This is a genomic window from Viridibacillus sp. NPDC093762, assembly GCF_050279675.1.
In the GTDB taxonomy this organism is placed as follows: Bacteria; Bacillota; Bacilli; order Bacillales_A; family Planococcaceae; genus Viridibacillus.
The window spans coordinates 1-57,671 of the sequence record NZ_JBNNUK010000001.1; the positions used below are offsets into that span (position 1 = coordinate 1).

The 57,671-nt window shown below is 37.4% G+C and carries 57 protein-coding genes and 1 riboswitch (1 of these 58 running past the window's edge); of the genes, 43 read left to right on the top strand and 14 right to left on the bottom strand.

The genetic code is table 11. The features are described from left to right. Positions 1-214, top strand: a 214-nt coding sequence (locus ACQKM9_RS00005; RefSeq protein WP_427731516.1) for an IS3 family transposase, incomplete at its 5' end; no start/stop codon positions are given. A 352-nt stretch (positions 215-566) separates the two neighbouring features. Here ACQKM9_RS00005 and ilvA read toward each other — a convergent pair. Next, the gene (ilvA, locus tag ACQKM9_RS00010; protein WP_427731517.1) at positions 567-1,829 is read right to left on the bottom strand and encodes a threonine ammonia-lyase IlvA; all 1,263 of its coding nucleotides are present in this window, start codon (positions 1,827-1,829) and stop codon (positions 567-569) included. Positions 1,830-1,997: 168 nt separating this feature from the next. On the opposite strand from ilvA, the gene ACQKM9_RS00015 reads away from it, so the two are divergent. Then, on the top strand, positions 1,998-4,193 hold the full coding sequence (locus ACQKM9_RS00015; RefSeq protein WP_427731519.1) for an ATP-dependent helicase: 2,196 nt from the start codon (positions 1,998-2,000) through the stop codon (positions 4,191-4,193). A 203-nt stretch (positions 4,194-4,396) separates the two neighbouring features. Here the strand turns inward: ACQKM9_RS00015 and ACQKM9_RS00020 are convergent, their stop codons facing one another. From ACQKM9_RS00020 to ACQKM9_RS00040, 5 genes are all read right to left on the bottom strand, one after another. Beyond that, on the bottom strand, positions 4,397-5,752 hold the full coding sequence (locus ACQKM9_RS00020; RefSeq protein WP_427731521.1) for a YjiH family protein: 1,356 nt from the start codon (positions 5,750-5,752) through the stop codon (positions 4,397-4,399). A gap of 194 nt (positions 5,753-5,946) precedes the next feature. Continuing rightward, entirely contained in the window at positions 5,947-6,642 is a 696-nt protein-coding gene (bshB2, locus tag ACQKM9_RS00025) for a bacillithiol biosynthesis deacetylase BshB2 (protein ID WP_427731523.1), read from the bottom strand. A gap of 16 nt (positions 6,643-6,658) precedes the next feature. Continuing rightward, positions 6,659-7,009: a YojF family protein gene (locus ACQKM9_RS00030; RefSeq protein ID WP_427731525.1), complete on the bottom strand. Its 351-nt coding sequence runs from the start codon at positions 7,007-7,009 to the stop codon at positions 6,659-6,661. A gap of 350 nt (positions 7,010-7,359) precedes the next feature. Beyond that, entirely contained in the window at positions 7,360-8,193 is an 834-nt protein-coding gene (gene thiD / locus ACQKM9_RS00035) for a bifunctional hydroxymethylpyrimidine kinase/phosphomethylpyrimidine kinase (RefSeq protein ID WP_427731527.1), read from the bottom strand. A gap of 144 nt (positions 8,194-8,337) precedes the next feature. Then, the gene (locus ACQKM9_RS00040) at positions 8,338-8,601 is read right to left on the bottom strand and encodes a hypothetical protein (RefSeq protein ID WP_427731529.1); all 264 of its coding nucleotides are present in this window, start codon (positions 8,599-8,601) and stop codon (positions 8,338-8,340) included. A gap of 190 nt (positions 8,602-8,791) precedes the next feature. On the opposite strand from ACQKM9_RS00040, the gene ACQKM9_RS00045 reads away from it, so the two are divergent. From ACQKM9_RS00045 to ACQKM9_RS00065, 5 genes are all read left to right on the top strand, one after another. Then, a complete protein-coding gene (locus ACQKM9_RS00045) occupies positions 8,792-9,553 on the top strand; it encodes a DUF4230 domain-containing protein (protein ID WP_427731530.1) in 762 nt (253 codons plus the stop codon). A gap of 5 nt (positions 9,554-9,558) precedes the next feature. Then, complete coding sequence (locus tag ACQKM9_RS00050; RefSeq protein WP_427731532.1) at positions 9,559-10,236, top strand: uracil-DNA glycosylase; 678 nt, start codon at positions 9,559-9,561, stop codon at positions 10,234-10,236. A 540-nt stretch (positions 10,237-10,776) separates the two neighbouring features. Beyond that, complete coding sequence (locus tag ACQKM9_RS00055) at positions 10,777-11,076, top strand: YwdI family protein (RefSeq protein WP_427731534.1); 300 nt, start codon at positions 10,777-10,779, stop codon at positions 11,074-11,076. Between the two features lie 21 nt (positions 11,077-11,097). Beyond that, on the top strand, positions 11,098-11,475 hold the full coding sequence (locus ACQKM9_RS00060; RefSeq protein WP_427731536.1) for a DUF423 domain-containing protein: 378 nt from the start codon (positions 11,098-11,100) through the stop codon (positions 11,473-11,475). Between the two features lie 115 nt (positions 11,476-11,590). After that, the gene (locus tag ACQKM9_RS00065; RefSeq protein WP_427731538.1) at positions 11,591-12,649 is read left to right on the top strand and encodes a beta-carotene 15,15'-monooxygenase; all 1,059 of its coding nucleotides are present in this window, start codon (positions 11,591-11,593) and stop codon (positions 12,647-12,649) included. 42 nt (positions 12,650-12,691) lie between these two features. Here the strand turns inward: ACQKM9_RS00065 and gerQ are convergent, their stop codons facing one another. After that, positions 12,692-13,033: a spore coat protein GerQ gene (gene gerQ / locus ACQKM9_RS00070; RefSeq protein WP_427731540.1), complete on the bottom strand. Its 342-nt coding sequence runs from the start codon at positions 13,031-13,033 to the stop codon at positions 12,692-12,694. Positions 13,034-13,053: 20 nt separating this feature from the next. Then, positions 13,054-13,422, bottom strand: a complete 369-nt coding sequence (locus tag ACQKM9_RS00075; protein ID WP_427732772.1) for a cell wall hydrolase — start codon at positions 13,420-13,422, stop codon at positions 13,054-13,056. Between the two features lie 148 nt (positions 13,423-13,570). On the opposite strand from ACQKM9_RS00075, the gene ACQKM9_RS00080 reads away from it, so the two are divergent. Further along, positions 13,571-14,038, top strand: coding sequence for a YbaK/EbsC family protein (locus tag ACQKM9_RS00080; protein WP_427731541.1), 468 nt, complete (start codon positions 13,571-13,573; stop codon positions 14,036-14,038). A 45-nt stretch (positions 14,039-14,083) separates the two neighbouring features. Then, a complete protein-coding gene (locus ACQKM9_RS00085; RefSeq protein ID WP_427731543.1) occupies positions 14,084-14,845 on the top strand; it encodes an HAD-IIB family hydrolase in 762 nt (253 codons plus the stop codon). 301 nt (positions 14,846-15,146) lie between these two features. Here the strand turns inward: ACQKM9_RS00085 and hemQ are convergent, their stop codons facing one another. Beyond that, positions 15,147-15,899 (bottom strand): hydrogen peroxide-dependent heme synthase, encoded by a 753-nt coding sequence (gene hemQ / locus ACQKM9_RS00090; protein WP_427731545.1) that lies wholly within the window; start codon positions 15,897-15,899, stop codon positions 15,147-15,149. 161 nt (positions 15,900-16,060) lie between these two features. Here hemQ and ACQKM9_RS00095 point away from each other — a divergent pair, with 161 nt between their 5' ends. Beyond that, complete coding sequence (locus ACQKM9_RS00095; RefSeq protein WP_427731547.1) at positions 16,061-16,891, top strand: lipoate--protein ligase family protein; 831 nt, start codon at positions 16,061-16,063, stop codon at positions 16,889-16,891. Positions 16,892-17,018: 127 nt separating this feature from the next. On the opposite strand, the gene ACQKM9_RS00100 is transcribed toward ACQKM9_RS00095, so the two are convergent. Continuing rightward, complete coding sequence (locus ACQKM9_RS00100) at positions 17,019-17,672, bottom strand: RsfA family transcriptional regulator (protein ID WP_427731549.1); 654 nt, start codon at positions 17,670-17,672, stop codon at positions 17,019-17,021. A gap of 226 nt (positions 17,673-17,898) precedes the next feature. Here ACQKM9_RS00100 and ACQKM9_RS00105 point away from each other — a divergent pair, with 226 nt between their 5' ends. From ACQKM9_RS00105 to ACQKM9_RS00115, 3 genes are all read left to right on the top strand, one after another. Then, on the top strand, positions 17,899-18,135 hold the full coding sequence (locus ACQKM9_RS00105) for a DUF1450 domain-containing protein (RefSeq protein WP_038180139.1): 237 nt from the start codon (positions 17,899-17,901) through the stop codon (positions 18,133-18,135). Between the two features lie 372 nt (positions 18,136-18,507). Continuing rightward, positions 18,508-19,806: an HD domain-containing protein gene (locus ACQKM9_RS00110; RefSeq protein ID WP_427731551.1), complete on the top strand. Its 1,299-nt coding sequence runs from the start codon at positions 18,508-18,510 to the stop codon at positions 19,804-19,806. A 25-nt stretch (positions 19,807-19,831) separates the two neighbouring features. Beyond that, a complete protein-coding gene (locus ACQKM9_RS00115) occupies positions 19,832-20,338 on the top strand; it encodes a YwgA family protein (RefSeq protein ID WP_427731553.1) in 507 nt (168 codons plus the stop codon). 84 nt (positions 20,339-20,422) lie between these two features. Here the strand turns inward: ACQKM9_RS00115 and ACQKM9_RS00120 are convergent, their stop codons facing one another. Beyond that, on the bottom strand, positions 20,423-20,608 hold the full coding sequence (locus ACQKM9_RS00120) for a 2-hydroxymuconate tautomerase (RefSeq protein ID WP_427731554.1): 186 nt from the start codon (positions 20,606-20,608) through the stop codon (positions 20,423-20,425). 67 nt (positions 20,609-20,675) lie between these two features. Here ACQKM9_RS00120 and ACQKM9_RS00125 point away from each other — a divergent pair, with 67 nt between their 5' ends. After that, positions 20,676-21,197, top strand: a complete 522-nt coding sequence (locus ACQKM9_RS00125) for a YwhD family protein (RefSeq protein ID WP_427731555.1) — start codon at positions 20,676-20,678, stop codon at positions 21,195-21,197. Between the two features lie 260 nt (positions 21,198-21,457). Here the strand turns inward: ACQKM9_RS00125 and ACQKM9_RS00130 are convergent, their stop codons facing one another. Together ACQKM9_RS00130 and ACQKM9_RS00135 are read right to left on the bottom strand one after the other, a co-directional pair. After that, positions 21,458-23,512 (bottom strand): transglycosylase domain-containing protein, encoded by a 2,055-nt coding sequence (locus ACQKM9_RS00130; protein ID WP_427731556.1) that lies wholly within the window; start codon positions 23,510-23,512, stop codon positions 21,458-21,460. A gap of 159 nt (positions 23,513-23,671) precedes the next feature. Next, a complete protein-coding gene (locus ACQKM9_RS00135) occupies positions 23,672-24,757 on the bottom strand; it encodes a GGDEF domain-containing protein (RefSeq protein ID WP_427731557.1) in 1,086 nt (361 codons plus the stop codon). A gap of 221 nt (positions 24,758-24,978) precedes the next feature. On the opposite strand from ACQKM9_RS00135, the gene ACQKM9_RS00140 reads away from it, so the two are divergent. From ACQKM9_RS00140 to ACQKM9_RS00250, 23 genes are all read left to right on the top strand, one after another. Beyond that, positions 24,979-25,416 carry a DUF1934 domain-containing protein gene (locus ACQKM9_RS00140; RefSeq protein ID WP_427731559.1) on the top strand — a complete coding sequence of 146 codons (438 nt, stop codon included), beginning with the start codon at positions 24,979-24,981 and terminating at the stop codon, positions 25,414-25,416. After that, positions 25,416-27,083: an arginine--tRNA ligase gene (gene argS / locus ACQKM9_RS00145; RefSeq protein ID WP_427731561.1), complete on the top strand. Its 1,668-nt coding sequence runs from the start codon at positions 25,416-25,418 to the stop codon at positions 27,081-27,083. The genes ACQKM9_RS00140 and argS overlap by 1 nt, the downstream gene beginning before the upstream one ends. 279 nt (positions 27,084-27,362) lie before the next feature. Next, positions 27,363-27,552, top strand: a riboswitch (cobalamin riboswitch). A gap of 128 nt (positions 27,553-27,680) precedes the next feature. Next, positions 27,681-28,634, top strand: coding sequence for an ABC transporter substrate-binding protein (locus ACQKM9_RS00150; protein WP_427731562.1), 954 nt, complete (start codon positions 27,681-27,683; stop codon positions 28,632-28,634). A gap of 32 nt (positions 28,635-28,666) precedes the next feature. After that, complete coding sequence (locus ACQKM9_RS00155) at positions 28,667-29,626, top strand: FecCD family ABC transporter permease (protein WP_427731563.1); 960 nt, start codon at positions 28,667-28,669, stop codon at positions 29,624-29,626. Positions 29,627-29,628: 2 nt separating this feature from the next. Next, on the top strand, positions 29,629-31,101 hold the full coding sequence (locus tag ACQKM9_RS00160; protein ID WP_427731565.1) for an adenosylcobinamide amidohydrolase: 1,473 nt from the start codon (positions 29,629-29,631) through the stop codon (positions 31,099-31,101). Between the two features lies 1 nt (position 31,102). After that, positions 31,103-32,059 carry an adenosylcobinamide-phosphate synthase CbiB gene (cbiB, locus tag ACQKM9_RS00165; protein ID WP_427731566.1) on the top strand — a complete coding sequence of 319 codons (957 nt, stop codon included), beginning with the start codon at positions 31,103-31,105 and terminating at the stop codon, positions 32,057-32,059. Further along, positions 32,046-33,140 (top strand): threonine-phosphate decarboxylase CobD, encoded by a 1,095-nt coding sequence (gene cobD / locus ACQKM9_RS00170; RefSeq protein ID WP_427731568.1) that lies wholly within the window; start codon positions 32,046-32,048, stop codon positions 33,138-33,140. The genes cbiB and cobD overlap by 14 nt, the downstream gene beginning before the upstream one ends. Next, positions 33,113-33,685, top strand: coding sequence for a bifunctional adenosylcobinamide kinase/adenosylcobinamide-phosphate guanylyltransferase (locus ACQKM9_RS00175; RefSeq protein ID WP_427731570.1), 573 nt, complete (start codon positions 33,113-33,115; stop codon positions 33,683-33,685). Before cobD ends, ACQKM9_RS00175 begins: the two co-directional genes overlap by 28 nt. A 26-nt stretch (positions 33,686-33,711) precedes the next feature. Further along, a complete protein-coding gene (cobS, locus tag ACQKM9_RS00180) occupies positions 33,712-34,488 on the top strand; it encodes an adenosylcobinamide-GDP ribazoletransferase (RefSeq protein WP_427731572.1) in 777 nt (258 codons plus the stop codon). Beyond that, positions 34,461-35,060 carry a histidine phosphatase family protein gene (locus ACQKM9_RS00185; RefSeq protein WP_427731573.1) on the top strand — a complete coding sequence of 200 codons (600 nt, stop codon included), beginning with the start codon at positions 34,461-34,463 and terminating at the stop codon, positions 35,058-35,060. The genes cobS and ACQKM9_RS00185 overlap by 28 nt, the downstream gene beginning before the upstream one ends. Beyond that, the gene (locus tag ACQKM9_RS00190; protein ID WP_427731575.1) at positions 35,012-35,413 is read left to right on the top strand and encodes a bifunctional adenosylcobinamide kinase/adenosylcobinamide-phosphate guanylyltransferase; all 402 of its coding nucleotides are present in this window, start codon (positions 35,012-35,014) and stop codon (positions 35,411-35,413) included. The genes ACQKM9_RS00185 and ACQKM9_RS00190 overlap by 49 nt, the downstream gene beginning before the upstream one ends. Positions 35,414-35,434: 21 nt before the next feature. Continuing rightward, positions 35,435-36,031 (top strand): cob(I)yrinic acid a,c-diamide adenosyltransferase, encoded by a 597-nt coding sequence (locus ACQKM9_RS00195; RefSeq protein WP_038180107.1) that lies wholly within the window; start codon positions 35,435-35,437, stop codon positions 36,029-36,031. Positions 36,032-36,041: 10 nt separating this feature from the next. Then, a complete protein-coding gene (locus ACQKM9_RS00200) occupies positions 36,042-36,521 on the top strand; it encodes an ECF transporter S component (protein ID WP_427731577.1) in 480 nt (159 codons plus the stop codon). Between the two features lie 3 nt (positions 36,522-36,524). After that, the gene (locus ACQKM9_RS00205; protein WP_427731579.1) at positions 36,525-37,202 is read left to right on the top strand and encodes an alpha-ribazole-5-phosphate synthase; all 678 of its coding nucleotides are present in this window, start codon (positions 36,525-36,527) and stop codon (positions 37,200-37,202) included. A gap of 394 nt (positions 37,203-37,596) precedes the next feature. Further along, complete coding sequence (locus ACQKM9_RS00210) at positions 37,597-39,753, top strand: (Fe-S)-binding protein (RefSeq protein ID WP_427731581.1); 2,157 nt, start codon at positions 37,597-37,599, stop codon at positions 39,751-39,753. Between the two features lie 183 nt (positions 39,754-39,936). Further along, entirely contained in the window at positions 39,937-41,142 is a 1,206-nt protein-coding gene (locus tag ACQKM9_RS00215) for an acetyl-CoA C-acetyltransferase (RefSeq protein ID WP_427731583.1), read from the top strand. Continuing rightward, the gene (locus ACQKM9_RS00220) at positions 41,142-41,996 is read left to right on the top strand and encodes a 3-hydroxybutyryl-CoA dehydrogenase (RefSeq protein WP_427731585.1); all 855 of its coding nucleotides are present in this window, start codon (positions 41,142-41,144) and stop codon (positions 41,994-41,996) included. The genes ACQKM9_RS00215 and ACQKM9_RS00220 overlap by 1 nt, the downstream gene beginning before the upstream one ends. Positions 41,997-42,011: 15 nt before the next feature. Further along, positions 42,012-43,148 carry an acyl-CoA dehydrogenase gene (locus ACQKM9_RS00225; RefSeq protein ID WP_427731587.1) on the top strand — a complete coding sequence of 379 codons (1,137 nt, stop codon included), beginning with the start codon at positions 42,012-42,014 and terminating at the stop codon, positions 43,146-43,148. Positions 43,149-43,182: 34 nt separating this feature from the next. Beyond that, a complete protein-coding gene (locus tag ACQKM9_RS00230; RefSeq protein WP_427731588.1) occupies positions 43,183-44,319 on the top strand; it encodes an acyl-CoA dehydrogenase in 1,137 nt (378 codons plus the stop codon). A 3-nt stretch (positions 44,320-44,322) separates the two neighbouring features. Next, complete coding sequence (locus ACQKM9_RS00235; protein WP_427731590.1) at positions 44,323-44,955, top strand: TetR/AcrR family transcriptional regulator; 633 nt, start codon at positions 44,323-44,325, stop codon at positions 44,953-44,955. Positions 44,956-45,102: 147 nt separating this feature from the next. Further along, the gene (gene icmF / locus ACQKM9_RS00240; RefSeq protein WP_427731592.1) at positions 45,103-48,351 is read left to right on the top strand and encodes a fused isobutyryl-CoA mutase/GTPase IcmF; all 3,249 of its coding nucleotides are present in this window, start codon (positions 45,103-45,105) and stop codon (positions 48,349-48,351) included. Positions 48,352-48,996: 645 nt separating this feature from the next. Next, positions 48,997-49,539 carry a DNA-directed RNA polymerase subunit delta gene (gene rpoE / locus ACQKM9_RS00245; RefSeq protein WP_427731594.1) on the top strand — a complete coding sequence of 181 codons (543 nt, stop codon included), beginning with the start codon at positions 48,997-48,999 and terminating at the stop codon, positions 49,537-49,539. 152 nt (positions 49,540-49,691) lie between these two features. Continuing rightward, positions 49,692-51,284, top strand: a complete 1,593-nt coding sequence (locus tag ACQKM9_RS00250; RefSeq protein WP_427731596.1) for a CTP synthase — start codon at positions 49,692-49,694, stop codon at positions 51,282-51,284. Positions 51,285-51,534: 250 nt separating this feature from the next. On the opposite strand, the gene ACQKM9_RS00255 is transcribed toward ACQKM9_RS00250, so the two are convergent. Next, a complete protein-coding gene (locus tag ACQKM9_RS00255) occupies positions 51,535-52,053 on the bottom strand; it encodes a DUF2529 family protein (protein WP_427731598.1) in 519 nt (172 codons plus the stop codon). 139 nt (positions 52,054-52,192) lie between these two features. Between ACQKM9_RS00255 and ACQKM9_RS00260 the strand changes: the two genes are divergently transcribed. The 6 genes from ACQKM9_RS00260 to rho form a co-directional block, all read left to right on the top strand. Continuing rightward, positions 52,193-52,552: a response regulator gene (locus ACQKM9_RS00260; RefSeq protein ID WP_038180081.1), complete on the top strand. Its 360-nt coding sequence runs from the start codon at positions 52,193-52,195 to the stop codon at positions 52,550-52,552. A gap of 96 nt (positions 52,553-52,648) precedes the next feature. After that, positions 52,649-53,503, top strand: a complete 855-nt coding sequence (locus ACQKM9_RS00265) for a class II fructose-bisphosphate aldolase (RefSeq protein ID WP_427731600.1) — start codon at positions 52,649-52,651, stop codon at positions 53,501-53,503. A gap of 82 nt (positions 53,504-53,585) precedes the next feature. Then, complete coding sequence (gene fsa / locus ACQKM9_RS00270) at positions 53,586-54,233, top strand: fructose-6-phosphate aldolase (protein ID WP_340707866.1); 648 nt, start codon at positions 53,586-53,588, stop codon at positions 54,231-54,233. Between the two features lie 36 nt (positions 54,234-54,269). Then, entirely contained in the window at positions 54,270-55,556 is a 1,287-nt protein-coding gene (locus tag ACQKM9_RS00275) for a UDP-N-acetylglucosamine 1-carboxyvinyltransferase (protein ID WP_427731602.1), read from the top strand. Between the two features lie 103 nt (positions 55,557-55,659). Continuing rightward, positions 55,660-56,628 carry a class II fructose-bisphosphatase gene (gene glpX, locus ACQKM9_RS00280; protein WP_427731604.1) on the top strand — a complete coding sequence of 323 codons (969 nt, stop codon included), beginning with the start codon at positions 55,660-55,662 and terminating at the stop codon, positions 56,626-56,628. A 137-nt stretch (positions 56,629-56,765) separates the two neighbouring features. Then, positions 56,766-57,671, top strand: the 5' portion of a protein-coding gene (gene rho, locus ACQKM9_RS00285; protein WP_427732774.1) for a transcription termination factor Rho. The gene runs 378 nt beyond the window's last position; 906 of the gene's 1,284 nt are visible here — the first part of the coding sequence; its start codon is at positions 56,766-56,768; the stop codon falls past the right edge of the window.

Here is a 57,671-nt window from a genome sequence, read left to right on the forward strand (position 1 = left end):
CCGTAAGGGTAATTGTTTGGACAACGCAGTCATCGAAAACTTCTTTGGCTTATTAAAATCTGAACTCTTGTACCTACAAGAATTTGAATCCATGATGCATTTTGAACAGGAGCTCGCCGATTATATTCACTATTACAATCACAAACGAATGAAGGAAAAATTAAAAGACCTAAGCCCGGTGGAATACCGAACTCAGGTCTTAGAAGCTGCTTAAATAAATATGTCTAACTTTCTTGGGTCAGTTCAATATTAGGGTCCTGCTTTTTGTTTACCTTTATCGTAAAATCTGAAAGCAAAAATAGGGAGATTAAAAAAGCAATTCCCGTAGCATTAAACTGTTGCTTATTCTCAAGTAAGAGTATGGTTTAGAGTTGAATGACTTGAAAGGGAGTTACGATATTGAAGGGATATTTACCAAGTTTCAAAGTGATTTTCATCTCCATAGGAGCGATATGGTAGATTCAATTCCAGAAGTCATAAGAATTTCACCGTGTGGCCAGACAAGATTGAAAAGCAGAGAAATGAAAAAGGAATCTCCTACACTTAGAAGATTCCTTTTTTGAATATTAAACTAATAGAGCAAATAACGTACTATCATTGTTCACTTCTTTAAATGAGAAACCGTTAAGTTTCATACGACCAAGCAAACCAGCATAATCTTCAGGACGTTTTAACTCGATACCTACAAGTGCTGGACCACTCTCTTTATTGTTTTTCTTCGTATATTCAAATGTTGTAATGTCATCATCTGGACCAAGTACTTCACCAAGGAACTGACGAAGTGCACCTGCACGTTGTGGGAAATTGACGATGAAATAGTATAACAAACCTTCATGAATTAAAGATTTTTCTTTAATTTCTTGCATTCGACCGATATCATTGTTACCACCGCTAATAATACAGACTACGGATTTCCCTTTAATCTGGTTCTGATAAGCATCCAGTGCCGCAACCGGTAAAGCGCCCGCTGGTTCAGCAATAATTGCATGCTTATTGTATAAGCTTAAAATGGTCGTGCATACTTTACCTTCAGGAACGGCAATAATATCATCAACATACTTTTTACAAAGTGCATATGTAGTGTCTCCAACACGTTGTACAGCAGCACCATCAACAAATTTTTCGATATGATCTAAGGCAACAGGACCACCGTGAGCAAAAGCTGCTTTCATACTCGCAGCACCACCTGGCTCAACCCCGATAATTTTAGTCTGAGGGGAAAGGTTTTTAATATAGGCAGATACGCCGGCAATTAAGCCGCCCCCACCAATACTACCAAATACATAGTCAATCGGCTCTTCAATATCATTCATCACTTCTACGGCAACGGTGCCTTGTCCAGAGATTACATCTATATCATCGAATGGATGAATGAAAATATGTTCTTCAGCCTTTGAAAATGCCTGCGCACTTCTAGCAGAATCATCAAAAGTATCGCCTGATAAAATAACTTCTACAAATTCACGACCAAACATTTTCACCTGTTCAATTTTTTGAGAAGGAGTAGTTGTTGGCATGAAAATATGTCCACGGATGCCTAAATTTGCACAAGCATATGCAACGCCTTGCGCGTGGTTGCCTGCACTTGCACAAACAACACCTTTTTCACGTGCATCATTCTCGATACTTTTAATTTTATAATAGGCACCTCGTAGTTTAAAAGAACGTACATGTTGTAAATCTTCACGTTTTAAATAAACGGTACAACCATACTTTTCAGATAAATATTCATTTTTTTGTAATGGTGTGTGTGCAACAACATCTTTTAAAAATTGATAAGCAATTAGTACATTTTCCACCTGAACGGTTTTCACATCTGATACTGTCATAATTATTCGTCTAACCTCCGATTCCTTAAAATGCATTTATTCATTTTAACATATTATTCAATATGAATGGACTAAATATTAAGTTAATTCTAAATGTTTCGTGACTTAGTGTTTAAGCGGGCAAAAAAACGTTTCCAACTAGCTTTCAGTTATAATAGAAAGAACAGTATGAATGAACGGAAAGGATTACGAGTACAAATGAATTTCTTTGATAAAATGCAACAACATACGGGTGTTTCATTAAATAATATACAAAAACAGGCAGTTCGATATTCCGATGGTCCATTGCTATTGTTAGCATCACCCGGTTCTGGAAAAACAACAACTTTGAATATGAAAATTGGCTATCTATTACTAGTGAAGAAAATACCAGCACAAGCGATCTTAGCCATTACATTTAGTAAAGCATCCGCACAAGATATGGCACAGCGCTTCGACCAATTCTTTGGCAAACTTACACATGAAAAGGTTCATTTCTCTACTATTCATAGCTTTGCTTTTCAAGTAGTACGAGAATACTTTGCAAAGCAACGCATAAATTTTCAACTAGTGGAGGGAGGCAATGACGTCCCACTTCATAAAAAAATAATTCTTCGAAATATATTTACGGAGATAAAGGATACAAATCCAACTGAAGATGAAATGGATGAGCTCCTTACTTATATCAGCTATGTAAAGAATCGTATGCTTTCAAGTAAGCAGCTAAGTACCGTAAAATCCTCCATCTCAAGCATAGCCGATATGTATAAATCGTATGAACAATTCAAAACGAAAAACCCGCAACATCCACTCCTAGATTTTGACGATATGCTTACGTACTGCTTACGTATTTTACAAGAGGATGAACAAATTCGTACGAAATATCAGCGCCGTTTTGAATATATTTTAACGGATGAAAGTCAGGATAATTCCGTAATACAGCATGAAATAATTACGATTTTAGCAAAACCACAAAATAATCTTTGCGTTGTAGCTGATGATGACCAATCTATTTTCATGTGGCGTGGATCGGATGTCCAAAAGTTATTAGAATTCGAAAAGAATTATCCACAAGCAAAGATTTTAACAATGACTCAAAACTATCGCTCCACACCAGAAATCGTGAAAATAGCAAATGACTTCATCAAACGAAATCCAAAGCGCTTTACGAAGGAAATGTTCACGGAAAATCCATCTGGTGAATCAATTGAAATTCACAATATGCAGCGCTATGAGTTACAACTGAACTACGTCATTCAAGAAATTGAGAAAAGTAGTAATCCGCAAGAAACGGCCATCTTATACCGTAATAATTCTTCGGCCATCCGATTAGTGGATAAGTTAAATAAAGCAGGTTTGCCATTCTATATGAAAGACGTAGATTTGAAATTTTTCCGACATTGGATTGTAGAAGATATTATCAATTTCATGCGCCTTTCCTATAATGATTCACGTGTAGACATTCTTGAGAAAGTCCATACGAAGATGAATGCATACATTACGAAAAAACAAATGATATATTTAAAAAATAATAATGACAAAACTTCAGTTTTTGATCAGCTTCAAACTGTCCGACACGCAGACTATCAGGAGCAGGCATTGAATAAAACGAAGAAGTTAATTAAAAAGATAAATATATTAGATCCAGAAGAAGCGATTAAAATCATCCGTAAGAATCTAGGCTATGAAAAATCGATTCGTAACACGGCTGAGCACCTTGGCTTTAATGAGGAAGGATTATTAGGTGTTCTAAATCAACTAGAGCATATTGCGATTGGTCTACCAAATCTTGAAGCATTCGCAAAACGCTTAAAAGAATTAGAGGAAATTATGAAAACGTCTTGGTCAAACAAAGGGCGTGATGTAGTTACTTTATCTACATTGCATAGTGCAAAGGGGCTTGAGTATGACACCGTGTATATGATTGATCTAGTTAATGGCATTATTCCTTCAAAGGATGATTTAAAACAACAGGACGAGGATAATAGCGAACCAATAGAAGAAGCTGTTCGCCTCTTTTACGTAGGGATGACTCGTGCACGCAAGCATTTGGAGTTGCTTACTTACCATTTAAAAGATGATGAACATGTAGAGGAGTCTCAGTTCTTAAAACAAGTGCGCCGTTTAGTAAAGGGGAAGGAATTAGTGAAAAAGGAAGTTGGTTATCCAGAAAGTAAACCTGCTCGAGATATTCCCGTAAATGCCATTACTAAAAAAGAAGATTTGCAGTTGAATAGTTATGTTGAGCATCATGTGTTTGGTAAAGGTGAAATACGAGAGCTAAGTGGACAAGCAATTGGTGTTGAATTTGAATCTGTGGGTTATAAGAAATTTATGATTGATATATGTTTAAAACAAGGGTTTCTTTGTAATATAGAGGAGTAGTTATCTATTTGTAACTACAAAAAAAGGAAGATTTAATAAACTTATTTTTTAAACCGCAGTTGATATTAAAGATAAATTATCTATAAATAAAATGGTGTACGAATTCGGAAATAATTATTTAAAGGTTAATTAATATATAAAGTAGTAGTTAAATAAATAAAAAGCAGAACAGCCTTTTACATAGGACTGTCCTGCTTTTGTTATTAAAAAATTAAATGACCGATACCGGCGATAATTGGTAAAGAAATCAAAGTACGTAATAAGAAAATAATCATTAACTCGAAAAAGTTAAGAGGAATCTTCGTACCAAGGATTAAGCCACCAACCTCTGACATGTAGATTAACTGTGAAACAGAAACACCGGCTATGACAAAGCGTGTTAGGTCTGACTCAATACCAGAACCAAGAATAGTAGGTAGGAACATATCAGCAAAACCAACAACCATAGTTTGTGCAGCTTCAGCAGCTTCAGGTATTCCTAGAACTGTTAAAATGGGTTCGAATGGCTTCCCTAAGAAAGTGAATATACCAGTAAACTCGGCAAGCATTAATGCTACAGTACCAAATGCCATAACAATCGGTGCAACACCAAACCACATATCTAAAACGTTTTTAAAGCCATCCACGAAAAATTTACTGAAATTACGATTACGTTCAGCTGTATTTAATGCATTTTCTAAACCATGTGTAACCATATTATAACCTTCTGGCAATTTCTCACGCTCAAGATTAAGAGGTTGTCCATTAATATAAGTATTCTTTTTCTTAGAAAGGGGATAAATACGTGGCATGATTAATGCTAACACTAAGCCACATAGAACAACCGCACCGTAAAAAGGAATGAAATACTCACCTAAATGCACTGTATCAATTACAACGATACAAAATGTGATGGATACGATTGAAAACGAAGTCGCGATAATCGCAGATTCTTTTTGTGTATAGTTGCCTTCTTCATATTGACGACTAGTTAAGAGGACACCAATTGTACCATCACCTATCCAAGAAGCTAAAGCATCAATAGAAGAACGTCCAGGAATTTTGAATAATGGTCGCATAATTTTAACCATCATTGTACCGAAGAATTCAAGTAATCCGAATTCAGTTAAAAATGGAAGTAGTAAGCCTGCAAATAAGAAAATCGTGAATAGGAAAGTCACAAGACCACCGTCTGGATCCATCAACAGTCCACCTGTATTTTCATCACGGATTGCACTCGGTCCAAAATCTTGTACAACCATGAATGCAAAGACAAAACCAAGTACACGTGCGATTGTCCAAAACCAATTTACACGGAATATCTCATCAAACATTGTTGGTTTTTCAGGATTCTTTTGCGGAATAAAGTGATAAGCAACAGAACCTAATGCTGCGATGAAAAATACGATAACCGTGAACCAGGAAATGAATGATACTAAAGATCCCGCAAGTAAATTCGCCAAAATCGCAATAGGAACCTTCCAGCCATCAGCTGTCTTAAGTGGCGTCATAAATAAGAATACGCCAATCAGTGACGGGATTATAAATAGTAGCCAAGTAGATATAGGGAATTTTTTCATTTTATATTAAATACCTCGTTTTATAGTTGAATATTTATTCATCATAAAGAATTTACATTCAGATGTAAATAGTTTGGGTAATAGACGTACTTTTCAGACAATAACGAATATGAATCCTTCTATTTGCTTATTAAAAATAAAAAATCCCCTAGCAATCTTTTACTAAAAAGTTTGCTAGGGGAGAGGTTGTTTTTTTAAAATTGATCTTCAAAATCTTCATGCCAGCGATAGCTGAAGAAACGTTCATAAGTTAACCAGTTCTCAGCTTCTGGTTCACCTGCTTCTAGACGCTTTTCATTTTCTTCAAGCATCCAAGCAGTTTGAGAAATATGAGCGCGCATTGAGCCAAGTTTTTGCTCGCGTACGTCACGAATATTATTGACAATATCCGGTTCTCCAAGACCTTCGCCGGTGTTATTTGCAAATGCTACAGCATGTAACTTCGGACGTTGCTCAATAGGCATACGACGTACAGCACGCACAACAGCACGAGCAGTTGCTTCATGATCAGGGTGAACAGCGTAATTTGGATAGAATGTGATAATTAACGATGGATTCAATTCATCGATTAAACCAGTCATCATTTGTACCATTTTCTCATCATCTTCAAATTCTACTGTTTTATCTCGTAAGCCCATCATACGTAAATCTGTAACGCCCATTGCTTCGCATGAAGCGATTAATTCTTTTTTACGGACTAAAGGTAAAGTCTCACGTGTCGCGAATGGGGGATTTCCAAGATTACGTCCCATTTCGCCAAGTGTTAAGCATGCATATGTGACAGGGGTACCTTGATTGACATAAGTTGAGATGGTGCCAGAAACACCAAATGCTTCGTCATCAGGATGCGGGAATACGACAAGTACGTGTCGTTCAGGTTGTAGTGTCATCTGAATCACTCCTTAATTAATAAGTAAATGGTGTTTCGCTAATTTCAAGTGCTACTGCTAATTTGCCGTCATAGTCATGTCCAGCCATTAACAGACGATTCTGTTCATCTATTTCAAAGTGAGTAATGCCTTGAGCATAAACCCAGCCATGATCCATTTTCAAACCAACGCGGTGAGGAACATCTGCTGTAACTTTACCCAATTCATATTGAAGTTTAACGTTACGGATAAATGCACCAGCGTTGAATACTTTTTCATTGAAATGAGAGGCATAAGCCCCATTGGTTGTCTCTAAATGTATATAAACATCTTTATTCGCAAAGGAATTAAGAAGTTGTTGAAGCTTTTCTATTTGTACTATTTCCATTTAAATTCTCCTTCCAACAGCTAGCAATCTAATCTCTAGTATAGAGAATAATTCCTGCGAATGCGATTCGAAAGCTCAAAAATTATATTTTCTTTATATGCTTTGTAAGAATTAAGCTGAAAGTTGTATCTATAGAAGCAGGGCAAGAAAAAATTGTTCCTTTATTTAAAAGTGAATGATTTATTATTACGTTCTTTTAAATAAGGACAACCTGTTTATATAAAAGAAATGCTTTTTTTGCATAAAGAACTGTTGTCCCATCATAAATTCCTAGACAGCGTTTAAATATGAAAAGATATACATAAAAACCTCCGCAATAATTGAAATTGCGAAGGTTCTATTATTCGATATTAAACTTCAGTAGTAGTGATTTTCTGAGTACCATAAACGCCTTTTGCACCATGCATAACAGGGCCTACGAATTGATTTAGTTTCCAGCCATGTTCAATTGCAGCAGCAACGAAAGCTTTTGATTCGAAAACAGCTTCTTTTACAGATAAACCGTTTGCTAGGTTAGCTGTAATAGCAGCTGCAAAAGTACATCCAGCACCGTGGTTATATGTAGTATCTACTTTATCAGCTTCAAGCAGGATGAATTTTTCACCATCTGAGAATAGGTCGATAGCTTTTTCATGTTGTAACGCTTTACCGCCTTTGATAATAACGTTTTTAGCGCCAAGTTCATGGATTTTTTGTGCTGCGACTTTCATTTCTTCAATTGTTTTTGGTGTACCTGTTCCAGCCAATTGTCCAGCTTCAAAAAGATTTGGTGTTGTAACAAGTGCTTGTGGTAGAAGGTATTTAATCATAGCTTCAACGTTTCCTGGATTTAATACCTCATCTTCACCTTTACATACCATTACAGGATCGATAACAACATTTGTTGTGCCAGAGTTTGCAATTGCTTCACCAGCTACTTGAATAGCTTCTTCAGTTGAAATCATCCCTGTTTTTACTGCATCCACGCCAGTAGAAAGAGTTGTTTTTAACTGAGCTTTAAGAACATCGATTGGTAATGTATATACACCATGAGACCAATTATTGTCTGGATCCATTGTAGCAACAACAGTCACTGCACACATACCGTATGTGCCATGCTCTTGGAAAGTTTTTAAATCAGCTTGTAAACCTGCACCACCAGAAGCATCTGTTCCGGCGATTGTTAGTGTTTTTTTTAGTGACATTGAAATAGACTCCTTTTATGAAAAACTTATTTTATTAAACTTTCCGAATATAAAAAATGTAATTGAATAGTCCTATTATAACGAAATAACTGGCTAGAATGAAATGGTCAAAAACTAACTTTTTGATAAGGTCAGTTTGGATTTCTATTTAGGTAACTGATCTGCATTTATAATTCTTCGGATAATAATAATCCCACCTAAACAAAGTAAACCTACTATGGTAGCTGCTATGTAATGTCCCTTTTGTATAAATCCAATTAATAAAAATAGAAAAAGGAAAATAATTAAAGCGAAAAAAATATAAAAACAACCCAAGCCAAACGATTTTGCATGCTCTGGCACGTGTTGACCACTGTCAGCTACATTTGCAATTCTTTTCACTTTTTCTCGCCATTGTAAATCAGCCATTCCACCAACTCCCTTCCATTATATTACTCTAAAATGATTTTAAATAATATTGCCGTTAATCACCAGATTCAATCGACTGTATTAATAGAGCAGAAACTTTTATAATAGGAGTGAACATAGTAGAATAATGTCGAATTGAATATCAGGAATAGTAAATTCCTTTTAAGATTAATAGAAGAGAGGGATTAAGGTGACTTCAAATAAGAAAATACGAGAGCTTGAGAAGATGTTAAAAGAATTAAAGTCAGAAGAACAATCTGCCACAATTCTCGATTCTCCAGATTCTCTTTACTATAGGAAAGATAGAAAAAAGGGCTTTATACGGAAATTTTTAATACCTAAGTTCTTTATGCAATGGTATGTGTGGGCAGCTATTATTGTCTTAGCGCTATTAATAATCATTCCGATTGCAACTATGAACATTATTAAAGGTAGTACATTCACAGAAAATAAAGGTTCAATCATGGAACGTATTCAAAATTTAAATGAACTAACAACAGCTGAGGCATATACAAAGATCATGATTGAGCGCTCTGATAATAAACTTTTTGGTAAAGAGATTGGTGTAAATTTACCTGGAACTAAAAGAGAGTTATTAGTTGTTATACCTGGTGGCGTTAAAGCAGGTGTAGACTTTTCAAAGATTACCGAAAAAGATATTGAATTAAATGAAGAGAAGAAAACAGCTACAATTACATTGCCAAGTGCAAAAATACTAGGGGAGCCTCAAATAGACTTTGATCATGTTCAAGTCTTTTCAAGTGAAGGTCTGTTCCGAGAAAAAGCAGATATTAGCGAAGCATACGAACTTGCTAATGAAGCAAAAAAACTAATGATTGAAGAAGCAACCACTCAAGGGGTTATTGATACAGCAAAAAGTAACGCGCAAAGTTCCGTCGCTGATATGTTTGCGCTTGTCGGATATGATGTGACAGTCGAATTTAAGGAGTAGAAAAGATGACAAAGCAAATTTTAGACAACGATTGGCAGCAAGTACTCAGTACAGAATTTGATCAGCCTTATTTTTTGCAGCTTCAGGATTTTTTGGAAAAGGAATATGCCACACAAACAATCTATCCTTCCAAATCTGAGGTATGGAACGCTTTTCGAAATACATCATACGATAACGTGAAGGTTGTCATTTTAGGTCAAGATCCATATCATGGAGCAGGTCAAGCACATGGCTTGAGCTTTTCTGTTAAACAAGGTGTAAAGCATCCACCAAGTTTGCAAAATATGCTGAAGGAACTGGAGTCGGATTTAGGCTTTCCGATTCCATCAGACGGTACATTAACAAAATGGGCAGAGCAAGGTGTGCTCATGTTAAACACCGTCTTAACGGTGCGTGAAGGACAAGCTCATTCGCATAAAAAGCAAGGCTGGGAGCAATTTACAGACACAGTTATTCAAAAGCTATCAGAACGTGAACAACCTATTATATTCGTCCTTTGGGGTAAACCAGCGCAACAAAAAAAACGACTGATTGATACAAGTCGTCATGCGATTATCGAAGCCCCTCATCCAAGTCCGCTTAGTTCATACCGGGGCTTTTTCGGTAGTAAACCATACTCTAAAATTAATGCACAGCTCCGAGAGTGGGGAGTATCACCAATAGATTTTGATATAACGAAATAACCATTCGGAAAACCGTTCTTTTTGTGGAGAATGGTTTTTATTTTGAGTAAGGATTTAAGCAACAGGTGAATGAGGTGTACTCGAGTTGGTTTTAATATGGAAGAATCGGATTTTTAGGACGTGAATATTCTGCTAAATAACAAAGGGGCTAGTTAGCGCAACAAAGGGGCTAGTTAGCGCAACAAAGGAGCTAGTTAGCGCAACAAAGCCCCAAGTTAGCACAACAAAGCCCCAACTTACCGCAACAATCACCCCCAGCAACTACTTTCCTTCTCTAAACGGACGTCTTTAGCATTAAAGTCAATAACCCGTCACTTTATGGTTTGATATAATCATGGTAAAGTGAAGTATGAAGAGGGGGAGCGTCATGCAAGAGAGTTGTTTTAAATGTAGGCATTTCTATGTGACTTGGGATCAAAGGAGTCCTAGAGGGTGTCGAGCATACCAATTCAAAAGTAAGGAGCTACCTTCTGTAATCGTAAAAAGGTCCTCGGGTCTTGAGTGTTTGAAATTTGAGCTGAAGCAGGGAGGAAACGTCTAATGATTTCGCATGAATTAATTGTTACTGAAATTGACAAACATTTATTGCAGGCAAAGCATGCTCAAAATGAGCAGGAAATTCGTGAAGCACTTTCTGCGGTTCGAGCGTTATGCGATGTTGTGCTAGCTAAATCTTCAGAAACTATAGCAAGACCACTTGAAATGCAAAATAGCCAAGTAGTTCAAGCACAAAATATACAATCATCACAACAGATGATGCAGACGCAGATACCAGCTGCCATTACTACAAACAAGCTTCATGAAGAGGATGCAAATGGTGACTCGATTTTTGATTTTTAGAAAAGGAAGTGTCAAAAGAGGATGAGATTTTTTATTATTTCAGGAGCTGTGAACGCATTCATCGCAGTGGCACTGGGTGCTTTTGGAGCACATGCACTTGAAGGGAAATTATCCGAGCATTATGCAGCAGTATGGGATACAGCTGTACACTATCAAATGTTCCATGCATTAGGGTTAATCGCAATCGGTATATTAATGAGTTCTTCATTAATTGGGCCAGTTACTCAGCTTTCACGTGCTGGATATTTAATGCTAGCAGGAATCGTATTTTTTGCAGGTAGCTTATATGTTCTATGCTTAACAGGTGTAGGCGTTTTAGGGGCTATTACACCAATTGGTGGAGTTCTATTCCTAGCTGCTTGGGTAATGGTTATTCTAGCTACTCTTAAACATGTTTAATTTTAACAGAAATCCTACTTGCTAATTTATCAGGTAGGATTTTTTAGTAAAGGTCGGTACTTTATTAAAAATACGTCTTATTTTTTTAATAAAATATAGAAGATGAGGTGATGAAATGGTAGTAAATCAAAGAGGTATAAAAAGCTATATTTGGATGGCGTTACTTTTACTTGTTCTTGCAACGAACTTTGCATTATATCGGACGCCATTGTCGGAAGTTTTTTTATCAGAGGAAACAAAAGGAGTTATTCTAGGGAGTCTTTTTGATTTAGCAATTGTCACACCGTTATTAATCATCGCAATTGATCGAAAAAATAAATTTACTATTAAACGTTTCATAATGTTAATGGCAGGCGGATTAATTTGCGCAAAGCTATTAATACCAGCCCAGCATCTTGCGCCATTTGTCGGGTTCTCTTATGTAGGTTTTGCTATAGAAGGCTCTATAATTTTACTTGAGCTCAGTTTGATTGGATTACTATTTTTCCTCATGCCTGCAGTCATTCGAGAAGTACGAACCTATGATGAAAGTTTATTATTTGCCTTTCCAAAAGCTGTACAAAAACAGGTATCTAAGCAACGAATTGTACAAATGATTATCTCAGATTTACTTATGTTTTATTATGCTTTTGCTTCATGGAAAAGACCTATTCTAGTAGCACCTAACACCTTCACTTTACACAAAAAATCTAGCCTACTAGCCTTTCAAATTATGCTAATACATGCGATAGTAATTGAAACATTAGGCATCCATTGGTGGCTTCACGAAAAATCAATGATTCTCTCCATTATTTTACTCATATTGAATGTATATAGCGTTGTTTTCTTTCTTGGGGATATACAAGCAGTACGTTTGAATCCAGTACGTCTTAAAAAGCAGAAATTATATTTATCATTAGGTCTTGTAAAACAGATGGAACTTTCATTAGACGACATTAAGTCGATCACAACTGATCAAGAAGAACTCGAGAAGAAGCTTAATTCTAAAACAACGATTGAATTTGTTGCAAGAGACTTTGAAGAAGTGCACCCACATATGATTTTAGAATTAAAAAAACCATGTACAGCATCTTTGTTAATGGGCTTTAAAAAGCAATATTCACGTGTCGCTATTCGTCTTGATGATCCAATAGCCTTCAAACAAGCATTACAACAGCATTTAATTAATGAATAAAAAGACAAAAACCCTTCCGATTATATGGAAGGGTTTTGCTATTTACTGAGATTGATTAAAATAAGCTAATTCCTCATCAAATTCTGCATAATCAAAGTAAATCATAGGGAAGAGATATCGGTGATTCGTTCTGAGATCACGTAAAATGACATGATCGCGTCCAGCCGCCTCCACGACACCGCGTACATTAATCGTATTTTTTCCAGCTTCTATTGCATGCTCAAACGAAAAGTGAAAATTCCCCGGCTTCCCACGGTTTAGTCGTAAAATATTTTCAATATAAGATTCCTCACGCACTGGTAAACCCGGTGGTCTACCACCACTTGGAATTGTCACTTGGGGAGGAATCTGTTGATAGTTAGGTGTCCAATAATACTGGACCATTCATTCATCCTTTCTAACTGTTAAATTTGCGGACAATCACTTTCACTAGGAGAGAAGAAGCAATGCGACTTAAAACGTCCAGAATTCCATTGACCATACCATTGATCAGGACAGCCACTTTCAGGTCTGGAAAACCAAAGCGGGCGAGTCGCAAGGTGAAACCTTTCACCGTTAATTACTCTACGCGCCAAACGTTTATCTTGTTCACGTGCACGTTGATAAAAGTACCCCTTCTGCGTTGCTTCAAATCCACCTGGACTTTGAAAGACCATTTGCTCAATTGTTCGAATATCAGTAAAATCGAGACAGCTAGCAAGTACCCTGTTCACACTAACATTGCCAACCATCAGCATACCAAGCTCACCTTCGCCTTCTGCCTCAGCTCGCATCAATCTTGCTAGTAACTCTAGTTGTTTTTCCGTCGATTGTATGACAGGTATTGCAAGACCTCCTCATTAAAATATATGCAATATTATGAAAATAAGACCGCGTATTCATGTATAATGAAAAAAATATCTATTTAGGGAGATGTATTTCATGAATGAAAGTGCACTTGCGATTCAGACAAAATTACAATCGTTAGGTTTCGATAATCAAGTAGTAGAGTTACCTGATAGCGCACGTACAGCACAAGAAGCTGCAGATGCGATAGGATGTACAGTTGCACAAATTGCTAAATCAATCATTTTTCGTATGAAAAATACTAATACACCACTTTTAGTTGTTGCAAGTGGTATTAATCGTATAAATGAGAAGCATATTGCCGAAGTTGTAGAAGACAAGCTTGGTAAAGCTGATGCAGAATTTGTTCGTGAACATACAGGCTTTGTAATCGGAGGAGTAGCTCCCATCGGACATGTATCAGAAATTCAAACCTTAATTGATGAAGACCTTTTTCAATATGATACAATTTGGGCAGCAGCGGGTCATCCCAAGGCTGTGTTCCAGCTAACTGCTGATGAACTCTTACTGCTCACCGGCGGCAAAATTGTCGCAGTTAAATAATAAGAGGACAAAACTCACGAAACCTCAGAGAAAGAAGTGTCATATATGCATTTTGTTTTCGATTTGGATGGTACGATTTGTTTTAAAGGCCAGCCAGTCACAGAACCTATACTACAAAGCTTAGAGCAACTTACAACAAGTGGACATGAGGTCGTTTTTGCATCTGCACGTCCGATACGCGATTTAATGCCTGTACTTCATAAAAGGTTTCACGGATATAAAATGATAGGTGGGAATGGATCACTTATTTGTCAAAATGGAAACATTAAACAAGTAGCGCGATTTAGCCCAACAATATTAGTTAAGTTAAAGGCATTATTAGAAAAGTATCAAGCAACGTATTTAATTGATGGCGACTGGGATTATGCCTATACGGGACCTGCAGATCACCCAATATTAAATAATCTTAATCCTCATAATTTAGCAGAAAAGAAACCGCTTGAAAAACTAAATTCGATTATTAAAATGCTTATTTTGACCTCTTGTAATATGGATGCACTTCATGAAGATTTGAAACAACTAGATGTTATCATTCACTTACATAGAGATGAAGGGATATTAGATATTAGTCCAACAGGTATTCATAAATGGAGTGCCTTGAAGCAACTTCATATTTCTTCAGGTAGCTATATTGCATTTGGGAATGATACTAATGATATCTCAATGTTCGAACATGCCCATCATGCTGTTATGATAGGTCATCATGAAATTCTTGCACCATATTCTGATGAAGCTATTACGAATGATGTGAATGTTGAACAGCAAATTATAGAAAAATTAGCAGAATTCAACGTTAGATATGCATAATATACGTTAAATTTTTTTTTGATAAAACAGAAAAAAACAGCAAACTATTAAAAGAAGGAGCTTGCTGTTTTTTATACTATTGTTGAAGACTGTTGGCCTTTCGACATTTTGTTCCAGTTATAATAACCGAAGATTAAGTTGAATAGGAATGCAATCCACATGAGCCATTGCTCAGCATATCGCATCTCCAAAATTTCGGTTTTAATAAAGTGTATATTTAAAGGTTACAAGTGAAAAGACACATTTGAACATAAAAAAGAAAGCTCAATAAAATAAAGAGCTTTCATTAAAAGATAGAAAATTAAACTGTTAGAAGTTTCACTAATTTTTCGTTGTCTAAAATATTACCAACGAAGAATGCGCCGAACTCTGCATAACGAGCACTTACCTCATCAAAACGCATCTCATAAATTAGTTTTTTGAATTGTAGTACGTCTTCAGCAAATAGAGTAACGCCCCATTCATGATCGTCAAAACCGACTGAACCCGAGATGATTTGTTTAACTTTACCTGCATAGCTACGGCCGATTAAACCGTGACTTCGCATTAATTCTTTACGCTCGTCCATTGGTAGCATATACCAGTTAGCGCCTTCTTGACGACGTTTATCCATTGGATAGAAACAAATATGATTCCAACGAGGTAACTCAGGATATAAACGAGAGCGTACATGTGGATTTTGGTACGGATCTTCGTCAGAGTCTTTTCCTGCAAGGTAGTTTGAAAGCTCAACAACTGAAACATAAGAGAAAGAAGGAATTGTGAAATCAGCAATTGCTAACTTGTTGAATTCGGTTTCAAGCTCTTGTAATTCTTCCATTGTTTCGCGTAATGTCATAAGTACGAAGTCTGCTTTTTGACCTACGATTGAGTAGAAAGCATGGCTTCCTGTTTTCGCAAGGTCAGCTTCGTTAATTTTTTCTAGATATTTAATGAACTCTTCAACCGCTGCTTGACGCTCTTCTTCAGAAACTAGTTTCCAAGAAGCCCAGTCAATTGAACGGAAATCATGTAATACGTACCAACCATCTAGTGTTTGTGCTGCTTCGATCATTGTTTATGGACACTCCTTTTAGTGAGAATCATTCTGCATTAGTTTAGCATAAAAAAGGAAAATAAGTATCGCTATTGCTTGAAAGTCATGAATTTGACATGAGAAAGTTGACCGATTCGTGTATGCTAGTGAAGAAAACATTATAGTCCAGGAGAATAAAAATGTTAACATACTTACAGCAAAAAACATGGCGTTTTTGGGATCAATCCGTGAGTGGTATTGGACACTCACCATTAGAATCATTTGCTGCTGATGATACATTGTGCCATTTAGTTGGCCAAGACATGTCATCAGCAACAGTCCGCACATGGGTGCATGATCGTTCAGTTGTACTTGGCATTCAGGACCATCGCCTGCCACATATTGTAGATGCTATGAATTTATTGGCGGAAAAAGGTTTCACGCCAATTGTTCGTAATTCAGGTGGGCTTGCAGTTGTGTTAGATTCAGGTGTTTTGAATATTTCCATTGTACTGTCTGAACAGCATTCAAAAATCGATATTAATACAGGCTATGAAGTGATGTTAGAACTCATCAAAGCATTATTTCCAAAAGCTGCAGAACATATTGAAGCATATGAAATCATTGGTTCATACTGCCCAGGTTCGTATGATTTAAGTATAGGTGGCAAGAAGTTTGCAGGCATCTCACAACGTAGATTACGTCAAGGTATCGCCGTCCAAATCTATCTATGCATAGAAGGCAGTGGAGCAGAGCGTGCCAGTTTAATAAGGGATTTTTATAAAATAGGTTTGCAGGGTGCGCAGACAAAATTTGAATATCCACAAGTACGTCCCGAAGTTATGGCTTCCTTATCTGAACTCTTAAATGAAAAATTGACAGTTCAAAAAACCGTTATAGATTTACAAAAATTATTAATGGATCTTAGTGATGAACTACAAATTGGTTCATTACAGCAAGAAGAAATGGAACTATATAGTTTCTATTTGAATCGCGTGTTTGAACGAAATAAAAAGATGTTAAGTGAGTAACCAAGAAAAAACAAACCCGACTCGCAAGCGGGTCGGGTTTTGGTATGGGATTAAAAAAGATGGAGTTAAGTAGTAAAAGAGTAGCGACAAAGTCTCTCACAGAAATACTACCATCTTATTAACCCTATTAATTCGTAGGTGTTTCTTTAACAACTAAATTCCCGTTACGTTCCATAGTGAAAACGGGAGCGATATGCTCTTCCTCTTCATCTAGTGTTATCATACGGCGAGCGCGATTCATAATCTGAGCAAATTGCTCGTAATCTTTGCGCATGTGGCGATTCTCCTTCTCTAGCTTGTTAAGTTCAGCTTCTAAACGAGATACTTTTTCATTAGCCACATTAGCCAAATGGCGCCATCTTGTAGTCTCAGAATCATTGCCACTACCCATATGTTGTAAGCGCATTAAATAAGCTATGACAACATCAAGTGATAGAGATGATAGAGGAATAGAACGTTGTTGCTCAGTAACACCATTACTCTCATTACTTCCACTAGTAGGTAATACGTAGATTCCTGTATTTCGGCGACGTACGGTTTGACCGAATACACGCATACGCTCCTTGCGTTCCTTTTTAGCTCCTGCTAATTCATTTTCATAGATTTTACGAACGACAGCATTCCAACGAAAGCCACATGCAGCTGCAGTTCTATTCAGGGCATCTCCCGCTTCTTCAAAGGCATTTAATTGTGTACTTCCTTCTTTAACATGTCGAATAACTGCTTCTGCTAATAATTCATCGTTTTCTTTTAACCAAGCATCTTGTCTGATTTTTACCATTTTATAACCTCCTATAATGTTGATAGTCTCAGCGTGGTCAATTTCTCTATTTTTTATTCACAAACTTGCAAAATATTATGCTAGATGTTGTTGTAAAGGCTTTTGTAACGAAAAGAAAAGAGAATGCTATGAGACAATGGCCTATTATAAGCTTGAAGGAACGGCCATAAATACGATACAATGACTGTTAGACTTCAGATTCAAATATAGAAAGGGTTGTAGACAGATGGCAAACGAATTCCGAGTTTGCGATGAATGTCAGGCCGTTAATTTAAAAACATTAATCCCGAAATTAAAAGAAATCGATGCTGATGCTTCAGTTGATATCGCATGTCAGTCATATTGTGGTCCTGGACGAAAGAAAACATTTGCATTCGTCAATAATCGTCCTTGTGCTGCATTAACAGAAGAGGAATTAATGGAAAAAGTACGCGCCAAATTAAAATCACAAAATCGTTTATAACAGACGATTAGAATGTTGATATGACAATCATTATAGTAATTCGAGCAACAAACTGTAGACTGCTTAGCATAGGAGTTAGTTCATAAACTTACTAAGTTCCTAGCTTGAAGTCAGACTTTAGCCGCCTTTCCGAAAGGTGGTTTTTTCATTTATACTTGTAATTAAAGTTGTATTTCGATAGGAATTCGAGAGTAATTTACTATAAGTAATTTTGTGTATAAGTAAGTATGCTTTGTTTTTATAATTCAAATAGTGGATAGTTAATAGGTTAGCTGGTCATCAATAGAGTTTGTGTCATTCTTTCAATTCGTTTTTTATAATTCGTTATATATTTTCAACAAATCAATACAAACAGCGGAAGTGGGGTGTCTTATGAGTTACGCGACAGCAAAGTTAGAAGAAGAAAAAGTATTTAAGGACCCAGTCCATCGCTATGTACATGTTAAAGATCAGGTGATTTGGGATTTAATTGGCACAAGGGAATTTCAAAGATTACGCCGTATTAAGCAACTCGGTACGACTTATTTAGTGTTCCATGGTGCAGAGCATAGTCGATTTAATCATTCACTTGGTGTTTATGAGATTGTCCGTCGAATGGTCGATGATGTGTTCAAGGGTAGACCAGAATGGGATGAAAGTGAGCGGCTTGTCGTACTTTGTGCTGCATTATTGCATGATTTGGGACATGGACCTTTTTCACATGCTTTTGAACATGTTTTTGACTTGGACCATGAGGAATTCACTCGCCATATTATTTTGGGAGATACAGAAGTCAATCAAGTACTCAGTCGCGTTGCGGCTAATTTCCCATTAAAAGTATCGAATGTCATTGCAAAAACGTATGAAAATAAACAAGTTGTCAGTATGATTTCAAGTCAAATCGACGCTGATCGTATGGATTACTTACAACGGGATGCTTATTATACTGGTGTCAGTTATGGTCACTTTGATATGGAACGCATATTGCGCGTAATGCGTCCACGAGAGGATCAAGTGGTCATCAAATCAAGTGGTATGCATGCAGTAGAAGATTATATTATGAGTCGTTATCAAATGTATTGGCAGGTTTATTTTCATCCTGTATCACGGAGTGCTGAAGTAATTTTGACGAAAATTTTACATCGTGCGAAAGCTTTAAGTGAAACAGGTTATTCATTCTTATATGAACCTACGCATTTTCAAGCATTTTTTGATGAAAATATTGAACTTGAAGATTATCTAGCTTTGGATGAAAGTATTTTGCTGACATATTTCCAACTTTGGATGCGTGAGACGGATCCTATTTTAAGCGATTTAAGCAGACGTTTTGTGAACAGAAAATTGTTTAATTATGTAGAAATTGACCCTGCCAAAGATTATCAAAAACTACGTGAACTTGAGAATTTATTCCGAAAAGCTGGTATTGACCCGCAATACTATTTAGTTTTAGATTCATCTTCAGATTTACCATATGATTTTTATCGTCCGGGTGAGGAAGAGGAGAGGTTACCGATTCATCTTTTAATGCCGAATGACGAAATCCGTGAATTATCGAGATCATCTGATATCGTCGATGCCATATCCGGAAAACGCCGAACGGATCATAAATTATATTTTCCAGAAGATATTTTACTAGAGAACGGTAAGAAGAAAATACTTAGAAAACAAATATTAGAAATATTAAAAGGTTAATAACCTCCCGGAAGGAGATTTAAAAGTGCTAGAAGAACACGCAAAAGTCGTACAATTTGTGTCATTAGCAGGTCAAGTCACTGGTCGTAAAAAATTACAAAAGATGGTCTATATAGCAAAGAAAATGCGATTTCCATTTCAAGAAAAATACCAATTTCATATATATGGTCCTTACTCCGAGGAGCTAACTTTACGAGTTGAAGAGCTTTGTAATATGGGCTTTCTAACGGAAGAAAAAGAGGATAAGGGGTCATATGTACAATACTGCTATGCAGTTACGGATGAAGGGACAAGTTTTTCTACTATGTTAGGTAAGCAACATGAAAAGCTACCAGAAGTAATTAATATGATGAATGATAGAAGTGCACGTTTTCTAGAGCTTGTTTCAACGCTGCTATATTTTGATGAACTTACAAAAGAAGAGCAAATTGAAAAGGTACATGTGGTAAAAGGGAAGTTGAACTTCACTGAAGAAGAGCTAACAGATGCCTTTGAATTTATAACACAACTTGCAACAGTATCACTTCAGTAAGAAAATCCCCAAAAGTGGGGTTTTTTTTTATACAAAAAAAGCCATCCCTAAAAAGCGACAGCCCTACTTACGATAATTATATTATTAAAGATCGCTCTTACGTACGCCACCAACAGCGAAGTGTGATTTTTGCATTTCTTCGATGATAATTGAGATGTTTTCTTTTGGTGCATCTACAGATTCGGAAATTGCAGCTGTTACCTTTTCAACCAAATCACGTTTTTGATCGTCTGTGCGACCTTCAATCATTTTTATTGTTACTATAGGCATAAAGAGTCCTCCTCATTTAAAATATAGTGTATATTCGTTATAATAACAGAACGGAGGGATTTTGCGAATGACTAATGAAGAAAAACCAAAACCAAAACAAAAATTAGGATTTACGATTATTAAAAATGATCCAACAGACGGACATAAAGGATTTGGCGTAGGTTCTTTAACTCTTGAGAACGTATCACCAGTCATCATTGATATTGAAGAAAAAAAAGCTACTGTAGAAGTAGGGGCTATGCATGCACGTAGTGATGTTGAAAGAGGTATTAAATTTACAACGAATCGAGAAGATTCAGCAGGCGGTAAACCATATTGGCTAGTATGGGTGACAATTGATCATAAGGAAGGCGGAGCTTACTTTGCTGGTGTAACGGCTTGTGAGATGGTTGTCAATAGGGAAAAACGTCGTGGTTATAAAATTTTAGCAGACCATGTCAATAAAATGGATAAATCGATGAAGCGTCATATCATTGTAGAACATATGGATGAAGAGTCAAAACAAGTGCTAGGCGAGTTTTTACGCGACTTTAACGAGAAAATGTGGTCTTTAAGTTCAGAACAATTACGTGAAGAATTAGCCTTCTAAAATTTTGGGAACAATTGAACAAAGTGTGACATTTATAAAGCAGTTTCAATACATAGTTGAAACTGACATTGAAAGGCAGTACACTTTAACTACAACTTAAGAAAGTAAGCTAGGACATCTGGTAACCGACTATATATGAGAGACATGCGGCATTTTGACAAACCCAAGCCGAATGCCCCATGTAGCTCATATTTTCGAGAACCAAAAAACTGCATCTTTCTAAGGATAACGGACTCCTTAGAAGCTGCAGCTTTTTTTATTTATTCAAATAGTGAAAAAGGAAATAGATGCCAAGATGTTTCGTCTTTTTTCGTTAAATCACTAACAATACTTGGATCTGTACATAACTTTTTTGGAATATCTTTCTTTTTCATATATACAAGTCGTTGTTTATCACAACTTGATGTTGCAAGACCACCTGTTTTTACATCGACAATTACGCCTTCAATATTATCGGGTGCCATAAATGGCTCACTAGGTAATCCTTCATGTGCCTTTTCCATAAAATCAATCCAAATTTGTTTTGTAGCTCGTGAATCTTCTGTACTTGTCATCTGTTTGCCTTTATCGTAGCCATTCCAAACACCAGCAGTTAAAGAAGGAGTAAAACCAATCATCATTTGATCGGTTAAAGTTGTACCGGATTTTGCTGCATAAGGTCTAGTTTGTTTGTTACGAATTGAAATCCCAGTTGCAGGTGCGTAATCATTAAAGACTGGATCGAACATACCAGTCATCAACTGTGTGATTAAAAACGCATCATCTGAATTAATCACTTGTTTCTTTTTCTGTTTCTTTTCTGCTTTATAAATAACTTTCCCATCTGCATCTGTAATTGAAATAATCGTTGTTGGTTTCTTTTGAACACCTTTTGCCGCTAATGTGTTATAAGCAGAAGTTAAATTCATTAAGCTTACTTCAGAAGTACCAAGAGCTACTGCCGGTGAATTTTGTAATTTACTTTGGATGTTAAATCGCTCCAGTACATTATTGAATGCTTTATAGCCGATTGTTTCAAACGTTTTCACTGCATAGATATTATCAGATATAGCAATTGCTTGTGCCAGAGACATTGGGTGATCCGCAAATTCGCCATTTACATTTTTGGGCTCGTACTTAGAGCGTCCATCATCATAAGTGAAAATGGTAGGGCTAGTATCCATAAACGTTAAAGGAGTATAACCTTTCTCTAGTGCAGCACTATACAAAAATGGCTTAATAGCAGATCCAGGTTGCCTTTTAGCTTGTGTCACCCTATTGAATGTACTTGTTAAATAATGCCGTCCTCCAACTAGAGAAGTAATATAACCTGTAGATGGATCCATACTGACGAAGCCAACTTCTAGTTCATCATTTGGTAACGATTTCTCAACGGCTTCCTCAGCAGCTTTTTGATGGAAAGTGTTCAATGTTGTTTTGATTACCCAACCACCTTCTTCAAAGCGACGGCCTTTCTCAGTCAGTATATCTTTTGCTTCCTGCCAAGCTGTATCTAAAAAGTATGGTGCTAGTGATTTCGAATTTTCCCATTCCTCATATTTAAAATCAAGAGTTTCATTCTTTGCTCTCTCTTTTTGTTCTTCAGAAATAACATTTTGGTTAGACATTAAACTTAATATTAATTGTTGACGACCTATTGATTTTTCTTTATTTACTGCAGGGGAATAAATGCCTGGTCCTTTTGGAATCCCAACTAGCAAAGCAGCTTCAGAAAGTGTTAAGTCTTTTGCTGATTTCCCGAAATAAAATCTACTTGCAGCTTCTATACCGTACATACCATGTCCAAAGTAAACAGTATTTAAATAGCCTTCCAAAATCTTATCCTTATCATAAAAGACTTCCAAACGGTATGCATAGAGTGCTTCATTAGCTTTTCTTAACCAAGATTTCTCATGAGATAAATATAAATTACGAGCATACTGCTGCGTAATTGTACTCGCTCCTTCAACTTTGCGCATTGCCTTAACATCTTTCAATAATGCGCCTGCAATACGGGTGTAATCAAAACCGTTATGCGAATAGAAATTTTTGTCCTCAGTTGCAATAAGTGCTTCTGCAACAAAAGGAGAAATTTCATCTAGGTTTACCCAGTAGCGACGTTCCATAGAAAATTTATCGCCAGCTCGATGCCCATCCGCATCTAAAAAAACGGTTGCCTTCGGAACAGCGAGAGAAGGCGCACCTGCAATTTGCGCGTATATTCTGAGTGACAGCAATACTGTTAAAAAAGCTGAAATACCTACGACACTCCACATAAGAGTGCGTTTCCAGCGTTTATTCACCCTTCTTTTTCGCCAATAGTCTGCTCGATTCATAAGAACAGCTCCGTTCCACCAATTTAGCGATAGTATGTGATGATTCTATGTAAAATAAACGGACGAAAAAAAATAAAAAGGATGAATTTGGTAAATTTTTGCGGTAACAAAAAACGCTAAGAAAAGGGTGAATTTTCGTAGCGCTTTATTAAAATAATATTAATTATTCAATTGATTAAAGTGAACGAGTTGGTTGGAACCTCTTGCTATAGCTTGCATGATGGCCTTATCTGCCGAAAATGCGAGATCCTTTGATGTATTACCGTTGTCAGGATATGAACAAATACCGATGGAAACCGTAATAGGAATTACATGACCAGTGGACACAACGAGTGGTGTTTTGGCAATTTGTGATTGAATTAATTTTGCATAATGTATGCCATAAGCAGGCGGAGAGTCTTTGCAAACAATATAAAATTCTTCACCACTAATTCTAGCAGCTTCCGCATCAATCGTTTTCACATAGTTTTTTAACTGTGTACCAATTTGTTGTAAGATTTCATCACCAACAGGATGACCATACGTTTTATTAACTTTTTTAAAAGAGTCAATATCAATTAATATCAATGAAAAAGGAACATTATTAGAGAGTAAATCATCTATTATTTGCTGGAAGCGTCGGTTATTCGGCAGACCAGTTAAATAATCTGTTTCTGCCATTTTTTCAGTTTCTCGCATACGATTAAACTGATTTCGAATTGATTTTAATACAAGTAAAGTTATGTAAAATGACAAGATATAAAAAAGTGCAGTTTGAATAACATTTTGTAAGCCATGTGTCCAAGTATCTGAAAGAATATAGAAAACAATGCAAACTTGGAAAACGATATAAGTGAAATAGAAATAGATATTGCGGAATGTAATTGGTTTTTTTATTGAAATTAATGTGATAACACCACCAATTACTAAAATATTTAGACCTGCAAAAATAGACGTTTCTGACAATCCAAACACATAAATTCGAAAAATCCCAATGATGAGCGAGGACAGAGCGATAGCAATTGGACCTCCGAGCAATCCACTGAGTAAGATACTAATAAAACGACCATCACTAATAATATCATTTTGGTAATGTACAGCCGTGCCCATCAAAAGTAAACCGGTAAGTCCAGCTACAAGACCGACAATCCAAGGTTGCAGCTCTATAAAACTATCTTGATAAGGTTCTAAAGACTCGTATAACCAAAATGAAAATATAACAAAAGTAAATAAAATCGAAAAATTAATGATTAATTCGAGCAACATATAGATTCTCTCCTACCATTTTATCCCTCCATTATAACATTCAATTTTACAAGAAAAATGAAAATAATTATGTATCCGCTATAAAACGACAAATGATAGTTCGAGCGAGTGATTTTAAAGAATCCACTGTTTGTCCTAAATTTACTTGCACCTTGAAAAAACAAGCGATTCTAACCTATAATAAGAAGGTTATATAAAGAATAGAACGGAGGCCCATAAGTATGACTAGTGAACTTAAAGCACCCGTAAAATTAAAGTTAAAAACGACAATTCGACAATCTGAAACAGAAGCTGAAACTTATGAGCTTTGGTCAGAAGGTACGATAGTTCGAAAAAGGGACCAAACGTACTTACAATATGAAGAAGTTCAAGAAGATAAACATATTCGTTCAACTTTAAAATTCGGTAATAATGAGGCGGTTATTCTTCGAAATGGTGATGTGAAAATGCGTATGCCATTTTTACTTAATCATGAACAAAACGGCCATTATGATAGTGAATTCGGTGCATTACCAATCGTGACGTATACGAAGGACATGCTATTCGAACCGCATGACAGTAAATCGAGCGGACGATTTTATTTAAACTATGATCTAATCGTTGGTGGACAATCAGTAGGCGATTATACTTTAGAAATTAATTACTCGGAGGGAAAATAATGAACGCAGTAGAACAAGTGCAACATGCGATTAAAGAAGCGCTTCTTGCAGCAGTATCAAAAGCAGGTCTTTTAGAAGATACATCAACATTGAATATACACTTAGAAACACCAAAGGATAAGACGAATGGCGACTATGCAACTAATATAGCTATGCAACTTACAAAATTAGCTAAAAAGCCTCCACGTGCAATCGCTGAAGCTATTATTGAAAACCTTGATACTACAGGTACTGCTATTGAGAAAATCGACATCGCGGGTCCTGGTTTTATGAATATTGTGCTACGCAAAGACTATTTAGCGGAAGTAATCACGACTGTTTTAGCGCAAGGCGCAGAATATGGACGTTCACAAGCTGGCGCTAATGAAAAAGTACAAGTTGAATTTGTATCAGCTAACCCAACTGGTGACCTTCATTTAGGACATGCCCGAGGAGCATCTGTAGGGGATTCATTATGTAACGTTTTAGACTTTGCAGGATATGATGTCTCACGTGAATACTACATCAATGATGCAGGTAATCAAATCAATAATTTAGCAGCATCTTTAGAAGCTCGCTACAAACAAGCGTTAGGCTTAGATGCTTCTATGCCTGAAGACGGTTATCATGGTCAAGATATTATCGATATCGCAGGTAAATTAGCTGCTGAGTTTGGTGATTCGATTCTAAGTAAATCAGATGAAGAGCGCTTTGAATTTTTCCGTGAACATGGCTTGAAATTAGAGCTTGGTAAATTACAAAAAGACTTAGCAAACTTCCGTGTAGACTTTGACGTTTGGTATTCTGAGACATCACTTTATAAATCAGGTAAAGTTGAAACGGCTCTAGAAAAACTTCGTGAGAATGGTCATGTATTTGAAGAAGAAGGCGCTACTTGGTTCCGCTCGACAACATTTGGGGACGATAAAGATCGTGTACTTATAAAAAATGATGGCTCTTACACATATTTAACACCAGATATTTCATACCATGAAGATAAAATTCAACGTGGCTTCACTAAACTTATCAACATTTGGGGAGCTGACCACCATGGCTATATCCCACGTATGAAAGCAGCAATCGAAGCACTTGGTTACGATCGTGACACATTAGAAGTTGAAATCATTCAAATGGTGAACTTAATGAAAGACGGCGAAAAAGTGAAAATGAGTAAACGTACAGGTAACGCGGTTACTTTACGTGAACTTGTTGAAGAAGTTGGCTTAGACGCAGTACGTTACAACTTTGCAATGCGTGCAGGTGATTCACATATGGACTTTGACCTTGACCTAGCTGTTAAGCAATCAAATGAAAACCCTGTTTACTATGCACAATATGCACATGCGCGTATTTCTTCAATCTTGCGCCAAGCAAAAGAACAAGGCTTTGCAGCATCTGAAGAACATTTAAATCTTCTTAATGCAGAGAAAGAAATTGATGTCTTGAAAAAAGTAGGGGACTTCCCACAAGTTGTTGCGGATGCTGCGAAGAATCGCACACCACACCGTATTACTAACTACATTCAAGAACTAGCAGCAACTTTCCACAGCTTCTACAATGCTGAAAAAGTTTTAGATGCTGATAACAAAGATCGCTCAGCAGCACGTTTATCTCTAATTACAGCAGTTCGCACAACAATTGCCAACGCACTAAAACTTATTGGCGTATCAGCACCTGAGAAAATGTAATGACAGAAAAACCCTTTTAGCTACTGAGGTTGAATAAGCTTGTGAATCTAAGAGGTACTTATAAAAAGACTATTTCGCACTGAATAAGTGTGGAATAGTCTTTTGGTTTTTATAAAGAACAAATGAAAGAAAAAAATTTGCGCTAGTTAAAGATAAAATAGCTAGACTTCATCGATTCATGTCACAATGTGTTATTACTAATAGTTCCACCAAGCCTAGTAACAACTTGGACAAGTATTTAATTTTCTGTATAATTGTACAGGATGTAATAAAAAATTGTATATTGTGAAACATGTTGGTTCTTTACTTTGATTTAGTAAAGAGAAAAGGGAAGTCGGTGTAAATCCGATGCGGTCCCGCCACTGTATGTGTGAGCAAGTCGTAATTTGTCACTAAAGCATAGCGCTTTGGGAAGGCACGGCAAGCTGTGATCACGAGCCAGGAGACCTACCAACATGGAGACCACCAATTAGAACTACGCGGATAGAAATGGTGTCAGTAAAAGTGCATTTTAAGTACTGCTATGTATATATTCACTGTCATCGTATCTCTCGTCGTAAAACGAGAGTTTTTTTTATGAACAAGGAGGAAATGTAAATGAAGAAAATATGGCAATTTTGTTTAGTGCTTGTTTTAGCACTAGGCGTGTTAGTAGGCTGTGGCCAAACGGATGATACTAAGAAAAAGGAAAATAGCGAGCCAGCAACAGAGCAACAGGTAGCAGGATATCCATTAACAGAGACTGATGCACTTGGCAATGATGTGAAATTTACAGAAGCACCAAAGAGCATTGTTACTTTAGTGCCAAGTAATACAGAAATTCTTTTCGCTTTAGGATTAGAAAAAGAAATTACTGCTGTATCGGATAATGATGATTATCCTGAAGCGGCAACGAAAAAAGAAAAAATCGGAGGGATGGAATTTGACGCCGAGAAAATTATTAGCTTAAATCCAGAAGTTGTTTTTGCACACGAAACACTTTTAGGTACTTCTGAAGCAGGTCTCCAACAATTACGTGATGCTGGATTGAAAGTTTTTGTTGTCAAAAACGCTGAGAATTTTGATGAAACGTATACAACAATTGAACAAATAGGTCACATTACTGGTAAAGCGGATGAGGCTAAGAAGATTACGGATGATATGAAAGCAAAAGTAAAAGAAGTACAAGCTAAAGTAAAAGATGTAAAACAAAAATCTGCATTCGTCGAAACATCAGATGAACCTAATATTTACACTGCAGGTAAAGATACATTTATGCAAGAAATGTTTGATTTAGCTAATATTAAAAACGTCACAGCAGATCAAACAGGTTGGTTCCAAATTGACCCTGAAGAAATTGTGAAACGTAATCCAGATACAATTATCGTGAAATACAATGTGAAAAATATTGTCGAGAAGGTGAAAAATCGCCAAGGATTCGATAGTATCACAGCTGTTAAAAATGATGCAGTTGTTCAAGTTGATGCGAACTTAACAAGCCGTACAGGTCCTCGTCTTGCTGAAGGATTAGAGGTCATTGCAAAAGCAGTATATCCAGAGGCTTTTGAGTGAGGAAAACCATTTTAGGGTACACCATAGCCTTTGTGATTTTAATTGTTAGCATTTGGCTAGGTGTATCAATTGGTTCTGTAAAAGTTCCAATTAGTACGTTATGGAATACGGCAGCGGATCCAACAGCGACCAATATATTGTGGAAAATACGCATGCCGCGCGTTGTGCTTGCAGGGTTAGTAGGAGCCTCTTTGGCAATTGCGGGTGCTGCTTTCCAAGGGTTGCTGAAGAATCCTCTCGCCGATCCGTATACGTTAGGAGTGTCATCCGGTGCCTCGGTAGGTGCTGTGGTGACGCTCTTTTTCGGCATTTCGACCCCTATTTTTGGTATATACACATTACCAGCCTTCAGCATGCTAGGGGCCTTATTGGCGATGATGGGTGTAATGGCTTTTGCACGATTAGTTGATCGAACTATGAAAATGGAAACGCTGATTTTAACAGGGATTATCGTTAGTTCATTTTTAGGTGCATTAATTTCATTGTTAATTGCCTTAACAGGTGATGAGTTACGGCAAATCATTGGGTGGCTTATGGGAAGTGTTTCAATGCGTGGATGGCCATATGTCAAGATGGTGTGGCCTTTTGTACTCATTGGTTCATTTTTATTATGGTTAAACCGTCGTGAATTAAATGCGATGTTATTTGGAGAAGAACGTGCCAAGTATCTTGGTGTTGACGTGAAGAAAAGTAAAATTCTGATATTAATAGGCGGATCTATGTTAACAGGTGCTGCAGTTGCAGTGTCTGGAACAATTGGCTTTGTTGGACTCGTTGTACCTCATATGACACGACTTTTATTTGGAGCAGATCACCGTCACTTGTTACCTTTATCGTTTTTAAATGGAGCATCATTATTAATTGTTTGTGATTTGTTTGCTCGTACGATTATTCCGCCAACAGAGTTACCAATTGGTGTCATTACTGCACTTATTGGGGCGCCAGTATTTTCATATATCTTTTTCCGACAAAGAAGAACGAAAGGTGCTTAAGTATGCTTACTGTAGAAAATATTACTGGAGGTTATGACGCCACCAGGCCAATAGTACAAGACGTTTCGTTTAGAGTGAAAAAGGGCGAAATTCTTGGAGTATTAGGACCAAATGGTAGTGGCAAATCCACATTGTTAAAAGTGATTAGTGGTATCTTGCCTTCCTCAACTGGTCAAGTACTCATTGAAGAACAAAATATTAAAATTTTCTCACCGAAGGAATTTGCGCGCAAAATGGCTGTATTACCTCAACTTCATGCCCATGCCTTTTCACATACAGTACGTGAGACGGTAGCTTTAGGACGATATCCACATCAAAATAGTTGGTTTTCGACATGGTCAGAACAAGATGAAAATGCAGTGAAAAAAGCTATGAAGCAGACGGGTGTCGATAGCTATGAACATACAAACCTCGAATTTTTATCAGGTGGGGAGCAACAACGTACATTTGTAGCACAAGCACTTGCTCAGCAAGCTGATATCTTACTTTTAGATGAACCTACGAATCATTTAGATATTGCACATCAACGACAACTGCTAGATATGATTCGTCTAGAAGCAGTGCAAAATGGTTTAACAGTTATTACTGTTTTTCATGATATGAATTTAGCTTCACTCTATTGTGATCGGCTATTATTAATGGATAAGGGACATGTAAAAGCTATAGGGGAACCACATGAAGTGTTGAAAGAAAAGCAAATTTTAGAAGTATATGATACGCGTGTTTCAAGTTATCCGCACCCAGAGTTGCCGAAGCCACAAGTAACACTAATGCCAACAGCTATGGATGAACGTGAATCCTATATAGTGACAAAAGAACAATTCAAAATAAGAGATGAATTTGTTGAGCTTCGTACGGAATATCCTTTAAAAACCGTTTCCTCAGCTGTTCACAATGCTGGTTTTGGATGGTTCCAATCATTTGTTAATCGTGCAGTTGATTTGAGTTATATGTGTGCGGATGCACATGAAGAATTAAAAAGTTATCTTGAACAACATAATTTTATGCCATCTAATACGGTGGCTATGATGACTGCAGTTGCAGCCAAGCATGTTGTTATTCGTGAATTTTCAAACACAACAGGTAGTATTATTGTTGCAGTAACAGCTGGTGTTGGCAATGCGGTAGATGTTTCAAGGGCACATGAAAGAGTGAGTAAACCGTATATTGGAACGATTAATACTTGGGTCATTATTAATGGCAAACTAACAGAAGAATCCTTTATGCAAGCAATGATAACGGCAACTGAAGCGAAAGTGAAAGCAATGCACCAAGAAGAAATCATGGATCCAATTTCCAATACAATTGCAACAGGTACATCAACAGATAGTCTATTAATTGCTGCGACTCAAAATGGGACGTTTATGGAATATGCCGGGCCTATCACAGATATTGGAAAGTTGATTGGTCACGGAGTTTATGAAACAACAGTTACGGCACTACAAGATTACAAACGTGCCAAGGGAAGGTTATAAAATGTTATCACATATAATCGCTTGTACGATTGGAATAGCCTTAGATTGGATAATAGGTGACCCACCCAAAATGCCACATCCTGTACGTTGGGTTGGCACATTAATTGCTAAACTAACAGAGCTTTTAAATAAAGGTAAGCATCGCAAAGTAAAAGGGCTTTTACTTGTCCTAATTGTCGTTGTTTTAACAACTGCAAGTACATTTGCCGTCATTTACTTTGCATATTCTATCAATGTTATCCTAGGTATTTTTGTAGAATCTATATTAATAGCTATAGGTTTAGCAGGGAAAAGTCTAAAACAAGCAGCACTTGAAGTATATAATCCACTTGTATCAGGAGATTTGCAGCAAGCTCGAGTGAAGTTATCTTGGATTGTAGGACGTGATACAGATCATTTATCAGTACCTGAAGTAACGCGAGGTGTTGTAGAAACCGTGTCTGAAAATACGAGTGATGGTGTAACAGCTCCACTCTTTTGGGCGTTTTTATTTGGCGGTGCTGGCCTATGGATGTATAAGGCAGTTAATACGCTTGATTCAATGGTCGCTTACAAAAATGAACGATTCGCAGATTTTGGATACGTAGCTGCACATGTGGATGATGTACTAAATTATGTGCCAAGTAGAATGACAGGTTTATTGCTTATGATAGGTACAAAAAATGAAAGTGGAAAACCATTTGCATATCGCATGAAAGGATGGCTACGTGATGCAAAAAAACATCCAAGTCCAAACAGTGGTTGGCTCGAAGCAGCCACAGCATATCAATTAGGCATTCAGCTGGGTGGTGTGAATAGCTATAGGGGTATTATCTCGAATCGTGCAAAAATGGGTGAGGTCCATTTTGAACTAGGGCCTCAGCATATTATACATTCTATTAAGCAGATGCAAATTGTAACCATATTATTTTGGCTACTAATGGTCATTTTAGGAGGGATTTTCGTTGTCATTACCTAATCACGGGGCAAATCCATATCGTTTATATACACAACTGGGCATCCAACCACCAGGTGATATATTAGACTTTAGCGAAAATGTAAATCCAGCAGGTGCACCAGATTTTATCAAAAATGATTGGACCAATTATTTGCAATTATTGCCACGTTATCCGGATCCAGCAGGTGAGCCATTTCTATCTGCTGTCGCTAAATATCACGACATTTCTACAGAAAATATTGTATTAGGCAATGGTGCGGCGGAAATTTTCTCATTACTTGCGACATATTTCCGAGGAAATAATGCAATTATTTTACATCCGACTTTTTCTGAGTATGAAGCGACATTAAAAGAAAATGATGTAGAAATACAGCGTGTAGTTTGTCAAGATATCGTTAATTGGAAGTTACCATTAGACGAACTTCAACAAGCAATGCAAAATGCAGATGTCCTATATCTATGTACCCCTAATAATCCGACAGGTGTATTACCTTCGAAAGAAGAACTTCAACAGCTTATTGAATCTGCAAAAGAAACGAATTGTAGTATTGTTTTAGACGAAGCTTTTATAGATTTTGTTGATGAAAATGCATCATTTATACAATCAGTAAAAGAAAATCATCAGGTGATTATTGTACGTTCAATGACGAAAATGTACGCAATTGCAGGTATAAGGCTCGGTTATATGGTAGCCGCACCTGAGGTAGCAAGTGCAATACGGAAGCTCGTACCCCATTGGCATATTAATGGTATAGCAGCAGTAATTGGAGCACGCTGTTTAAGTAAGGAAGAAGATGCTTTCCGTCAGAAGGCTTGTGATTATGCTGTTCAAATGCGTACGAGGTTTCAAGCATTTTTACGACAAAATGATTGTCATGTTACGAACAGTGTCACTAATTATGTTAGCTTTCAATTGCCAGATACTGAACAGTCACAAAGTTTCTTTACCTATATGCTTGAGCAGGGCATAGTGCTTCGACATACAGAAAATTTCATTGGAATGGAAGGTAAATGGTTCAGAGTAGGTATGAAGGCAATCGAAGCAATGAATCGTTTAGAAGAGGAGATGATGCATTGGTTTCAAGCGAACTCGTCTTTATAACAGGTGGAGTGCGAAGTGGAAAAAGTGCATTTGCAGAAAAGTACCTTGTAAATTTAGCAGCGACATCGCTTAATAAGCGACTTGTTTATGTTGCAACAGGTGTACCGTTTGATCAAGAAATGAAACAAAGAATCATCCGACATCAAAACGATCGAGCAGGGCAACAGTGGACGACCATTGAGCAACCAACTGACTTTTCTAAGCTCCTCTCTAAAATAAAAGAAGGTGACGCGATATTATGGGATTGCGTGACTACTTGGCTAACGAATGAATTTTATGATGGTTATGAAACTGGTGTGAGCTGTTTTCAAAAAGAAAACTGTATTGAACGGAAGTTTATAGCGATGCAAAATACGATTTATGCATTACGGGAAAGAAATATACCGATTGTTGTCGTCTCCAACGAAGTGCTAGATGAGCCCCTTTCTACTAGTTATGAAGTGAAACTTTATCAACAATGGCTAGGTCGTATTCATCAATGGTTTGTAGCAGAAGCAACTACTGCAATCGAAATGGAATATGGACAGATGCATCAATGGAAATAATACAGATTTAGAAGGGGGTTATTCTTTTGCGTACGATTGTTCATAGTATTTTACTGGCTTTTCAATTTTTTACCGTCGTGCCAGTTCAAAAAGAATTACCACTTACAAAGCCGACGATAACGGGGATGTTCTCGTTCCTACCTTGGTTAGGTGCATGTATGGGCGTTGTCATGGCTACTTTTTTTTATAGTTTGCAAAATTGGGCGGATATAAGCCCGTTATTAACAGCCTTTTTACTTGTTGTTGGATTCATCGTTTGTACGGGTGGATTGCATTTAGATGGCTGGGTTGATATGGGAGATGCTTTTTTTTCATATCGTGATACTGAGAAGCGACTAGAGATTTTAGATGATCCCCGTATTGGCGCATTTGGGGCGATGTCTTTATTGTTCTTAGTACTAACGAAGATTTTCTTTTTAGCTGAATTAATTGAAAAAGGCGAACTGTCGATTATTTGGATTGTCGCGGTACCATTTTTAGCACGGCTGGGAATGTCCTTATATTTTATCCAGACAAAATGTTCAAAGGAAAAAGGGCTAGCCTACTTTTTTAAAGAAAAACTATATGTACCACAATTTCTTGTAATGACATGTATTTCAATGCTTACTGGCTTGATTCTTATAATTTGGTGGAGTGGGGATTTCATTTTACCTCTTATATTACTTGCGATTGTAGTTGTTGCATCAGGTCTGTATAAAATTTGGACTGTGCGTAATTTCCAAGGTAGCTCAGGTGATTTACTTGGTGCTTTTATTGAAGGAATGGAGGCCATTTTATGGATTACGCTATTACTATTGAGTTAATACGCCATGCTAAAACTAAAAGTAATGCTGAAAGGAAGTATCTTGGCTGGACTGATGAGTCGATTATTCCTAATCAAAGTTTGCCGATTATCGATGAGTTTGCAAACGTCGTTTTCGGAAGTGATTTAATACGTTGTAAGGAAACAGCTGCTTATTATTTTCCGAATGCTACTTACATGAATAATGAAGGATTTCGTGAAAGTCATTTTGGTGATTTTGAGTGCAAAACTTATGACCAGTTAAAAGATATACAAGCGTATCGTAATTGGATAGACAATCCATATGAAATAGCACCACCAAATGGCGAGACATTACAGCAAGTCATGTTTCGCGTTACAGAAGCCGTTAAATCGTTGCCAAAAGATATGGTGAATTACAAGATAGTCGCTCATGGAGGTTCAATCAAAGCGTTGTTAATGCAATTCGCACCAGAAGAAAAAACCTTTTGGGAGTGGCAAGTTCCTCATAACGAAAGATATCTATTACACTGGTCAACGAAAAAAAAGTTCGAGGAGGGACAACGATGCACGTTTTTATCGGTGGAGCCTATAATGGTAAAAGGGACTATGTAAGAAACTGGCTAGAAGAACAAGGGAAGAAAGATGTTGCTTGGCTAGCAAGTGAGTTACCAATGACTGTACCTGAAGCTTCAACCATTGTTGTCTCAGGTCTTGAAAAGATCGTAGCAAATCATTTGGATGTCGATGAGGATACATTAGCTGCTCAGCTACTACAGCAACTGCAAGCATTAGGAACAGAGAAGGAACTTATTGTTATTGTGACAGAAATGGGCAGAGGTGTTGTCCCAATTGATGCTAATACGCGTAAGCTCCGTGACATTTGTGGGAGATTTTATCAGAAATTATTTAAAATTAGCCCACAAATAACACGTATTTGGTATGGTATAGCTGAAACAATAAAATAAATCAGGAAAGAAGGACGAGAGATGAACCTATATACACGTACAGGTGATAAAGGGAAAACAAGTATTATTGGAGCGCGAGTTGATAAAGATAGTCAACGCGTTGAAACTTACGGCACAATTGATGAATTAAATTCATTTATCGGTAAAGCAATGACGGAATTAGATCCTGCTATTTTCAAAGATATATTAGAAGACTTAGAAGCAATGCAAAACGAATTATTCGATTGTGGTGGAGATCTTGCTAACGTCATGAAAGAACGTCATTACAAAATGACAGATGGACCGATAGAAATTATGGAAAAACGAATTGATGTACTAATGGATGAACCACCATTACTTGAAAGATTTATCTTACCTGGGGGCTCACCTGCAGCCGCTACTTTACACATTGCACGTACAATTACACGTAGAGCAGAGCGCCAAATGGTCACTTTACTAAAAGAATCCGAAGAGGGCGATGTACCATTAGTTGTACAGCGTTATTTAAACCGTTTATCAGATTATTTATTTGCAGCTGCACGCGTAGTAAACGCTCGCTTAAATGTGCCAGATACTGAATACGTTCGAAGTGCCAAAGTATTTAAAGATGGTGGACGTTCAAAAAAAGCAAAGGAATGAATTATTATTTATGAAACTTAAAACCTTAACTTTAACAGCTATGATTGCAGCTCTATGTGCAGTAGGTGCAATGATTAAAGTGCCGGGTGGGCTAGGTTCTATGGCACTTGATTCGGCTCCTGCTTTTCTAGGTGCAGTCTTTTTACCACCGGTAGCAGCAGGCGCAGCGGCGGCGATTGGCCATCTTATATCGGCTATGACAGGTGGTTCTTTCCTTGGCCCATTGCATATCTTTATTGCTATAGAAATGTTCATCATATTATGGGGCTTTGCTAAGCTTCATAATGCGGGAAGAAAATATTCGAAATGGATCTTTGCTATTATTGCAAACGGGATTTTAGCACCGTTACCATTTTATTGGCTGAATTCACCAGAGTTTTTCTTTTCGATGGTACCAGTACTATTAATAACAACGCTTTTAAACGTAGTAATTGCAGCGGCTGTAATGCCCATATTATCTCGTGCCTTTCAACGAAAAGAGGTACATTAGAAGATGAGAAATGCTATGCAATTATCGAACGGCTTTATTGTTACAACAGATAATTCCGGAGCAATTGGAGAAAAAGAGCAAGATGTCGTTCAAGTGCCAGATGATGTAACAAGTTATTATTCTGCTAGAGTAACATTACTAGAACAATGGGCGGCTGGTGCAGAACCTGAAGCAATAGTTATGCATAATTTCAGTAGTGAAGCGAGCTGGGGACGTTATGTGAAAGGTATTACGCAATTATTTGTTGAATTAAGTCTGCCAGTGCCACCGATCAAAGGCAGTTCTGAAACGAATATGCCTACTTTACAATCTGGTGTTGCCATCACGATGATAGGGGCTCCGATTCGACCTTTAACGGATGTCAAAAAGCTTCATTGGTTTACATATGGTAAACCGTTAGTAGGAAATGAATTACTGGAGCATCCAGAATATATTGCGAATTTATTATTAGTGAAAAAAGCGCTCGATTCAAATATTATAGGGCATATTTGGCCTGTCGGGTCAAAGGGGATCCACTCTGAAATTAGAAGCTTACTTGGCGACGTTCCTTTTTCATGCTCATTAGACTGTGAAAAAACGGCTGGTCCAGCGACGGTAATTTTACTAGGTATTTCTGAAGAACAAGTAACGTCGGCAGAACAACATTTTGGCCCATTATTAGAACCTATAGTTTTTTTATAAATTGAAGACTAACCAATTACTTAATCAGTGATTGGTTAGTCTTTTTTTGAGTATTTTTAATGAAATAGGTTGCAAGTTTATCTATAAAATTATTAGTTAATTTTATTATTCAATATTAAAGTTGAGGAAAATTCTGAATTCACATGTAATTCAATCGAAAATATGCTAGAATTTTTAATAAACTTTGAGAAACATGTATAAACAACAAGACAACGTGAATTTTATACGAAATCATTGAGAAACTTAAAATTATGAATTCTACAAATATTATTGACTGAATGCTCATTCATATTTTACAATGATTACAACATATGCATTTCATGGTAAATCACTTAGCGTGCGTTTTAGCGAAATGTAACAATCGTATATCGAGCATCATAGAGGGGGAAATGTTATGAATCCATTGTTAGTTGCAAACTGGATACTATTTTTAGTAGTAGTGGCTTATGGTTTATTTTTATTCGGTTACTTGTTAAAGACGCGTTATGAATTCGTCAAAATGGGGAAACAAGTAGAATTTGACAATGATGTTAAAGCACGTTTACACAAAATTTGGGTGTATGTATTTGGACAGAAGAAGTTATTAAAAGATAAAAAAAGTGGAATTATCCACGTTATGTTTTTCTATGGCTTCATACTGGTTCAACTAGGCGCAATTGATTTCATCTGGAAAGGATTAAAACCAGGATCTCATTTACCTTTAGGACCCGTATATCCGTATTTCACATTCATGCAGGAAATTGTGTCGTTAGTAATTTTAGTCGCTGTTGTTTGGGCGTTTTACCGTCGCTATATTGAGAAGCTTGTCCGCTTAAAGCGAGGCTTTAAATCAGGATTAGTATTAATCTTTATTGGTGGATTGATGGTTACAGTTCTAGCAGGTAATGGTATGGGTATGATTTGGCATGAACATGCTGCTACTTGGTCAGAGCCAATTGCATCATCTATTGCTACAGTATTTGGATTTTTGCCACCTACTGCTGCAACTGTTTTGTTTTTTGTTATGTGGTGGATTCATTTATTAATTCTGTTAACTTTCTTAGTGTATGTACCACAATCAAAACACGCGCATCTAATTGCTGGTCCAGTGAATGTTTACTTCAACCGTTTAGATCATGTTGGTAAGCTAACGCCTATTAACTTTGAAGAGATGGAAGAAGAAGGGGAAGATGGAGAAGAAGAAATTCCATCGTTTGGTGTTGGTAAAATTACGGATTTCACACAACTGCAACTAATTGATTTGTATGCTTGTGTAGAATGTGGCCGTTGTACGAATATGTGTCCAGCAAGTGGAACAGGAAAAATGTTGTCACCAATGGACTTAATTACAAAATTACGTGATCACTTAACATTTACAGGTGCCGTTGCAACACGTCAACAACCATGGGTACCATCATTCATGTTTAACAAAGCAAAAGGAAATCAATTAGCCCTTGCAGCTGGAGCAGAAGGTGCTGTTATAGATGACATCTATAGTCCGTCATTAATCGGGGATGTCATCACCGAAGAGGAGATATGGGCTTGTACAACTTGCCGTAACTGTGAAGATCAATGTCCAGTAATGAATGAGCACGTTGATAAAATTATTGACCTTCGTCGATATTTAACAATGACAGAAGGACGTGTGAACCCAGACGCACAACGCGCAATGACTAACATTGAAAGACAAGGAAATCCATGGGGGATTAACCGTAAAGAAAAAGAAAACTGGCGCGATGCTCGCCCGGATGTTCATATTCCAACGGTGAAAGAAGTATCAAAAGCTGGTGAAGAGTTCGAGTACCTATTCTGGGTTGGTTCAATGGGGTCATTCGATAATCGCTCACAAAAAATTGCATTATCTTTTGCGAAGTTGATGAACGAAGCTGGAGTGAAATTTGCGATTTTAGGTAACAAAGAGAAGAATTCAGGAGATACACCGCGTCGTCTAGGAAATGAATTCTTATTCCAAGAGTTAGCAACAGCTAATATTGGCGAATTTGAAAAAACAGGCGTAACAAAATTAGTAACGATTGATCCACATGCATATAATATTTTTAAAAATGAATATAGTGATTTTGGCTGGACTGGTGAAGTATATCACCATACAGAATTACTTTATGACTTAGTAAAACAAGGCCGTCTTAAACCGCAATTTGCAATTGAAGAAACTATAACGTTCCATGATTCATGTTACTTAGGCCGTTACAACGATGTTTATGATCCACCGCGTGAAATTTTAAAATCCATTCCAGGTGTGAAGTTAGTTGAGATGGAACGTAATCGTGAAACCGGTATGTGTTGTGGAGCTGGTGGAGGCTTAATGTGGATGGAAGAGCATGTTGGTAACCGAGTGAATGTAGCTAGAACTGAGCAAGCACTTGCAGTGAATCCAACGATGATTTCATCGGGTTGTCCGTATTGCTTAACGATGCTTTCGGATGGTACGAAAGCGAAAGAAGTGGAAGAACAGGTTGGCACATATGACATTGCTGAATTACTAGAGAAATCTGTATGTGGAGAATATAAACCACCTGTTGAAGAAGTTGTTGAAGAACCAATTACTCAGTAATTAATTGCATTGAAATTGGTAATTCTGTACAATATTACTAAATGGAATAAGAGAGTGCTAGACGCTCTCTTTTTTTCTAAAATTTTGTTGAGCGAGCGTTCAGTCGAGAGGATAAATGAATTCTCGTTTACTTTAAAAAGAATAATGTAAGCGTATGCATTATAAAGACAAGGGGTGTCTGATTTGGCGAAAACAGTGATTTTAGATGGTGCGCGAACAGCGTTTGGGAAATTTGGTGGAGCATTAAGTACTCTTACTGCCAGCGAACTAGGAGGAGTTGTTATACAAGCAGCTTTGCAAAGAGCAAACGTCCTACCACATCAAGTAGATGAAGTTATTATGGGGAGTGTATTACAAGCAGGGCAAGGGCAAATACCATCTCGCCAAGCTGCTTCAAAAGCGGGAATTCCTTGGTCAGTGAAAACAGAAACGGTGAATAAGGTTTGCGCTTCGGGGTTACGTAGTGTGACATTAGCAGATCAACTGATTCGTTTAGGGGACGAGGAAGTTATTGTAGCTGGTGGTATGGAATCAATGTCAAATGCGCCCTACTATTTACCAAAAGGTAGGTTTGGCTTACGCATGGGAGATGCAACTATGGTAGACGGTATGGTCTATGACGGTTTATCTTGTGCATTCGATCCACAACATGTACATATGGGTACATACGGAGATAGCACAGCAAAAGAATTTTCACTCTCTAGAGAAGTGCAAGACGAATGGGCGTATCGCAGTCACAAAAGGGCATTAGATGCGATAGATACTGGTAAATTTGCAGAAGAAATTGTGTCCGTGACGATTCCACAGCGCAAAGGAGATCCATTAGAAATAGATACGGATGAAGCACCAAGAAGAGATACGTCACTTCAATCTTTAGCAAAGCTTAGAGCAGCGTTTACGACTGAGGGAACGATTACAGCTGGAAATGCACCGGGTATTAATGATGGAGCTTGTGCAGTAGTTCTTATGAATGAAGAACGTGCTAAAGCAGAAAACCATACACCACTTGCATACATTTTAGGGCATGCAGAAGTTGGAGTAGAACCTCAGAACTTCCCACAAACACCAGGTTTAGTCATCAACAAAATTTTAGAAAAGACAGGGAAAGCATTGCAAGAAATCGATTTATTTGAAATTAACGAAGCATTTGCAGCTGTTGCGTTAGCAAGTAATCAAATTGCAGATCTAGATGCAGAGAAAGTTAATGTCAATGGTGGGGCAGTAGCATTAGGTCATCCAATTGGGGCATCAGGTGCACGAATTATTCTGACGTTAGCTTATGAATTAAAACGTCGTGGCGGAGGTATTGGTATTGCGGCTATTTGTTCTGGCGGAGGCCAAGGGGATGCCATCATGATTGAAGTACCAAAAACGGGGGGATTCGAGTAATGAGTATTCAAAAAATAATGGTTATTGGAGCTGGTCAAATGGGCTCTGGTATCGCACAAGTATGCGCACAAGCAGGATTTGACGTCAAACTAAATGATATGAAAGAAGAGTTTTTTGCAAGAGGTTTAGGAACGATTACAAAAAATCTTTCTCGTAATGTTGATAAAGGGCGTATGACGGAGAGTGAAAAAGAAGCCGTTCTAGGTCGTCTAACAAAATCTCTCGATATTAATGATGCAAATGATGTTGATTTAGTCATCGAAGCAGCTGTTGAAAATATGGAAATTAAACAATCTATTTTCAAACAGCTGGATACTATCGCACCAGCACATGCTATTTTAGCTTCTAATACTTCATCATTACCTATCACGGAGTTAGCAGCTGTGACTAATCGTCCAGAGCGAGTTATTGGTATGCATTTTATGAATCCTGTACCAGTGATGAAGCTGGTTGAAATTATTCGCGGCTTAGCTACTGAAGATGATGTCTATCAAACAATCGAAGACATGACTAAACAGCTTGAAAAAGTGCCAGTGGAAGTAAATGATTTTCCTGGGTTTGTTGCAAACCGCATATTAATGCCGATGATCAATGAAGCCATCTATACACTTTACGAAGGTGTAGCGACTAAGGAAGCCATCGACGACGTTATGAAACTTGGTATGAACCATCCGATGGGACCGTTAACATTAGCAGATTTTATCGGTTTAGATACTTGTCTCTATATTATGGAAACATTATATGAAGGCTTTGGCGATAGCAAGTACCGACCATGTCCACTGTTACGTAAATACGTGAAAGCAGGTTGGTTAGGTAAGAAATCGGGACGCGGTTTCTACATTTACGAATCTTAAAAGGGGTGTTCCACTATGGAATTGATGTTCACAGAAGAACAACTAATGATGCGCAAAATGGTACGAGATTTTGCGCAAACAGAAATTGCACCAAAAGTTGAAAGCATGGAAAATGGGGGATTTCCACGCGACATTCTAGCTAAAATGGGAGAGCTAGGACTAATGGGCATTACAACACCTGAACAGTACGGTGGAGCAAATATGGATTTTACATCCTATATCATAGCTATAAATGAGTTATCAAGAGTAAGCGCGACAATTGGCGTGATTTTATCAGTCCATACGTCGGTCGTGACAAATCTTATTCTTTATTTTGGTAATGAAGAACAAAAACAAAAGTATGTACCAAAGCTCGCATCGGGAGAATATTTAGGTGCTTTTTGTTTAACAGAACCATCGGCAGGATCTGACGCAGGTTCATTAAAATCTAAAGCAGTGAAGGACGGAAATAATTACGTTATCAATGGTTCAAAAGTTTTTATCACTAATGGTGGAGAGGCAGATGTATATATTGTTTTTGCTTCAACAGATCCATCGCTCGGTTCAAAAGGAATTTCCGCTTTTCTTGTCAAAAAAGAAACTGAAGGCCTAGTTATTGGTAAGGATGAACATAAAATGGGTTTACATGGCTCACGAACAGTTCAACTTAACTTCGATAATATGATTGTCCCTGCTGAAAATCTACTCGGTCAAGTGGGGGACGGTTTTAAAATAGCCATGGCGAACTTAGATGTTGGTCGAATAGGCATAGCTTCACAGGCTCTTGGTATTGCTGAAGCCGCTTTAGAAGAAGCGATTACTTACGCACAACAACGTCACCAATTCGGGAAGCCTATCTCCAGTAATCAAGGGGTTGGTTTTAAATTAGCGGATATGGCAACAGCAGTCGAAGCGTCTAGATTACTCGTTTACCGTGCAGCAGATTTACGTGCTAAAGGATTAGCCTGTGGCAAGGAAGCATCTATGGCAAAACTTTTCGCTTCTAAAACTGCTGTAGAAGTAACAACAGAGGCAATTCAGGTATTTGGAGGTTATGGCTATACGATGGACTATCCGGTTGAACGTTATTTCCGAGATGCCAAAGTAACGGAAATTTACGAGGGCACTAGCGAAATTCAACGACTTGTTATAAGCAAACACTTAAACAAATAGGGGTAAAAAAACTAAAACAAAGGTGGAAAAAGAGATGAACTTTCAATTATCAGAAGAACATGAAATGATCCGTAAAATGGTACGTGATTTCGCTGAAAATGAAGTAGCACCAACAGCAGCAGAACGAGATGAAACAGAAACTTTCGATCGTGCAATATTCGATAAAATGGCGGAGTTGGGGTTAACAGGTATTCCGTGGCCGGAAGAATATGGTGGTATCGGTTCTGATTTTTTAGCCTATTGTATTGCAGTTGAAGAATTATCTCGTGTTTGTGCTTCTACTGGCGTAACACTTTCTGCACATACATCTTTAGCAGGATGGCCGATTTATAAATTTGGTAATGAAGAGCAAAAACAGAAATACTTACGACCAATGGCTGAAGGTACTAAAATTGGTGGATATGGCTTAACGGAGCCGAGCTCAGGCTCGGATGCAGGTGGGATGAAAACTACAGCAAAATTAGATGGTGATGATTACATCTTAAACGGCTCTAAAATCTTCATCACAAACGGTGGCATAGCTGAAATTTATGTCGTATTTGCTGTTACAGATCCAACAGCTAAGAACGGTACAAGTGCATTCATAGTAGAATCTGATTTTGAAGGATTCTCGGTTGGTAAAAAAGAAAAGAAACTAGGAATTCGCTCATCACCTACAACTGAAATTATTTTTGATAATTGCCGTGTACCAAAAGAAAACTTGTTAGGTGCGGAAGGTGAAGGTTTTAAAATTGCCATGAAAACGTTAGATGGTGGTCGTAATGGTATTGCTGCTCAAGCAGTCGGTATTGCACAAGGGGCATTAGATGCATCTGTTGCCTATGCAAAAGAACGAGTTCAATTTGGTAAACCAATTACAGCAAATCAAGGTGTATCTTTTAAACTAGCAGATATGGCTACATCAATTGAAGCTTCTAGATTATTAACATATCAAGCTGCTTGGTTAGAATCAAACAATCTTCCTTACGGTAAAGCATCAGCAATGGCAAAATTGATGGCTGGAGATACAGCGATGAATGTAACAACTGAGGCTGTGCAAGTATTTGGTGGCTACGGCTATACAAAAGATTATCCAGTTGAACGATATATGCGTGATGCAAAAATCACACAAATTTACGAAGGAACACAAGAGATTCAACGCTTAGTGATTTCTCGTATGTTAACGAAATAATATATGGTAAAAAGGCAAAATAAAAGACAAGTAGAATCGTCAGTTAAAGATGAAAGCCTGATAGAAAAGCGCAGGAATGAGATGATTCATGGCGCGGTTAAATTGTTTAAGCAAAAAGGCTTTCACCGTACAACGACTCGAGAAATTGCTAAAGAAGCTGGCTTTAGTATTGGTACGCTTTATGAATATATTCGAACGAAAGAAGATGTACTATATCTAGTTTGTGACAATATTTATCGTGAAGTAAGTATAAGGTTAGCAAATTTACCGACAGAAGAAGGTACAATAGCAGGTTTAAAAGCATCTATACGTCAATACTTTTTGCTTATAGATTCCATGTCAGATGAAATTCTAGTCATGTACCAGGAGTCTAAGTCTTTACCAAAAGATGCATTGCGATACGTTTTAACAAAGGAACTTGAGATGGTTCGGTTATTTGAAAATCTTTTAGCTGGTTGTGTACAGTCTGGGGAACTGTCTCTATCTGAAAAAGAGATCAATCTTATAGCAAATAATATCGTGGTGCAAGGTCAAACGTGGGCATTTAGACGATGGGCGTTCAGAAGAAATTATACAATTGATGATTATATTGAAATGCAAACGACTATTTTCTTAAATGGTATTTTGAAGAAGTAACTCAACACTTTGTGCAAGGTAGTAAAACTCAAACTTTTCATATAGTTTTAGTTTCTAGAGCCTTGCACATTTTTTGTTCCAATCATTTCAGGGGAATGGAAGGGGAAACAACTTAGTTTTTCGTTCATAACAAGGGGGAGCTTATATATGGTTCAAGCAACAGTGTATCGTCCAAAAAATCACGTAAGATTTGTCACGGCTTCTAGTCTTTTTGATGGCCATGATGCATCGGTTAATATTATGCGTCGTATTTTGCAATCGAGTGGCGTCGAAGTTATTCATCTAGGACATAATCGCTCAGTTGAAGAGGTAGTCAACGCAGCGATCCAAGAAGATGCGCAAGGGGTAGCGATTTCTTCATATCAAGGTGGTCACGTAGAATATTTTAAATATATGCAAGATCTATTTAGGGAAAAAGGCGCTCCGCATATAGGTATTTTCGGTGGCGGAGGTGGCGTAATCTTACCTCGTGAAATTAAAGAACTACATGAATATGGTATTGCGGGGTTATTTTCGCCAGAAGATGGTCGTGAACTGGGATTACAAGGCATGATTAATCAAATGATTGAAAAAAGCGATTTTACTACAATTAAAGAGAACTTAAGTAGTAAGTTAGATACATTATCAACGGAACAACCGGAAGTATTAGCACAACTTATCACTGCAGCTGAAGAAGCGAAAGATGGTGAGCTAACAGACTTCCTAGAAAAAGCCCGGAGTTTATCAAAAAAAACACCTGTACTCGGTATTACTGGTACAGGAGGAGCCGGGAAAAGTTCATTAACTGATGAATTGATTCGTCGATTTTTACAAGAATTCCCGGATAAAAAAGTTGCTATCCTATCAATTGATCCAACGAAGCAAAAAACTGGTGGGGCATTACTTGGAGACCGTATTCGTATGAATGCTATATTTAATAATCGTGTTTATATGCGTAGTCTTGCAACACGGGGATCTCACTCTGAGCTTTCGGATGCAATTGCTGACGTATTAGATGTTGTGAAGGTAGCAGGATATGATCTAATCGTTGTTGAAACAAGTGGTATCGGTCAAGGGGATGCTGCTATTACAAAAATTTCAGATTTGTCCATGTATGTTATGACAAGTGAATTTGGTGCACCGACGCAGCTTGAGAAAATTGATATGATTGATTTTGCTGATCTAATTGTCATTAACAAATTCGAACGTAAAGGGTCAGAAGATGCGCTTCGACAAGTACAGAAACAATACCAACGTAGCCATGAACTATGGACAAAAAATCTAGATGAAATGCCGGTATTTGGTACAATCGCTAGCCAGTTTAATGACAAAGGGACAAATTCTTTATTCGCAGAGCTTGTTCAAGTTATTAACGAAAAATGTGGTCTTGATTGGGTAACATCTTACGAGCATTTTGTGAAAACTCAAAAGCAAGATGTTATCATTCCAAATGATCGACGATACTACTTGCGTGAAATTACAGATGCTATTCGTAATTATCATAAAAAGTCCGAACAACAAGTTGAATTTGCCCGAAAGCTATTCCAATTAGAAGGGGCAATAACAACTGTTCAGGAGAAAGCACCAGACGATGCATTAATTACATCACTCACTTCATTAGCCGAGGATATCAAAAATCAATTAACAGCAGAATCAAAGAACATTTTAGCAAATTGGAAAACACTTAAGGAAGCATACTCTGGAGATGAATTTGTTACAAAAGTACGTGACAAAGAAATCCGTACAATTTTGACAACAACTAGCCTAGCTGGTTTAAAAATTCCAAAAGTAGTATTGCCGAAATTCGTTGATTACGGAGAGATATTACGTTGGGTATATAAAGAAAATGTACCAGGTTCATTCCCTTATACAGCAGGAGTTTTCCCTTTTAAACGTGAAGGAGAAGATCCGAAACGCCAATTTGCAGGTGAAGGGACACCAGAACGTACAAATAGACGCTTCCATTACTTATCTAAAGATGATGATGCAAAACGCTTATCAACTGCATTTGACTCTGTAACGTTGTACGGTGAAGATCCAGATTACCGTCCGGATATTTACGGTAAAGTCGGCGAATCAGGGGTTAGTATTTGTACACTAGAAGATATGAAGAAGCTTTATGATGGCTTTGATCTATGTGCACCATCTACTTCTGTGTCAATGACCATCAACGGTCCTGCTCCAATTATTCTAGCAATGTTCATGAACACAGCTGTTGATCAACAAGTGAAAATACAAGAAAGTAAATTAGGACGCTGTTTAACTGTTGAAGAATTCACTGATGTTCGTGAAAAAACGCTTCAAGTTGTGCGCGGTACAGTTCAGGCTGACATTTTAAAAGAAGATCAAGGACAGAATACTTGTATTTTCTCTACAGAATTCGCATTACGTATGATGGGGGATATTCAACAATATTTCATCGACCAAAAAGTACGTAACTATTATTCTGTATCGATTTCTGGATATCATATTGCAGAAGCAGGTGCGAACCCAATTTCACAGCTAGCATTTACTTTGGCTAATGGTTTCACTTATGTGGAATACTATTTAAGTCGTGGCATGAATATTGATGATTTCGCACCAAATCTATCTTTCTTCTTCTCCAATGGTTTAGACCCAGAATATACAGTAATCGGTCGAGTAGCTCGTCGTATTTGGTCAATTGTTATGCGTGATAAATACGGTGCAAATGAACGTAGTCAGAAGCTAAAATACCATATCCAAACTTCGGGTCGTAGCTTACACGCACAAGAAATTGACTTCAACGATATTCGTACAACATTGCAAGCATTGATGGCATTGCATGATAACTGTAATTCATTACACACGAATGCATATGACGAAGCGATTACAACACCAACAGAAGAATCTGTTCGTCGCGCAATGGCTATTCAAATGATCATTACAAAAGAACACGGGCTAACAAAAAATGAAAATCCATTACAAGGTGCATTCATAATCGAAGAACTAACTGATCTTGTAGAAAATGCAGTATTGGAAGAATTCGATCGAATTAATGATAGAGGCGGAGTTCTTGGAGCGATGGAAACCCAATATCAACGTGGTAAGATTCAAGAAGAATCCATGTACTATGAAATGCTGAAACATTCAGGTGAACTACCAATCATCGGTGTTAACACATACTTGAATCCAAATCCACCTTCATCAGAAGCAATCGATAGTATGGAAATTGCCAGAGCATCACAAGAAGAAAAAGAAACACAAATTCAAAATCTACAAAAATTCCAAGCAAAACATGCCACTGAAGCTGAAGGTGCTATTCAAAAACTAAAAGAAGTAGCAGTAACAGGAGGCAACATATTTGCAGAACTAATGGAAACAGTAAAATACGCAAGCCTAGGCCAAATCACCAACGCCCTATACCAAGTAGGCGGACAATACAGAAGGAATATGTAACTAAATGCTGAAGGCGCTCGTTAAGCTACGAGGTCGTTGGAAGGCGTAAGCCAAAGTCGCACTTAGACTTTGGGCGCGTGACTGAAACGCCCCGAGTAGCAAGCGCCAAAAGCTGGATATGTAACTAAAGGCTGAAACGGCCCGTTTCAAGGAAGATAGCCTAAGAACGCCACGTCCTGTGGCAACGGCTACCTGACCAACATCCTGTTGGCCCCCGACAAGGATTGGAAAAAGGAACACAGTCTAAAAATGCCACATCCAATGCCCATAAAAGCAAAGCAAATGTACAAAAATTCTAAGTGATTAAAATTAGTGAAAAATAAAAAATGAAGGAACTAATCATTTCATTAGCCCCTTCATTTTTATTTTTTGTATAATAAGGAGTAAAATAAATTTTAAGGAGTTCTTGTTTATATGAAAAGCTTTCTACATTATCTATTTATCATAATTTGCCTGGTACTTATATTCTTTTTGTATAACAAGCAATTAGGGGCCATCCCCATCCTTATTTTTTCCATATATCTTTTTGCTTATGGGTATCGACAATTGAGAAATCAAAAAAAGAATAATTGATTGTGGCGTAATCAAAGAAAGATTGTATATAATGGATATTATGTTTATGTATTAAGAAGGGACGTGCACGATTTGAACTTTCGTGAAATGACAAAAGAACAACTATCAGAAGAATCGTTTATCGATTTAGCATACGGAATTTTAGATTCAAAAAAACAACCATTAACTTTCCCAGAACTGATGAAAGAAATCCAAACAATAAAAGGTTGTACTGATGCAGAAGTAAAAGAGCGCTTATTACAATTTTATACAGACCTTAACATTGAAGGTCGCTTTATTGTACTAGCTGAAAACCGTTGGGGCCTTCGCGAGTGGTATGCAATCGAACAAATCGAAGAAGAAACAGCACCAACAGTAAAAGTCCGCAAGAAAAAAGCTAAAGCTGTAATTGACGATGAAGATGAACTTGAAGAAGAAGAAGAAGAATTAGACTTCGATGAAAACTTCGATGAATTCGTTGAAGATCCAAATGAAGAAGATGAGGAAGAGGAAGAATTCGAAGATGTTACAATCGATGATATCGATGAAGACATCGATGAAGACTTGATTGAAGAAGAAGATGAATTCGAAATTGATGAAGAAGATGAAGAGTTAGAAGAAGAGGAAGAAGAATAATTTCTTGACTTCTAGCCGAGTTCAATATAATCTTTTACATGGGCTCCTTAAAAGGAGAATGACCGTATAATTTATACGCTCCCCCTGCATATTATGCGGGAGGAGCGTTTTTTATTTTTTTATAAGTGTTTAATTTAAAGGAGGAATTGGCTTTGACCAAATATATTTTCGTAACAGGTGGGGTTGTATCATCACTTGGTAAAGGTATTACAGCTGCATCACTTGGACGTTTACTGAAGAATCGTGGATTAGAAGTAACAATCCAAAAATTTGACCCATACATCAATCTTGACCCAGGTACAATGAGTCCGTACCAACACGGGGAAGTTTTCGTAACAGATGATGGCGCAGAGGCAGATTTAGATTTAGGTCACTATGAACGTTTCATTGATATTAACTTAGGAAAACACAGTACAGTAACTTCTGGACGTGTTTACTCTTCTGTTTTGAGAAAAGAACGTCGTGGAGATTATAACGGTGGAACTGTACAAGTTATTCCACACATCACAAACGAAATTAAAGAGCGTATCCAACGTGCAGGTCGTGAAACAAGCGCGGATGTGGTTATTACAGAAGTAGGCGGAACAGTAGGTGATATCGAATCACTACCATTCCTAGAAGCTATTCGACAAATGAAATCAGATCTTGGTGGGGAAAACGTAATGTACATTCACTGTACTTTAATTCCTTACATCAAAGCAGCTGGTGAATTAAAAACAAAACCAACACAACACTCTGTAAAAGAATTACGTTCTTTAGGTATTCAACCAACTCTTCTTGTAGTACGTACAGAACAAGAAGTGCCACAAGAAATGAAAGAAAAATTAGCTTTATTCTGTGACGTAAAAGCAAGTAACGTTATTGAATGTCAAGATGCAAAACATTTATATGAAGTCCCATTAAACCTACAAGCACAAGGTATGGATGATATCGTTCTAGAACACTTTGGTATCACTGCGCCACAAGCTGATATGGCTGAATGGACTGAATTAGTAGATCGTGTATTAAACTTATCTAAAACAGTGAAAATTGCACTTGTTGGTAAATATGTTGAATTACAAGATGCTTATTTATCAGTAGTTGAAGCATTAAAACACGCTGGATACCCAGTAGATGCAGATATTGAAGTAGACTGGATCAATTCTGAAGATGTTACAGCTGAAAATGTTGAAGAATTATTGAAAAATGCAGATGGTATTCTTGTACCAGGTGGCTTTGGTGACCGTGGTGTTGAAGGTAAAATCATTGCAACTCAATATGCACGTGAAAATGACGTACCGTTCTTAGGTATTTGCCTAGGTATGCAATTAGCAACTGTTGAATTTGCACGTAACGTTCTAAACTTAGAAGGCGCGCATTCATCAGAACTTGATGCAGGTACTAAATACCCTATTATCGATCTTTTACCAGAACAAAAAGACGTTGAGGATTTAGGTGGAACACTTCGTCTAGGTCTTTTCCCATGCAAATTAGAATCAGGTTCTAAAGCTATGGAAGCATATGGTGAAGAAATAGTCTATGAACGTCATCGTCATCGTTATGAGTTTAATAACGAATACCGTGAAGCGTTTGAAGCAGCAGGATTCGTCTTCTCAGGTACAAGCCCAGACGGCCGTTTAGTTGAAATTGTTGAATTACCAGAGAACAAATTCTTCGTGGCATCTCAATTCCACCCAGAATTTATCTCACGTCCGAACCGTCCACAACCACTATTCAGAGAATTCATCGCAGCAGCAGTTAAATAACTACTGATTTTGCGTAACAAGTCTTGAATATTGTTGTAAGGTTCGTGTGAAACTGATGTAACCTGAAAAACAAAAGATTTATACAAAGAGACTACTCCACATGATTAAATGAAGAGTAGTCTCTTTTTTTGTAGAAAAAAATAAATTAGACCATACTATAATAGTAATGATAATCAATCAAATAATTAAAAAACACCAAAAAACCACTCCAAAAACCTATAGAGTGGTCTGAAAAAGAGTTAGATCATTACTAATCAATAGATAGCATTTCGTCATAGGACATTTTCACAGCTTCGTATACAAACATAGCGGCAAAACTATACGGCAGCACAATACGTTCACCTGCAGCATTTGGCAATAACCCTTTTTTGATGCCTAAAGTTACATAGGTATAAGCTAAATCAGCCATCTCGCCACTATCTTCAGCTTTTTCACTTGCAACTACAGCAAATGGTATAAATAAATCGTATAATGAATGTGCCAATTCGAGAGCCTGTGGATCGTTTGCGTGACGAGTGAAAATACATACACGGTCTGTTGAGATTAATTTTGTATCCTTAGACCAAGGTTTTAATTTCGTAAAAGGTTCTGCGCTATGCAAAGCATTATTTTCAATTGCTTGCATTTCATCGAAACAAGCAAAATATACAGTTCCTTCAGCGATACCTGCTTGCGCTAATAATCGTGCAGTTTCTTCTATTGCTTCTTCTTGACTAGTCGAAATTCTTTGTAAGAGACCGCCAAGCTGTGTCGATAACATTTTCAACATAATATTCACCTCACGGCTTTTATTATAATAATTGTTCATTTTAAATGCAAAATGAATTATTTTAATGTATTAAAAGGGAAAATGAGGTATATTATCGAATAATACGTACGGGGGAATAAAAAAAGGGAGTATGGTAAAGGTGAAAAAAATACTTATAGTAGACGACCAACAAGGAATTCGCTTGCTACTCAATGAGGTGTTCAAGAAAGAGGGCTATGAAACATATCTAGCTGCTAACGGTCTTGAGGCATTGCAATATATAGATAAAATAATGATGGATTGTGTCTTATTAGATATGAAAATTCCTGGTATGGATGGAATTGAAATACTAAAACGTATAAATAAGCAATTACCTGACCTGCCTGTACTTATGATGACAGCATATGGAGAATTGGATTTGATTAAAGAAGCTGAGGCTCTTGGTGCTAAGCATTACTTTACAAAACCATTCGACATATACGAAGTGCGAGACGTGGTCAATAAAATATTGAAAGATTAATGGTGAGCAGTGGTCAACGACGTATGTTTTTGATATTATGAGTTATGATATTAAGTAACCTTAATACCACGATTCATACTAGAGGAGGAATTTGTAATGGCTTTGGTTTCCATGAAAGAAATGTTGATTAAAGGTAAAAAAGAAGGTTATGCAGTTGGTCAATTCAACATCAATAACCTTGAATTCACTCAAGCTATTTTACTTGCTGCAGAAGAAGAAAAATCACCAGTAATTTTAGGTGTTTCTGAGGGTGCAGGGAAATACATGGGGGGATTTATTGCCGTAGTCCACATGGTAAAAGGCCTTATCGAAAGCTACAAGATTACAGTTCCAGTAGCAATTCACTTAGACCACGGTTCAAGCTTCGAAAAATGTAAAGAAGCAATCGATGCTGGTTTTACATCAGTTATGATTGATGCTTCACACCATTCGTTCGAAGAGAATGTTGAAATCACTTCTAAAGTGGTTGAATATGCACACGCTAGAGGTGTTTCTGTGGAAGCAGAACTCGGCACAGTTGGTGGCGATGAAGATGGAGTAATTGGTGGCATCATGTATGCAGATCCACAAGAATGTAAAAAACTTGTTGAAGCTACAAATATTGATTGCCTAGCACCTGCATTAGGTTCAGTTCATGGTCCTTATCAAGGTGAGCCAAACTTAGGTTTTAAAGAAATGGAAGAAATCTCAAATTTAGCTGAATTACCATTAGTATTACATGGTGGTACGGGTATTCCTTTAAAAGATATTCAACGTTCAATCTCTTTAGGAACAGCTAAAATTAACGTTAATACTGAAAACCAAATCGCTGCTACAAAAGCAGTTCGTGAAGTATTAGCAAATGACACTAAAGTATATGATCCACGTAAATATTTAATTCCAGCTCGTGATGCTATTAAAGCGACAGTTGCTGGCAAAATACACGAATTCGGAAGTGCTCAAAAAGCATAATTAATCAGGTGAAATGAGGAGAAGTGTTCGGTTAAATTAATCGGCCCTTCTCCTATTTTCCATCATCCAGGGGGATTTTATTATGAAATTTTTTATCGATACAGCTAACTTTGAAGAAATCAAAGAAGCGCATTCTTGGGGTATTATCTCAGGTGTAACAACAAATCCATCACTAGTAGCAAAAGAACAAAATATTTCATTCCACGATCGTCTACGCGAAATCGCGGATTTAGTTGATGGTTCTATTAGTGGAGAAGTAATTTCATTAGATGCAGAAGGGATGATTAAAGAAGGTCTTGAACTTGCTGCTATTGCACCTAATATTACTGTGAAACTACCAATGACACCAGCTGGTTTAACAGCTTGTTCTACACTATCAAAACAAGGTATTAAAACAAACGTTACATTAATCTTTAGTGCAAACCAAGCACTATTAGCAGCTCGTGCGGGAGCAACTTACGTATCTCCATTCTTAGGTCGTTTAGATGATCTTGGTCAAGATGGTATTGAGTTAGTACGCCAAATCGCTGAAATCTTCGCTATTCATGAAATCCCTACGCAAATTATTGCGGCTTCTATTCGTCACCCACAACATATTACAGAAGCGGCTCTTGCTGGTGCACATATTTCCACAACTCCATTTAAAGTTTTAGCTCAATTATTTAAACATCCTTTAACTGATAAAGGAATTGAAGGTTTCTTAGCGGATTGGAATAAGAAAAACGGTTAATAATAATAGAAATATCCGAAGATGAAGGAGATTTACATGGACGTTTATAAAATTAACGGCGACAAGCGTTTGCAAGGGACGATCAAAGTAAACGGCGCTAAAAATAGTGCTGTAGCCTTAATTCCAGCATCCATATTGGCTAATTCACCCGTCACAATCGAAGGCTTACCAGAAATTCTAGACGTTACAACATTGAAAGCCTTACTTGAAGAAATTGGTGGAGAAGTACAATTTTCTGACGGTCATATGGTTATTGATCCTCGAGGAATGGTTGATATGCCTTTACCGAATGGCAATGTCAAAAAACTTCGCGCTTCGTACTATATGATGGGAGCGATGTTAGGACGGTTTAAAAAGGCTGTTATTGGATTACCAGGTGGTTGTCATTTAGGTCCACGCCCAATTGATCAACATATTAAAGGCTTTGAAGCATTAGGCGCTAAAGTAACAAATGAGCATGGTGCAATCTATTTACGAGCTGATGAATTAGTAGGTGCTAAAATCTATTTAGATGTTAGCAGTGTAGGGGCCACTATTAACATCATGCTTGCTGCAGTTAAAGCAAAAGGACGCACAGTCATTGAAAATGCTGCAAAAGAACCCGAGATTATTGATGTTGCCACATTACTAACGAATATGGGAGCTAAGATTAAAGGTGCAGGTACGAACGTGATTCGTATTGATGGGGTTGAAGAGTTACACGGAACAAATCATACAATTATTCCAGACAGAATAGAAGCTGGTACATTTATGATAATGGCCGCAGCAATTGGTGATGGTATTATAATCGATAATGTAATTCCTTTACACGTAGAAGCTGTTACAGCAAAACTACGAGAAATGGGCGTCAAAATTATTGAGGAAGAAGAAAGAATCATCATTCCTAAAGTTGAAAAGCTTCAGGCAGTTGATGTGAAAACTCTTGTATATCCAGGTTTCCCAACAGATTTACAACAACCCTTTACTGTATTATTAACACAATCTCAAGGTTCATCAGTCGTGACAGATACAATTTATTCTGCCCGTTTTAAACATATTGATGAAATAGCTCGCATGGGGGCAAATGGTAAAGTAGAAGGACGTACAGCCATTATTAATGGTTCGACTAAACTAGAAGCTGCTACAGTTACTGCTACAGATTTAAGAGCAGGTGCAGCACTGGTCATTGCAGGCTTATTAGCTAAGGGCGAAACAGAAATCCATGACATTTTCCACATAGAAAGAGGCTATAGTTCATTGGTTCCGAAGCTACGTGCTCTTGGTGCAGATATTCGCCGTGAATCGCTACCTTCAGAACAAGAAAACATAGCCACAAATAGATAAAACTGAAAAAAAGCCGCACAGAATTATCTGTGTGCTACAATAGATTTAGTTTTAAAGGATTCCAACCATTTAATGAGTTGGAAAGCGGGAGGATAAGTTAAAAATGAAACGCAGTTTATCAATGGAAGTAGTACGTGTTACAGAAGCAGCAGCAATTGCCTCAGCAAGATGGATGGGCCGAGGATTGAAAATGGAAGCAGATGATGCAGCGACAACAGCCATGCGTCAAGTATTTGATTCCATTCCTATGCAAGGAACAGTCGTAATCGGTGAAGGTGAAATGGACGAAGCACCAATGTTATATATTGGTGAACAATTAGGTCATGATGAAAATGGGCCACATGTCGATATCGCCGTAGATCCTCTAGAAGGAACGAATATTGTAGCAGCTGGTAGCGGAAACGCACTAACTGTATTAGCAATCGCTGATCGCGGAAACTTACTTCATGCACCTGATATGTACATGGAAAAGATTGCAGTAGGTCCAGAAGCAGCAGGGAAAATTGATATTAATGCACCAGTAATTGATAACTTACGTGCAGTAGCTAAAGCAAAAAACAAAGATATTGAAGACGTAGTAGCGACTCTATTAAATCGTGATCGTCACCAACATATTGTTGATCAAATTCGTGAAGCTGGTGCTCGTATTAAATTTATCTCTGATGGAGATGTAGCAGCAGCAATTAACACAGCATTTGATGAAACAGGCGTAGACATTCTATTCGGAATGGGTGGAGCTCCTGAAGGTGTAATTGCCGCAGTAGCGTTAAAATGTCTTGGTGGAGAGTTCCAAGGTAAATTAATTCCATCAAATGATGAAGAGATTGAACGTTGCAAAAAGATGGGTATCGAAGTTAATAAAGTATTATATATGGATGACCTTGTTAAAGGTGACGATGCAATCTTCGCCGCAACAGGTGTTACTGATGGAGAGTTACTAAAAGGTGTTCAATTTAAAGGTGGCCACTGTACAACTGAATCAGTTGTTATGCGTGCTAAATCTGGTACTGTTCGTTTCATCGAAGGACGCCATAGCTTAACTAAAAAACCAAATCTATTTATGGAATATTAAACTTCAATATTAATTGCCCGGCAGTTGCCGGGCATCTTCTTAAAGGACATTTCATTCATTTACTCGCAATTCTCACACATCTATGTTGACCAAATTCATCTATACAAAAAAACTTATATAAGAGTGGTGCTATGTCTATGACGACAATGACAATTTCTCAGCTTGAAGATATGAAACTAAAAGATTTGTATGCACTTGCGAGAGATTATAAAATTTCATATTATAGTAAGCTGACAAAAAAAGAATTAATTTTTGCTATTCTAAAATCAAGAGCTGAACAAGAAGGCTACTTCTTCATGGAAGGTGTCCTTGAGATTATTCAACAAGAGGGCTTTGGCTTCTTAAGACCTATAAATTATTCACCTAGTTCTGAAGATATTTATATCTCAGCATCACAAATCCGTCGATTTAGTCTACGTAATGGTGATAAAGTAACGGGGAAAGTGCGCCCACCAAAAGAAAATGAGCGCTATTATGGTTTGTTACATGTTGAGGCAGTCAATGGGGAAGACCCTGAAACTGCAAAAGAACGTGTACATTTCCCAGCATTGACACCGCTATATCCGGATCGTCATATTAAACTGGAAACAACTCCAACAAAATTATCTACACGTATTATGGATTTAGTGGCACCAGTAGGCTTTGGTCAACGTGGACTTATTGTGGCTCCTCCAAAAGCGGGTAAAACATTACTTTTAAAGGAAATTGCAAATGCAATTACGGAGAAATATCCTGAATCTGAACTTATTGTACTTTTAATAGATGAACGACCTGAGGAAGTAACGGATATTGAACGCTCAGTAGCAGCAGACGTAGTTAGCTCAACATTCGATGAATTGCCAGAAAATCACGTTAAAGTGGCAGAGTTAGTGTTAGAACGTGCTATGCGATTAGTAGAGCATAAGCGTGATGTTATTATCTTAATGGACTCTATTACTCGACTTGCGCGTGCGTATAACCTTGTTATTCCTCCAAGTGGTCGAACTTTATCAGGTGGTATTGATCCTGCTGCATTCCACCGTCCAAAACGCTTCTTCGGTGCT

Coding starts and splice junctions, on each gene's coding strand:
- ACQKM9_RS00125 (WP_427731555.1), top strand. CDS start 20,676: ATGACTAATGAAGAAAAACCAAAACCAAAACAAAAATTAGGATTTACG.
- hemQ (WP_427731545.1), bottom strand. CDS start 15,899: ATGATCGAAGCAGCACAAACACTAGATGGTTGGTACGTATTACATGAT.
- ACQKM9_RS00110 (WP_427731551.1), top strand. CDS start 18,508: ATGAGTTACGCGACAGCAAAGTTAGAAGAAGAAAAAGTATTTAAGGAC.
- ACQKM9_RS00020 (WP_427731521.1), bottom strand. CDS start 5,752: ATGAAAAAATTCCCTATATCTACTTGGCTACTATTTATAATCCCGTCA.
- ACQKM9_RS00235 (WP_427731590.1), top strand. CDS start 44,323: ATGGTAAAAAGGCAAAATAAAAGACAAGTAGAATCGTCAGTTAAAGAT.
- ACQKM9_RS00225 (WP_427731587.1), top strand. CDS start 42,012: ATGGAATTGATGTTCACAGAAGAACAACTAATGATGCGCAAAATGGTA.
- ilvA (WP_427731517.1), bottom strand. CDS start 1,829: ATGACAGTATCAGATGTGAAAACCGTTCAGGTGGAAAATGTACTAATT.
- ACQKM9_RS00200 (WP_427731577.1), top strand. CDS start 36,042: ATGAAACTTAAAACCTTAACTTTAACAGCTATGATTGCAGCTCTATGT.
- ACQKM9_RS00265 (WP_427731600.1), top strand. CDS start 52,649: ATGGCTTTGGTTTCCATGAAAGAAATGTTGATTAAAGGTAAAAAAGAA.
- ACQKM9_RS00150 (WP_427731562.1), top strand. CDS start 27,681: ATGAAGAAAATATGGCAATTTTGTTTAGTGCTTGTTTTAGCACTAGGC.
- ACQKM9_RS00130 (WP_427731556.1), bottom strand. CDS start 23,512: ATGAATCGAGCAGACTATTGGCGAAAAAGAAGGGTGAATAAACGCTGG.
- ACQKM9_RS00185 (WP_427731573.1), top strand. CDS start 34,461: ATGGATTACGCTATTACTATTGAGTTAATACGCCATGCTAAAACTAAA.
- argS (WP_427731561.1), top strand. CDS start 25,416: ATGAACGCAGTAGAACAAGTGCAACATGCGATTAAAGAAGCGCTTCTT.
- ACQKM9_RS00135 (WP_427731557.1), bottom strand. CDS start 24,757: ATGTTGCTCGAATTAATCATTAATTTTTCGATTTTATTTACTTTTGTT.
- ACQKM9_RS00030 (WP_427731525.1), bottom strand. CDS start 7,009: ATGGAAATAGTACAAATAGAAAAGCTTCAACAACTTCTTAATTCCTTT.
- ACQKM9_RS00085 (WP_427731543.1), top strand. CDS start 14,084: ATGCATTTTGTTTTCGATTTGGATGGTACGATTTGTTTTAAAGGCCAG.
- ACQKM9_RS00095 (WP_427731547.1), top strand. CDS start 16,061: ATGTTAACATACTTACAGCAAAAAACATGGCGTTTTTGGGATCAATCC.
- bshB2 (WP_427731523.1), bottom strand. CDS start 6,642: ATGACACTACAACCTGAACGACACGTACTTGTCGTATTCCCGCATCCT.
- ACQKM9_RS00195 (WP_038180107.1), top strand. CDS start 35,435: ATGAACCTATATACACGTACAGGTGATAAAGGGAAAACAAGTATTATT.
- ACQKM9_RS00050 (WP_427731532.1), top strand. CDS start 9,559: ATGACAAAGCAAATTTTAGACAACGATTGGCAGCAAGTACTCAGTACA.
- thiD (WP_427731527.1), bottom strand. CDS start 8,193: ATGTCACTAAAAAAAACACTAACAATCGCCGGAACAGATGCTTCTGGT.
- ACQKM9_RS00015 (WP_427731519.1), top strand. CDS start 1,998: ATGAATGAACGGAAAGGATTACGAGTACAAATGAATTTCTTTGATAAA.
- icmF (WP_427731592.1), top strand. CDS start 45,103: ATGGTTCAAGCAACAGTGTATCGTCCAAAAAATCACGTAAGATTTGTC.
- ACQKM9_RS00275 (WP_427731602.1), top strand. CDS start 54,270: ATGGACGTTTATAAAATTAACGGCGACAAGCGTTTGCAAGGGACGATC.
- ACQKM9_RS00075 (WP_427732772.1), bottom strand. CDS start 13,422: ATGCGAGCTGAGGCAGAAGGCGAAGGTGAGCTTGGTATGCTGATGGTT.
- glpX (WP_427731604.1), top strand. CDS start 55,660: ATGAAACGCAGTTTATCAATGGAAGTAGTACGTGTTACAGAAGCAGCA.
- ACQKM9_RS00100 (WP_427731549.1), bottom strand. CDS start 17,672: ATGGTAAAAATCAGACAAGATGCTTGGTTAAAAGAAAACGATGAATTA.
- ACQKM9_RS00160 (WP_427731565.1), top strand. CDS start 29,629: ATGCTTACTGTAGAAAATATTACTGGAGGTTATGACGCCACCAGGCCA.
- gerQ (WP_427731540.1), bottom strand. CDS start 13,033: ATGGTCCAGTATTATTGGACACCTAACTATCAACAGATTCCTCCCCAA.
- ACQKM9_RS00205 (WP_427731579.1), top strand. CDS start 36,525: ATGAGAAATGCTATGCAATTATCGAACGGCTTTATTGTTACAACAGAT.
- cbiB (WP_427731566.1), top strand. CDS start 31,103: ATGTTATCACATATAATCGCTTGTACGATTGGAATAGCCTTAGATTGG.
- fsa (WP_340707866.1), top strand. CDS start 53,586: ATGAAATTTTTTATCGATACAGCTAACTTTGAAGAAATCAAAGAAGCG.
- ACQKM9_RS00105 (WP_038180139.1), top strand. CDS start 17,899: ATGGCAAACGAATTCCGAGTTTGCGATGAATGTCAGGCCGTTAATTTA.
- ACQKM9_RS00060 (WP_427731536.1), top strand. CDS start 11,098: ATGAGATTTTTTATTATTTCAGGAGCTGTGAACGCATTCATCGCAGTG.
- ACQKM9_RS00210 (WP_427731581.1), top strand. CDS start 37,597: ATGAATCCATTGTTAGTTGCAAACTGGATACTATTTTTAGTAGTAGTG.
- ACQKM9_RS00040 (WP_427731529.1), bottom strand. CDS start 8,601: ATGGCTGATTTACAATGGCGAGAAAAAGTGAAAAGAATTGCAAATGTA.
- ACQKM9_RS00080 (WP_427731541.1), top strand. CDS start 13,571: ATGAATGAAAGTGCACTTGCGATTCAGACAAAATTACAATCGTTAGGT.
- ACQKM9_RS00230 (WP_427731588.1), top strand. CDS start 43,183: ATGAACTTTCAATTATCAGAAGAACATGAAATGATCCGTAAAATGGTA.
- ACQKM9_RS00255 (WP_427731598.1), bottom strand. CDS start 52,053: ATGTTGAAAATGTTATCGACACAGCTTGGCGGTCTCTTACAAAGAATT.
- ACQKM9_RS00120 (WP_427731554.1), bottom strand. CDS start 20,608: ATGCCTATAGTAACAATAAAAATGATTGAAGGTCGCACAGACGATCAA.
- ACQKM9_RS00065 (WP_427731538.1), top strand. CDS start 11,591: ATGGTAGTAAATCAAAGAGGTATAAAAAGCTATATTTGGATGGCGTTA.
- ACQKM9_RS00220 (WP_427731585.1), top strand. CDS start 41,142: ATGAGTATTCAAAAAATAATGGTTATTGGAGCTGGTCAAATGGGCTCT.
- ACQKM9_RS00055 (WP_427731534.1), top strand. CDS start 10,777: ATGATTTCGCATGAATTAATTGTTACTGAAATTGACAAACATTTATTG.
- ACQKM9_RS00140 (WP_427731559.1), top strand. CDS start 24,979: ATGACTAGTGAACTTAAAGCACCCGTAAAATTAAAGTTAAAAACGACA.
- ACQKM9_RS00190 (WP_427731575.1), top strand. CDS start 35,012: ATGCACGTTTTTATCGGTGGAGCCTATAATGGTAAAAGGGACTATGTA.